At 65.8% G+C, this 55,008-nt stretch carries 53 protein-coding genes, 3 tRNA genes and 2 pseudogenes (2 of these 58 running past the window's edge); 18 read left to right on the top strand and 40 right to left on the bottom strand.

The features are described 5' to 3' along the window. The 7 genes from CSW63_RS16555 to CSW63_RS16585 form a co-directional block, all read right to left on the bottom strand. Positions 1-9: the 5' portion of a methyl-accepting chemotaxis protein gene (locus tag CSW63_RS16555; RefSeq protein ID WP_062094615.1), read on the bottom strand. It extends 1,776 nt beyond the left edge of the window; only the first 9 of its 1,785 coding nucleotides appear in the window; its start codon is at positions 7-9; the stop codon falls past the left edge of the window. Between the two features lie 357 nt (positions 10-366). Continuing rightward, the gene (locus tag CSW63_RS16560; RefSeq protein WP_062094613.1) at positions 367-696 is read right to left on the bottom strand and encodes a hypothetical protein; all 330 of its coding nucleotides are present in this window, start codon (positions 694-696) and stop codon (positions 367-369) included. 112 nt (positions 697-808) lie between these two features. Then, the gene (locus CSW63_RS16565; RefSeq protein ID WP_099503236.1) at positions 809-1,564 is read right to left on the bottom strand and encodes a FadR/GntR family transcriptional regulator; all 756 of its coding nucleotides are present in this window, start codon (positions 1,562-1,564) and stop codon (positions 809-811) included. A 31-nt stretch (positions 1,565-1,595) separates the two neighbouring features. Beyond that, positions 1,596-2,783 carry a glycoside hydrolase family 105 protein gene (locus CSW63_RS16570; RefSeq protein WP_062094609.1) on the bottom strand — a complete coding sequence of 396 codons (1,188 nt, stop codon included), beginning with the start codon at positions 2,781-2,783 and terminating at the stop codon, positions 1,596-1,598. Between the two features lie 12 nt (positions 2,784-2,795). Continuing rightward, the gene (kduI, locus tag CSW63_RS16575; RefSeq protein WP_231737354.1) at positions 2,796-3,644 is read right to left on the bottom strand and encodes a 5-dehydro-4-deoxy-D-glucuronate isomerase; all 849 of its coding nucleotides are present in this window, start codon (positions 3,642-3,644) and stop codon (positions 2,796-2,798) included. A gap of 262 nt (positions 3,645-3,906) precedes the next feature. Continuing rightward, positions 3,907-4,689, bottom strand: a complete 783-nt coding sequence (locus CSW63_RS16580) for a FadR/GntR family transcriptional regulator (protein ID WP_168193678.1) — start codon at positions 4,687-4,689, stop codon at positions 3,907-3,909. 330 nt (positions 4,690-5,019) lie between these two features. After that, entirely contained in the window at positions 5,020-5,748 is a 729-nt protein-coding gene (locus CSW63_RS16585) for a glutathione S-transferase family protein (RefSeq protein ID WP_062094607.1), read from the bottom strand. A gap of 93 nt (positions 5,749-5,841) precedes the next feature. On the opposite strand from CSW63_RS16585, the gene CSW63_RS16590 reads away from it, so the two are divergent. After that, positions 5,842-6,570: a YafY family protein gene (locus CSW63_RS16590; RefSeq protein WP_062094605.1), complete on the top strand. Its 729-nt coding sequence runs from the start codon at positions 5,842-5,844 to the stop codon at positions 6,568-6,570. On the opposite strand, the gene CSW63_RS16595 is transcribed toward CSW63_RS16590, so the two are convergent. The 3 genes from CSW63_RS16595 to CSW63_RS16605 form a co-directional block, all read right to left on the bottom strand. Then, positions 6,567-7,553, bottom strand: coding sequence for an alpha/beta hydrolase (locus tag CSW63_RS16595; RefSeq protein ID WP_062094604.1), 987 nt, complete (start codon positions 7,551-7,553; stop codon positions 6,567-6,569). The genes CSW63_RS16590 and CSW63_RS16595 overlap by 4 nt on opposite strands. Positions 7,554-7,623: 70 nt before the next feature. Beyond that, the gene (locus CSW63_RS16600; RefSeq protein ID WP_062094602.1) at positions 7,624-8,430 is read right to left on the bottom strand and encodes an RNA methyltransferase; all 807 of its coding nucleotides are present in this window, start codon (positions 8,428-8,430) and stop codon (positions 7,624-7,626) included. A 26-nt stretch (positions 8,431-8,456) separates the two neighbouring features. Continuing rightward, on the bottom strand, positions 8,457-9,713 hold the full coding sequence (locus CSW63_RS16605) for an MFS transporter (RefSeq protein WP_062094600.1): 1,257 nt from the start codon (positions 9,711-9,713) through the stop codon (positions 8,457-8,459). 166 nt (positions 9,714-9,879) lie between these two features. Between CSW63_RS16605 and CSW63_RS16610 the strand changes: the two genes are divergently transcribed. Continuing rightward, on the top strand, positions 9,880-10,932 hold the full coding sequence (locus CSW63_RS16610) for a LacI family DNA-binding transcriptional regulator (RefSeq protein WP_062094597.1): 1,053 nt from the start codon (positions 9,880-9,882) through the stop codon (positions 10,930-10,932). 1 nt (position 10,933) lies between these two features. On the opposite strand, the gene CSW63_RS16615 is transcribed toward CSW63_RS16610, so the two are convergent. Beyond that, complete coding sequence (locus CSW63_RS16615; protein WP_062094595.1) at positions 10,934-12,490, bottom strand: globin-coupled sensor protein; 1,557 nt, start codon at positions 12,488-12,490, stop codon at positions 10,934-10,936. A gap of 234 nt (positions 12,491-12,724) precedes the next feature. Here CSW63_RS16615 and CSW63_RS16620 point away from each other — a divergent pair, with 234 nt between their 5' ends. From CSW63_RS16620 to CSW63_RS16635, 4 genes are read left to right on the top strand one after another with little or no spacing between them, the layout of a single operon-like run. Next, positions 12,725-13,840, top strand: coding sequence for an ABC transporter permease (locus CSW63_RS16620; protein ID WP_062094592.1), 1,116 nt, complete (start codon positions 12,725-12,727; stop codon positions 13,838-13,840). Continuing rightward, positions 13,837-14,673: an ABC transporter ATP-binding protein gene (locus CSW63_RS16625; protein WP_062094591.1), complete on the top strand. Its 837-nt coding sequence runs from the start codon at positions 13,837-13,839 to the stop codon at positions 14,671-14,673. Before CSW63_RS16620 ends, CSW63_RS16625 begins: the two co-directional genes overlap by 4 nt. Further along, complete coding sequence (locus tag CSW63_RS16630) at positions 14,673-15,611, top strand: MlaD family protein (RefSeq protein ID WP_062094590.1); 939 nt, start codon at positions 14,673-14,675, stop codon at positions 15,609-15,611. The genes CSW63_RS16625 and CSW63_RS16630 overlap by 1 nt, the downstream gene beginning before the upstream one ends. Then, a complete protein-coding gene (locus CSW63_RS16635; protein ID WP_062094589.1) occupies positions 15,608-16,258 on the top strand; it encodes an ABC-type transport auxiliary lipoprotein family protein in 651 nt (216 codons plus the stop codon). The genes CSW63_RS16630 and CSW63_RS16635 overlap by 4 nt, the downstream gene beginning before the upstream one ends. On the opposite strand, the gene CSW63_RS16640 is transcribed toward CSW63_RS16635, so the two are convergent. Both CSW63_RS16640 and spbR read right to left on the bottom strand, forming a co-directional pair. Next, the gene (locus tag CSW63_RS16640; protein WP_062094588.1) at positions 16,255-17,019 is read right to left on the bottom strand and encodes an NUDIX hydrolase; all 765 of its coding nucleotides are present in this window, start codon (positions 17,017-17,019) and stop codon (positions 16,255-16,257) included. The genes CSW63_RS16635 and CSW63_RS16640 overlap by 4 nt on opposite strands. Positions 17,020-17,089: 70 nt before the next feature. Beyond that, the gene (spbR, locus tag CSW63_RS16645) at positions 17,090-18,223 is read right to left on the bottom strand and encodes a pole-localized protein SpbR (RefSeq protein WP_062094587.1); all 1,134 of its coding nucleotides are present in this window, start codon (positions 18,221-18,223) and stop codon (positions 17,090-17,092) included. Positions 18,224-18,376: 153 nt separating this feature from the next. Here spbR and CSW63_RS16650 point away from each other — a divergent pair, with 153 nt between their 5' ends. Together CSW63_RS16650 and CSW63_RS16655 are read left to right on the top strand one after the other, a co-directional pair. Beyond that, positions 18,377-20,167, top strand: a complete 1,791-nt coding sequence (locus tag CSW63_RS16650; RefSeq protein WP_062094586.1) for a hybrid sensor histidine kinase/response regulator — start codon at positions 18,377-18,379, stop codon at positions 20,165-20,167. 83 nt (positions 20,168-20,250) lie between these two features. Continuing rightward, positions 20,251-21,441, top strand: a complete 1,191-nt coding sequence (locus tag CSW63_RS16655) for a CaiB/BaiF CoA-transferase family protein (protein ID WP_062094584.1) — start codon at positions 20,251-20,253, stop codon at positions 21,439-21,441. Here CSW63_RS16655 and CSW63_RS16660 read toward each other — a convergent pair. Then, complete coding sequence (locus tag CSW63_RS16660; RefSeq protein ID WP_062094582.1) at positions 21,428-22,294, bottom strand: transglycosylase SLT domain-containing protein; 867 nt, start codon at positions 22,292-22,294, stop codon at positions 21,428-21,430. The genes CSW63_RS16655 and CSW63_RS16660 overlap by 14 nt on opposite strands. Positions 22,295-22,488: 194 nt before the next feature. On the opposite strand from CSW63_RS16660, the gene CSW63_RS16665 reads away from it, so the two are divergent. Then, entirely contained in the window at positions 22,489-23,208 is a 720-nt protein-coding gene (locus CSW63_RS16665; RefSeq protein WP_062094574.1) for an energy transducer TonB, read from the top strand. Between the two features lie 82 nt (positions 23,209-23,290). Here CSW63_RS16665 and CSW63_RS16670 read toward each other — a convergent pair whose 3' ends face one another. Together CSW63_RS16670 and CSW63_RS16675 are read right to left on the bottom strand one after the other, a co-directional pair. Beyond that, positions 23,291-24,454: an acyl-CoA dehydrogenase family protein gene (locus CSW63_RS16670; protein WP_062094572.1), complete on the bottom strand. Its 1,164-nt coding sequence runs from the start codon at positions 24,452-24,454 to the stop codon at positions 23,291-23,293. Between the two features lie 29 nt (positions 24,455-24,483). Continuing rightward, positions 24,484-25,500, bottom strand: a complete 1,017-nt coding sequence (locus tag CSW63_RS16675; RefSeq protein ID WP_062094570.1) for an FAD-binding oxidoreductase — start codon at positions 25,498-25,500, stop codon at positions 24,484-24,486. 212 nt (positions 25,501-25,712) lie between these two features. Here CSW63_RS16675 and CSW63_RS16680 point away from each other — a divergent pair, with 212 nt between their 5' ends. The 4 genes and pseudogenes from CSW63_RS16680 to CSW63_RS16695 all read left to right on the top strand — a co-directional run. Then, positions 25,713-26,135, top strand: coding sequence for a helix-turn-helix domain-containing protein (locus tag CSW63_RS16680; RefSeq protein WP_062094568.1), 423 nt, complete (start codon positions 25,713-25,715; stop codon positions 26,133-26,135). 285 nt (positions 26,136-26,420) lie between these two features. Continuing rightward, positions 26,421-26,699 (top strand): HU family DNA-binding protein, encoded by a 279-nt coding sequence (locus CSW63_RS16685; RefSeq protein WP_062094566.1) that lies wholly within the window; start codon positions 26,421-26,423, stop codon positions 26,697-26,699. Between the two features lie 129 nt (positions 26,700-26,828). Next, positions 26,829-28,048: pseudogene (locus CSW63_RS16690) on the top strand (putative DNA modification/repair radical SAM protein). 201 nt (positions 28,049-28,249) lie between these two features. After that, positions 28,250-29,518: pseudogene (locus CSW63_RS16695) on the top strand (UdgX family uracil-DNA binding protein); the annotation flags it as partial. A 129-nt stretch (positions 29,519-29,647) separates the two neighbouring features. Here CSW63_RS16695 and CSW63_RS16700 read toward each other — a convergent pair. From CSW63_RS16700 to CSW63_RS16780, 17 genes are all read right to left on the bottom strand, one after another. Next, positions 29,648-29,724, bottom strand: a tRNA-His gene (locus tag CSW63_RS16700). A gap of 128 nt (positions 29,725-29,852) precedes the next feature. Further along, on the bottom strand, positions 29,853-30,584 hold the full coding sequence (locus CSW63_RS16705; RefSeq protein ID WP_062094564.1) for an energy transducer TonB: 732 nt from the start codon (positions 30,582-30,584) through the stop codon (positions 29,853-29,855). 10 nt (positions 30,585-30,594) lie between these two features. Next, a complete protein-coding gene (locus CSW63_RS16710) occupies positions 30,595-31,029 on the bottom strand; it encodes a biopolymer transporter ExbD (protein ID WP_062094562.1) in 435 nt (144 codons plus the stop codon). A gap of 5 nt (positions 31,030-31,034) precedes the next feature. Next, a complete protein-coding gene (locus CSW63_RS16715) occupies positions 31,035-31,943 on the bottom strand; it encodes a MotA/TolQ/ExbB proton channel family protein (RefSeq protein WP_062094560.1) in 909 nt (302 codons plus the stop codon). 568 nt (positions 31,944-32,511) lie between these two features. Continuing rightward, positions 32,512-32,587 (bottom strand) — tRNA-Phe (locus tag CSW63_RS16720). A 99-nt stretch (positions 32,588-32,686) separates the two neighbouring features. Then, positions 32,687-32,860, bottom strand: a complete 174-nt coding sequence (locus CSW63_RS16725) for a DNA gyrase inhibitor YacG (protein WP_062094558.1) — start codon at positions 32,858-32,860, stop codon at positions 32,687-32,689. Next, complete coding sequence (locus CSW63_RS16730) at positions 32,857-33,918, bottom strand: ribonuclease E/G (protein ID WP_062094556.1); 1,062 nt, start codon at positions 33,916-33,918, stop codon at positions 32,857-32,859. Before CSW63_RS16730 ends, CSW63_RS16725 begins: the two co-directional genes overlap by 4 nt. Continuing rightward, the gene (locus CSW63_RS16735) at positions 33,915-34,520 is read right to left on the bottom strand and encodes a nucleoside triphosphate pyrophosphatase (protein ID WP_062094553.1); all 606 of its coding nucleotides are present in this window, start codon (positions 34,518-34,520) and stop codon (positions 33,915-33,917) included. Before CSW63_RS16735 ends, CSW63_RS16730 begins: the two co-directional genes overlap by 4 nt. 7 nt (positions 34,521-34,527) lie before the next feature. Next, on the bottom strand, positions 34,528-34,746 hold the full coding sequence (infA, locus tag CSW63_RS16740; RefSeq protein ID WP_004617696.1) for a translation initiation factor IF-1: 219 nt from the start codon (positions 34,744-34,746) through the stop codon (positions 34,528-34,530). A 96-nt stretch (positions 34,747-34,842) separates the two neighbouring features. Next, the gene (locus CSW63_RS16745; protein ID WP_062094551.1) at positions 34,843-35,301 is read right to left on the bottom strand and encodes an arsenate reductase ArsC; all 459 of its coding nucleotides are present in this window, start codon (positions 35,299-35,301) and stop codon (positions 34,843-34,845) included. Positions 35,302-35,303: 2 nt separating this feature from the next. Further along, positions 35,304-35,783, bottom strand: a complete 480-nt coding sequence (locus CSW63_RS16750) for a UPF0262 family protein (RefSeq protein WP_062094549.1) — start codon at positions 35,781-35,783, stop codon at positions 35,304-35,306. 21 nt (positions 35,784-35,804) lie between these two features. Continuing rightward, on the bottom strand, positions 35,805-37,091 hold the full coding sequence (hisD, locus tag CSW63_RS16755) for a histidinol dehydrogenase (protein WP_062094547.1): 1,287 nt from the start codon (positions 37,089-37,091) through the stop codon (positions 35,805-35,807). A 45-nt stretch (positions 37,092-37,136) separates the two neighbouring features. After that, positions 37,137-38,603 carry an NCS1 family nucleobase:cation symporter-1 gene (locus CSW63_RS16760; RefSeq protein WP_099503232.1) on the bottom strand — a complete coding sequence of 489 codons (1,467 nt, stop codon included), beginning with the start codon at positions 38,601-38,603 and terminating at the stop codon, positions 37,137-37,139. A 117-nt stretch (positions 38,604-38,720) separates the two neighbouring features. Next, positions 38,721-38,915, bottom strand: coding sequence for a hypothetical protein (locus tag CSW63_RS16765; protein WP_062093522.1), 195 nt, complete (start codon positions 38,913-38,915; stop codon positions 38,721-38,723). Between the two features lie 187 nt (positions 38,916-39,102). Continuing rightward, positions 39,103-39,543, bottom strand: coding sequence for a DUF2948 family protein (locus tag CSW63_RS16770; RefSeq protein ID WP_082749296.1), 441 nt, complete (start codon positions 39,541-39,543; stop codon positions 39,103-39,105). A gap of 2 nt (positions 39,544-39,545) precedes the next feature. Further along, positions 39,546-40,835, bottom strand: a complete 1,290-nt coding sequence (murA, locus tag CSW63_RS16775; RefSeq protein WP_099503230.1) for a UDP-N-acetylglucosamine 1-carboxyvinyltransferase — start codon at positions 40,833-40,835, stop codon at positions 39,546-39,548. A 96-nt stretch (positions 40,836-40,931) separates the two neighbouring features. Beyond that, a complete protein-coding gene (locus CSW63_RS16780; protein ID WP_082749295.1) occupies positions 40,932-41,381 on the bottom strand; it encodes a hypothetical protein in 450 nt (149 codons plus the stop codon). A gap of 90 nt (positions 41,382-41,471) precedes the next feature. Between CSW63_RS16780 and CSW63_RS16785 the strand changes: the two genes are divergently transcribed. Further along, positions 41,472-41,546, top strand: a tRNA-Thr gene (locus tag CSW63_RS16785). A 187-nt stretch (positions 41,547-41,733) separates the two neighbouring features. Here CSW63_RS16785 and CSW63_RS16790 read toward each other — a convergent pair. From CSW63_RS16790 to CSW63_RS16800, 3 genes are all read right to left on the bottom strand, one after another. Further along, positions 41,734-43,026, bottom strand: coding sequence for an MFS transporter (locus CSW63_RS16790; protein ID WP_062093519.1), 1,293 nt, complete (start codon positions 43,024-43,026; stop codon positions 41,734-41,736). A 28-nt stretch (positions 43,027-43,054) separates the two neighbouring features. Further along, the gene (locus tag CSW63_RS16795) at positions 43,055-44,086 is read right to left on the bottom strand and encodes a LacI family DNA-binding transcriptional regulator (RefSeq protein WP_062093518.1); all 1,032 of its coding nucleotides are present in this window, start codon (positions 44,084-44,086) and stop codon (positions 43,055-43,057) included. 195 nt (positions 44,087-44,281) lie between these two features. Beyond that, the gene (locus tag CSW63_RS16800; RefSeq protein WP_231737254.1) at positions 44,282-47,020 is read right to left on the bottom strand and encodes a TonB-dependent receptor domain-containing protein; all 2,739 of its coding nucleotides are present in this window, start codon (positions 47,018-47,020) and stop codon (positions 44,282-44,284) included. Between CSW63_RS16800 and CSW63_RS23860 the strand changes: the two genes are divergently transcribed. Beyond that, positions 47,019-47,258, top strand: a complete 240-nt coding sequence (locus tag CSW63_RS23860) for a hypothetical protein (RefSeq protein ID WP_231737251.1) — start codon at positions 47,019-47,021, stop codon at positions 47,256-47,258. The two genes, CSW63_RS16800 and CSW63_RS23860, sit on opposite strands and share 2 nt — an antisense overlap. A 160-nt stretch (positions 47,259-47,418) precedes the next feature. On the opposite strand, the gene CSW63_RS16805 is transcribed toward CSW63_RS23860, so the two are convergent. After that, on the bottom strand, positions 47,419-50,430 hold the full coding sequence (locus tag CSW63_RS16805; protein ID WP_062093516.1) for a glycosyl hydrolase family 28-related protein: 3,012 nt from the start codon (positions 50,428-50,430) through the stop codon (positions 47,419-47,421). 220 nt (positions 50,431-50,650) lie between these two features. Between CSW63_RS16805 and CSW63_RS16810 the strand changes: the two genes are divergently transcribed. Beyond that, positions 50,651-51,193 (top strand): gluconokinase, encoded by a 543-nt coding sequence (locus tag CSW63_RS16810; RefSeq protein ID WP_099503228.1) that lies wholly within the window; start codon positions 50,651-50,653, stop codon positions 51,191-51,193. On the opposite strand, the gene CSW63_RS16815 is transcribed toward CSW63_RS16810, so the two are convergent. Next, complete coding sequence (locus CSW63_RS16815; protein WP_062093514.1) at positions 51,161-51,838, bottom strand: FadR/GntR family transcriptional regulator; 678 nt, start codon at positions 51,836-51,838, stop codon at positions 51,161-51,163. The genes CSW63_RS16810 and CSW63_RS16815 overlap by 33 nt on opposite strands. A gap of 291 nt (positions 51,839-52,129) precedes the next feature. Between CSW63_RS16815 and CSW63_RS16820 the strand changes: the two genes are divergently transcribed. Beyond that, positions 52,130-52,372: a helix-turn-helix transcriptional regulator gene (locus CSW63_RS16820; protein WP_062093513.1), complete on the top strand. Its 243-nt coding sequence runs from the start codon at positions 52,130-52,132 to the stop codon at positions 52,370-52,372. Between the two features lie 80 nt (positions 52,373-52,452). On the opposite strand, the gene CSW63_RS16825 is transcribed toward CSW63_RS16820, so the two are convergent. Then, entirely contained in the window at positions 52,453-53,316 is an 864-nt protein-coding gene (locus CSW63_RS16825; RefSeq protein WP_062093512.1) for a dienelactone hydrolase family protein, read from the bottom strand. 62 nt (positions 53,317-53,378) lie between these two features. Continuing rightward, the gene (locus CSW63_RS16830) at positions 53,379-54,410 is read right to left on the bottom strand and encodes a N(4)-(beta-N-acetylglucosaminyl)-L-asparaginase (RefSeq protein WP_062093511.1); all 1,032 of its coding nucleotides are present in this window, start codon (positions 54,408-54,410) and stop codon (positions 53,379-53,381) included. Between the two features lie 53 nt (positions 54,411-54,463). On the opposite strand from CSW63_RS16830, the gene CSW63_RS16835 reads away from it, so the two are divergent. Further along, positions 54,464-55,008: the 5' portion of a copper homeostasis protein CutC gene (locus CSW63_RS16835; protein WP_062093510.1), read on the top strand. The gene runs 193 nt beyond the window's last position; only the first 545 of its 738 coding nucleotides appear in the window; it begins with the start codon at positions 54,464-54,466; its stop codon lies off the right edge, out of view.

Raw genomic sequence — 55,008 nt, forward strand, 5'->3', positions numbered from 1 at the left:
ATTCAGCATTTCGAGGCCTTCGACTTCATGAATAGACAGGCAAAGCTATTCGTTAAGGCCAAGCTCGCGACGGCGGGTTAAAAATTTATTTCAGCGTTATCCCAGCCCAAAAATAATGACAATTTGACGCAGCATCCAACCGACTATTTCATACGTGCACTTCGAAACTGACTTTCCTTTAGTTGAACTTGCGAATGCAAAACATAAAAGGTCGCATAAATGAAAGCAGGGCTGGATGTTTCTACCCAGCCCTGACACGGCGAAGTAATGCGGCCTCGTCAGCGCCGAGGAGACCAGCAAGTTCGGCATGCTGTAGAGTAGGCGCCAAGCCACCGCGCGGAACGCGGGCGACTGGCGGCGGTTCGGCTAAGCCTCGCCTTGAATGGCCTGGCGCAGCCGGGCCGCGACGTCGCCCAGCGTAATCGCGTTCAGCGAGTCATTGACGTCCAACACGCCCTGCCCATGCTGCTGCGAGAGATTGCCCGTAAAGTCGGTCAGCGCAGTGACGTGCTGCGCTAGCAGGTCGACCGTGTGAAGTTCCTGCATCACCGAGAGGCGGTGCTCGTCGGGGACGACCTCAAGAATCTTGCCCAGCGCCACGTCCAGGTGCCCGCAGGCGACGGCCGCCAACGACATCTCCGCGGAAATCGCCTTCAACACCGTCTCAACGCTCGCCAGTGCCATCTTATCCGACATCTCGACCCCCTGATTCCTTATGGCGAAGTCAGCATGCGAGAGGCGGGCGCTGCAAGGCCTTGATTCCTGCGACGAATTATCACGTCAGGTAACAACAATCGGAGCGGCGACCTCAGATAGCGGTGCGACGGAGCAGTTCGTCACGTCGATAGGCCATATCGCGCCGGGTTCGCTCCAGCGCATCCCGCTCGGCCATAGCAAGGAGCGCCTCGACGGTGCGGTTCAGGTGATCGTGGATAACCCGCCGGGCCGATTTGGGGTCTCGCGAGCGAAGCGCGTCGACAATCCTACGATGATCGTCCGCGAACGCTTCAGGCGCGGAGAGGCGCGCGCGCCGCAGGCCGTTCGCGCACTCTGGAAACTGGCGACGCAGCATCCAGATCTCTTCGACCGCCGCGACGATGGCGGCGTTGCGCGTCGCGTGGGCGACGGCGATGTGGAAGTCGTGCTCCAGTCGCTCGCCCTCCTCCCCCGCCGCATGCCGCCCTAACTCACGCGCCATGCGATCCAGGGCCGCGAGTTGCTCGTCCTCCACAGCCGCCGCCGCCAAGGCGCAGGCTTCACCTTCGAAAAGCCGGCGCGCCTCCGTCAACTCCAGAGCAGACACCTCGGCTTCCGAGGGATCCTTCTCAAGGTCGCCGCGCGCGGTGACATAGACGCCCGATCCCTGGCGCGCCTCCACCAGACCTTGGAACTCCAGGGCGATCATCGCGTCCCGGATCGTGGGTCGGCTCACCCGGAACGAGTCGGCGAGCGCCCGCTCCGAGGGCAAGCGATCGCCCGGCGCGTAACGCCCTTCGGCGATCGACGCGGCGATGGACCGAGCCACCTGCTGGTACAGCTTCTGGGGGTCGGGCGCGCCGCTCATCCAGCCTCGCTTGGGATTCTATGATCCCATCTTAGCGATTGGCCTGACCTTTGGAAGCGGCTCCCAGCCGGCGCACCTCGCTGGCCGCGAGCAGGAAGGCGCCGACGCCATACAGTTGCGTGTCGTCGCGCCCGACCTGGTCGGGCGCGACGCCGACACGCTGCACCCAGCCCAGGCGGCCGTCGGGCTCCACCGCCGCTTCCAGCGCTTTCCAGCCCCTGTCGATGGTCCGCGCGTACTGGGTGCGCGGCAAAAGGCCGTGGTTCACGCCCCAGGCCAGGCCATAGACAAAGAACCCCGTGCCGCTGGTCTCCGGCGTCTTCTGAGGCTCGAGCAGCGACACCGGCCAGTAGCCCTGCTCGCCCTGCAGCGACGCGATCTTGGCGGCCATCTGACGGAAGACCTTTTCGTAGCGCGGGCGGCTCGGATGGTTGGCGGGGAGATCTTGCAGAACGCGCGCAAGGCCCGCGAAAGCCCAGCCATTGCCGCGTCCCCAGAAGATCTTGCGGCCGTTCGCATCGCGTCGCGTGATGAAACGGCTGTCGCGGAAATAGAGGTGGTCGGTCTTGTCGAACAGGTAGTCGTGGGTCGCCCAGAACTCCCGGTCCGCGTGCGCCAGATAACGCCCGTCGCCAGTCACCTTCGACAAGGCCGTCCACGCCGGCGGCGCCATGAAGATCGCGTCGCTCCAGCACCAGCGGGCCTGGCAATAGGGATCGCCTTTGGCGGGCTTGGGCTCGAAGTCCAACGATACCGTCGAGGGATTGGCCAGCACGGCGTCGAACCGGCTCCGCGTGGGACCGAGCTTGGACGGATCCTTCGTACGGTTGGACGCCCAAATCCATACCGCGGCCGTCGCGTCGGCGTCGGCGTGGCGCGGCCGGTGATCAAAACTCCACTGCTCGGCTTGGCCATGCGCGAGCACGGCCTGCGTCAGGTAGGGGTCTTGGGTGGCGTCGGCGAAGGTGTAAAGGCCGATGTAGAACGCCGCCTGCACCCAGTCGCGCGGTGCTTCGGTGTCCTTGCGAAACGAAGCCACCGGCACGTAATCGAAGTTGTCCATGTGGGCCAGTTGCCAAGCGGCCACCCTGCGGGCAGCCGCGTCCACCGAGGCGGCCGAGACGCTTACCGAGCCCTGTATCGGAGCCGCCAAAGCGGGCGCCGCAGCGCTGGAGATCAAAACCGCAGCGAGCGCCGCCTTGAGAAACTTGGAGGTCATCGTGGGGGTCCCCTAAGCGCGCGCGCCGAGATCGGACACGGCCAGAACGTCCATGTCGTCGAACTCGAGGTTCTCGCCGCCCATGGACCATACGAAGCTGTAGTTTGCGGTGCCCACGCCGCTGTGGATCGACCAACTGGGCGAGAACACCGCCTCGCCTTCATCCATGAACACCGCGCGAGGGTCTGACGGCTCGCCCATCAGATGCATCACTCGCCCGGGCGAGGCGTCGAAATACATGTAGATCTCGCTGCGGCGCCGGTGGGTGTGGGGCGGCATCGTGTTCCACACATTGCCGGCCTCCAGCTCCGTAAAGCCCATCACCAGCTGACAGCTATCGACGAGGCCAGGCCGGATCGCTTGGCGGATCACCCGCCGATTGGCGTTGAGAGCTTCACCGGCCACGATGACGCGCGCCTCATCGCGGCGCACGCGTCGGCTGGGGTGGTTGGCGTGGGCTGGATAGCTGACGAAATAGAAACGAGCCGGACTTGCCGGGTCGCCGCTCTCGAAACTGACCGTCTGGACGCCCCGACCGATGTAAAGGCAGTCGTGGCGCGTGAGTTCGAAGCGACATCCATCCAAGGTCACCACACCCGTCTCGCCGATGTTGATCACTCCGACCTCGCGGCGCTCGCAGAAGAACTTGGACGCCAGCTCAGGATGCGTCGAAAGCGTCAACGGAGCCGTCGTGGGAACTGCGCCACCGACCACCGCGCGCTCGACCTCAAGATAGCTGAGACGAAGCGCGCCAGCCTGAAACAGGTCAGCGATGACGAACGTGTCGCGAAGCTGCCCCGCAGACATTCGCGCCATGCCCGCACGATCGGCGCTCTCGCGATAATCCATGTCGACGCTCATCGACCTCCCCGTCGCGCGTCCGCTTCCGTTCGAGCGGCTTCTAAATTGACATTACCAATTTTAGGCTTCGAACGTAAAGCGATCTGTCGACAACGGGCGATCGCACTCGCAGCCGAGCACTTAGACCAGGAGAGAGCGTCCAACTAATATTGTTGCAATACAAAGGTATAGAAAGAAATACGACTGACCCGACCAATCGGATTTTTGGCTAGGCCATCCGAGAAAAACCGAAGCCTATGGGAGGGGCGTACCTTGATCGAACCTACTTGGCGGCGCTGGCGGCGCGGAGCGCGATTTCCTCGCGCTTGGCGGCGAGACTTTCCCGTGTGCGCTCGATCGCCTCGAGTTCGGCGGTCAACAGCAGGTTCTCGATCAGTCCGCCAAGGTGCGCCTGCATGGCCGTGCGAGCCGCCTTGGGATCTCGGGTGCGCAGGGCCTCAATGATCTCCTGATGCTCGTCATGCAGCGGCCGCTTCCGGACAAGGCGAGCTTTCTCAAGCATCTGCATGCACAGCCGTGAGCGATAGCGGAGATCCCACATGCTCTCGACGATGCGCACCACCGCCGTGTTTCGCGTCGCTTGGGCGATGGTGATATGAAACTGCCGGTCGGCCAGTTCGCTCTGCTCCTTGGTCGACGCCTCGCTGTTCATCTCGACGACCAGCGTCTCCAAGTAAGCCAGTTCATCGTCGGTGATCAGCGTCGCGGCGAGTGCCGCAGCCTCGCCTTCGAACAGGCGCCGCGCCTCGGCTTGCTCGAAGGCGCCGATGTCCAGATCCTTCACCGGCGGCGGCGGTTGGTCTAGGCGCACATAGACGCCCGAGCCCTGACGCGCTTCCAGCAGCCCCCGCATCTCCAAGGCGATGATCGCGCGGCGAACAGTGGGACGACTGACCCCGAACTCATCCGCAAGATCGCGTTCGGAAGGCAAACGGTGACCAGGCGTGTAGACGCCGTCGGCGATCGCTGCGCTGATCGACGCGGCCACCTGCTGATAGAGCCGGGTGGCGTCGGGAGACGAGGTGTCCAGCGAAAGGGTCGACATCGCAGCGCCAGAAGCAAGCGCCCGGAAACGGCGCAATGTAACGACTAGCGCGCGCCCGCCCTCCTCACAAGGCGTCGCGGTCGAAGTGGCCTTACCAAGAGTCGGGGCGACCGGAGGGTAAGGACTCCGGCCGCCATCGCCGTCCGCTCCGGGAGGAGGTTGGCGCAAGGTACGCAGCGCCTTGGTCGACGAGTCTGCGATCGCCGCCGGTATGCCGGACGGGTCGCGCAGGATCAGAGTAGCAAAATTGGCTTAGCCTGCAACGAAAAATGGCCTGACCAAATAGATGATTTTAAGCAGAAGTTGTTGACCCAATCTGCGCTGACGCTCTCAGGCCGCCTCACGCAGGCCCCACGGATGCGCAGGATAGAAGCGGGCCATCATGCGTCCTGCATAGTCTGTCAGCCTAGGGTAGCTCTCAGCCTCTCGACGCAGGGGGGAGTCGAAGAACGGCGTCATGATGGCCGCCAGCATGGCGAAAGCCGTGGCGTCCACGCCTACGGGGTGAGAGTCCCGCATAAGATAGGTCTTATCCTCCAGAAGCTCGTCCAACGCCCGCAACGAGAGCGCGCCTAGCCAAGCCACCTCCTCACGCAGATGCCGGCCGACACCGACCGCGCGGACATTGGCGCCAACTGCGTCCTTCAACCCCCTTCGGAGCTCATCGCGCAGGTGCGGCGGCGCCTGATCGAACCACCGTGCGGGGCCCTTCTCGAAGTTGGCGGGCTCCAAAAACCGAAAGTAGCTCGAAACCCACCCCAGTTGGTTCTCGATCATGCGTTCGATGGCCCAAGCCTGAGCCCGTTCCTTGCCGCTGAGGCCGAGATCGAGGTCGATGTCGTACTTCCGTTCGAGGTGAACGCGAATGAAGGTAGAGTCCCCGATCGCCTGGGCGGCGTCTTCAATCCAGGGCAACTGCCCCTTCGGGGCGGTCTCGCGGCTGCCGATGGTCTTTCGATAATCCAGACCCGCCATCATCAACTGGACCTCGGTCTTGGTGACGTAGGGGCTGATCTCAGGCAGCCCAAATCCGGCTCCAGCGGCGAATAGCGTGATCATTGTCCCTCTCCATCCCGAATGTCGCGATGACGACTTGCTACCGCCAGCCTGCTGCCAGCATGCTGTCAGCAACGGTCCTGGATAGTGAAGCCCATGAGACGCGCCGAACGCCTTTTCCAGATCATCCAGATCCTTCGCCGCAGCCGCGCTCCGGTGACTGCGGACGCCATCGCGGCCGAGCTGGAGACCTCCAAGCGCAGCGTCTATCGCGACATCGCCGCTCTCGTGGGCCAGCGCGCGCCCATCCGGGGCGAGGCTGGCGTCGGCTATGTGCTGGAAGCGGGCTTCGACATGCCGCCCCTCATGCTGACGCCCGACGAGATCGAGGCGGCGGTGCTCGGCGCCCAGTGGGTTGCGGGTCGCGGCGACCCGGTCCTCGCCAAGGCGGCGCGGGACCTGATCAGCAAGATCGCGGCAGCCGTCCCTGACCGCCTCCGCCCCTATGTGCTGGAACCCGCCGCCGCCGCCGCGCCGGCGTGGAAGCCTCAGACTGACCGGATCGACGTGGCACAGGTGCGCGCTTGGATCCACGCCGGCCGCAAGATCCGCCTGAACTACAGCGACGAGGCTGGCGCGGTCAGCGAGCGTGTCATCTGGCCGGTCACGGTCGGCTATCGCGAGACGATCCGCATGATCATCGCCTGGTGCGAACTTCGGTCTGCGTTCCGCACCTTCCGGACCGATCGGGTGGTCGGAGCTGAATTCATGGACGAGCGCCATGGCAAGCGGCCCGCCGTGCTACGGGCCGAGTGGCTACGCTTCCGCGACGCCGAGATCGCCGCCTGGGAGGCGCGGGCCATGGAGAATTGCTCGGGAGGCTAGATCCCGTGCCGCTTGGCGAAGGTCTCGAACAGATGGGGCCAAGCGGCGACAGGCTTGCCCGCGACGAACCGCAGCCCAAAGCCGTGGCCGCCCTCCTCGAAGATGTGCATCTCCGCCGACACGGCCTTGGCCTTTAGCGCCGAGAACATCAGCAGGGTGTTCTCGACCGGAACAGACTTGTCGTCGGCCGCGTGCAGCTGAAACACCGGTAAGAGGCCATTTCGCACCTGCTTTTCCGGTGAGAGTTCGGCCACCCGCTCAGGTGTGTTCCGCTGGGCCAGGAGTTGCTTGCGCGAGCCGCCGTGCGCAAAAGCGGGATCCATCGTGATCACCGGATAGATCAGGGCCGACAGGTCCGGCTTGGTCGCAAGCGCGTCGGTGGCGTCGATCGCCTGATAGGTCTCGACGTCGAAGCGGGTCATCAAATTGGCGGCCAAGTGCCCGCCGGCCGAAAAGCCCATGACGGCCACGCGATCCGGTGAGAACTTCATCGCGCCGGCGCGGGCGCGGATGAGACGGATGGCGCGTTGGGCGTCCTGCAGCGGCGCATCGCCACCGGCAGCCCAGCCATCGGCCGGCATGCGATAGAACAGGACAAAGCAGGTGTAGCCTCGCGCGGCGAGCCACCGCCCGGTCTCATAGCCTTCCTTGTCCAGGACGACACGCTCGTAGCCGCCGCCGGGGATCAGCATGACGGCGGCGCCGTTTGGTGTCTTGGGGCGAAACACGACCAGCTTGGGAGACCGGGTGTGGACTTGGGCGCGATCTCTCAGGCCCTTGGGGTCGCCCCGCTCGACGATCTGCTCCTCGACCCTGACGTCTTCGCCGCCCGGCGCACCATTCGGCCAAAGCCGAATGGTCTCGACAGGATCCGGCGGCGTGATCGCTGGATTGCGCCTCTGCGCTGCCCTCGCCTCGCTTGCGGCCAAGGACCCGAGTATGCCCGAGACAAAGACACTGAAGGCGCCGCGCCGGTTCATCATGGGGCCCAAGACCTGATCGTTGACGTCTCGCGACCCTAGATCCGGTTGCGCGCCTTTGGAAACCGGTTTCCTAATCCCCTGCGAAGCGCAGGTGATGCAAGACGATGCCGCTGGTCGTGGCCACGTTCAGCGAGTCGAAGCCATTGGCCATCGGAATGCCGATCCTGCGCGCCCTGGCCATGACCTCCGCCGTCAGGCCCGGCCCTTCGGCCCCGAGCAGCACCGCCGTCCGAGGCGCGGGCTTGAGCGTCGCCAGCACCTCGTCGGCGGCGGGACTAAGCGCCAGAGCCTGAAAGCCGGTTGTCGAAAGCAGATCCGCGATCGGCTCGCCCCGGGCGAGTCTGGCCGTCGGGACCGACAGAACCGCGCCTACCGAGACGCGGATGGCCTTGCGGTAAAGAGGATCGCAACAGTCGGCGTCGAGGATCACGGCGTCCGCGCCAAAGGCTGCGGCGTTGCGATAGATGCCGCCGATATTGTCGTGGTTGGCGATGCCGCAGAGGACCAAAACCACCGCTCGCGCGGGCAGGCTCGACAACAGGTCGCGCGCGTCGAGAGACGGCGGCTTGCGGCCTAACGCGAGAACGCCCCGATGCAGGTGAAAGCCGGCGATCGCGTCTAGAACCTCTTGGTCGGCCAGGTGAACCGGCGTGTCTTGGGGCAGTCCGGTGAGAACATCATCGAGCTTGTCACGCCGCTTCGGGTCGATCAGCAACGAAAAAAGGCGTTCGGGCGCGTCGCGCGCGAAGGCCCGCAGCACGGTTTCCCCCTCGGCGATGAAAAGACCTTCGCGGCCGACAAGGTCGCGCTCCTTGATCGCACGAAATGGTGCGACGGCGGGATCGTCAGGGTGCGAGACACGATGAAACTGGGGCAAGACGGCCTCTGGAGATGGCGCGTTGGTCAGCGCACGCCTCGTATCGGCAAGATCGCCAGACCGCCAGCCAGAGCCAAGGCGCTGGCCACCAGAAAGAACATACGGAAATCGCCCTGCGTAGGCCCGAGGCTCCATACGGCGAGCGCCGGCGCCAAAGCCTGCGGCAGCGTGTTGGCGAGGTTGATCACGCCCAGATCCTTACCCGCGTCCCTTTGGGAGGGCAGCACTTGCGTCACCAGCGCGATATCGACGGCGGAGAAGCACCCCACTCCGCAGCCGTAGACGATGAAGGTCGCCACCAGCACTGGCCATGCTGGGGACATGGAAAAAACGATCAGCGAAAGCGCGACCGTCAAAGCGGCGCCGAAGGCGAAGAGTTTGCGACGCCGAAGGCGGTCGGAAAGCACCCCGCCCACCATGGCGCAGGTCACATTGAAGACGGTCGAGATCGCCGCCAGGATCGCGAAGCCCTCCTCGGCCCGGCGACCAGGGAACAGATGCGGATAGTCGACCTCGTCCTTCAGAAAGTAGAGCATGTAGCTCTGCACCAGACTGAAGGCGACCAGAACGAGGAAGCGTCCCAGCCACGCGAACGCGAAGTCTGGGTGCTGTCGCGGACTGACCCAGAGACCCGAGACGAAGGCGCGAAAGTTGAACGGCGGTACGGCGCTCTTGGGCAAAGGGGGATCACGGAGGCGTAGCACGAAGGGGGCGAGACCCAGCAGCAACGCCGCCGAGATTGCTGCGTATCGATAGCTTTCGGTGACGAGAAGGCCGCCGACCACTACGGCGCCGATAGCGGTGCCGATGGGATTTCCGAGGCTCAAGAACGCGGCCACCATCCCCTTTTGCGTATCCGGCACTCGATCAGGCATGACGGCCATCAGCGCCGAGAAGCAGAGATTGAAGGTCAGCTGGAACAGGATGATCCCGCCGATCAGCGCCACCGGCGTCTTGGCGTGCATGATCGCCAGATAGGCCAAGGCGGCGCCGATGGCCCCGACCACCATCCACGGACGACGACGCCCGAACCGGGAGGTGGTGCGGTCGCTGATCGCCCCGGCCAGCAGGTTGGCGATGCTGGCGGCGATGGCGCCGTAGAAGGCGACCTGAGCAAGAACGATCGCCTTGCCGCCAGGATCAATCGCCTCGGCCTTCAAGGGAAGAAGAACCTGCAGCAAAGGCTGGAAGGATACGAAGGCGGCGATCTGCGCGAGCGTATACGCCGCGATGAAATTCGCGCGCACCGGTTCCCTGGGTCGCGCCCCATCATCGGCCAGCATCTCACCTCCCCGCGCGATCTGTCGCCGCGTCTGCCTGCACACTGGCTGCGCGAACGGCCCGATACAAGGCCTGGTAGCGCTTTCAAGCCTGGAGTTTCCTTCCTCCACGCGAAGGCACTAGGTTGTCGGGAATGGGCGTGAGTCTGAACGAAGTCGGGGCCAAAGAATGGGTTCGGTGACGATCTACGACGTCGCCGCGAAAGCGGGCGTCTCGATCAAGACCGTTTCACGCGTGATGAACAACGAGCCGAACGTTCGGCCCGTCATGCGAGAGCGCGTTCTGGAAGCGGCGGGCGAGCTCGGCTACAGCCCCAACCTGTCGGCGCGAAGCCTGGCAGGATCGCGATCGTTCGTCATCGCCGTATTCGTCGACGCGGCCTTGACCATTGATCACTGGCAGAGCGAGCGCGGCGCCGACTATCTGAGCCGCATTCAACTGGGCGCGACGCTGGTCTGCCGCGACGCGGGCTATCACCTGTTGATCGAACTCATCGACCACGAGGGACCGCAGGTTCGCCAGGAGGTGGCCGCGCTGCTGGCGGCGCTCAAACCGGACGGGGTGATCCTGACCCCGCCGTCCTCTGACAACGCCGTGGTGCTTGAACTGCTGGACAAGGCCGGCACGCCCTATGTTCGTGTCGGCCCGGAACGTGCGGAAGGCCTGGGCCCGCGCGTCCACATGGACGACGTCGCCGCCGCGCGCGAGATGACCGAACACCTGATCAGCCTCGGGCACAAGCGGATCGGCTTCATCGTCGGCGAGCCTCGCTATGGCGCCAGTCAGGCCCGCCGAGAAGGATATTTCGAGGCGATGAAGGCCGGGGGCCTACCGATCTCGAGCGCGTGGATTCGGCAAGGAGATTTCACCTTCCAGTCTGGCCTAGACCAGGCGAAAGCGCTTTTGGCCCTACCGGATCGTCCGACCGCGATCTTCGCCAGCAATGACGACATGGCGCTGGGTTGCATCGCCGCGATAGCCGAAACGGGCCTGATGACGCCCGGAGACGTGTCGGTCGCCGGATTTGACGATAGCCCCAGCTCGCGGTTCAGCCGACCTCAATTGACCACGGTCCGTCAGCCTGTCGCGGAAATGTCCTCGGTGGCGGCCAAGCTGCTCATCGAGCGGTCGCGGAACGGCGCGGCTGCGGAACGGCCGGTGGACGAACTTTTGCCGTTCGCACTGATCCACCGCGCCTCGACGGCGCCGCCGCCGCGCTAGATCACCGACCGGGACGCGCGAAGGCCGCGACTCGCGCACGCGCCGCGTGGACAGGGTTTTCCGCCAATCGTGCGTGATGGTCGGGGGCTTGCATCGACGGCTCGCGACCGCCAAGGCGGAAAGCGCCTACGCGGTTCGAGAGGTCCGCCGCCTCGACACGGAGCGCATGGGTGGCGTCGGTCGATTGGGAGACCATCGCCGCGTTGCGCTGAGTGACCTGATCCAGCTGGGTGACCGCCGCGTTCACCTGCCCTAGAGCCGTAGCCTGTTCACTCGCCGACGCCGCGATCGCATTCACAAGCTCGTCGATACCACCCACCTTCTCGTGGATTCCGCGCAGCGCCTCCCCGGTCTGACCGACAAGGTCGACGCCCTCGCTGACCTGGCGGCTGCTCTCGGTGATCAAAGACTTGATGTCACTGGCGGCCTGAGCCGAGCGTTGAGCCAGGGCGCGCACTTCCTGAGCGACCACCGCAAAACCCTTGCCCGAGTCGCCAGCGCGTGCGGCTTCGACACCCGCGTTGAGCGCCAACAGGTTCGTCTGGAAGGCGATCTCGTCGATCATGCCCAGGATTTGGTTCACCTGCTGCGATTGAGCCTCGATCTTGGTCATCGCTTGCGCGGCGCGGGTGACGATGTCGCCAGAGCGTTCAGCCTCGGCCGAAGCCTCGCCCACCCGAGACGACACTTCTCGGGCGCTTCTGGCTGTCTTGCCGACGGCGCTCGTCAACTGCTCGACGGCCGCGGCCGTCTGTTCCAGCGTCGCGGCCTGTTGCTCGGTGCGCTGGGACAGGTCCTCGGCGCTCCGGGCGATCTCGTCAGCCCCTGCCCTGATGCCGCCCGAGGCTTGTTCGACCGCCCGCATGGCCTCGGCCAGCGCATTGGCGGCCTGCTCGAAGTCCACCTTCAGGCTTTTGAACTCCGGCGCCAGATCGCCCTCGACACGCGCGGAAAGGTCGCCGGCCGCCAACCGCGCCAAGGCTTCGCCAACGGCCTTCACCGCCACCGCCTGGCGATGTTCGACCTCTTCGCGCTCGCGCTCCATCGCCTCGCGCTCCTCGAGGAGCACATCGATGTAGGTCGAGACCGATAGGTCCATGTCCAGAAACGCCGCCTTGATCAGCGCCGAAAGGCTATCAGCCAGATCAGCGTCCGCCTTGGCGCTGCTGAACAGCCCCTTGGCGCGCTTGGTCACGATTGCGCGGGTGAGTTCGTCGACAACGACGGCGTAGCCGCCGATGTACCATCGCGGCGCGATATCAAAGTCGGCGTGCGCTCGCCCGATGCGCTCAACGTCCCGCACATACCCCTCGCCATAATCGGCTTGCGCGATACGACGCCAATGCGCGCTCTGCGCTCGCTCGGCGCTGGCCATATGGCTATCGTCGCGGAACTTGGCGCGCGTGTCCGGAGACAGCCGAACCTGGCTGTAGAACTTCCCCAGGGCCGCGCCGATCTCAGCGTCGATCACCGGTTTGATCGCGCGCAGGTGAGCGCGAGACCGCTCGTCGAAGCGCATAAAGGCCATCCGCTGATCAAGCTTGGCGTGGGCGCTCATGCCAGGGCTCCGACTCATTGGTAAGGATTGATTGACCACGTTGGTGAACGGAATCTGTTAACCAAGATTGAAGTCCGCCACGATGCGCCGCGTGGCCGCACCATCGCGCGGTTTGAGGACCCGCTTCTCGCAATCTTCGCCGCGAACAGAACCAAGCTGCGCCTTGGCGCGTTTTGGGCTTGTCAGGGCCGTGGCGGCGCTTGGATATAACCGGGACTTAACCCCAAGGACTTCATGGCGCTTCCGGCGGACTTCACCTTGACCGAACAGGACGGACGCTCCGCGGTCATCCTCAGCGGCGACTGGACCGCGCGGGGACTTTTTGACGCGGGGCCCCGGCTGGCCAAAGCGTTGGAGGACCACCCCGACCTAAGCCTTGACCTGACCGGGGTGAACCGCTGCGACACCGCAGGCGCCTATGCGATCCTGCGCGCGACTGGCGACCGGCTCCAAGTCGACAGGATCAACGCTCGAAAGCAAATCCTTCGCCTCCTAGAACTGGTCGGCGCAGCAATTCAGGTCGAGCCGGAGCACACCGCGCAGCGGGGCGGCCTTTACGCCTTGCTTGAGCGGATCGGGCGCGGCGTGTTCGGGCTGTTCGCCGATGGCTATGGCACCCTGATCTTCCTGGGGCACCTGCTGGTCGCCCTAGGCCGTAGCGTCGTTTCGCCGCGCCGCATCCGTTGGGCGCCGATCATTGCGCTCTGTGAGCGGGCCGGGCTGGACGCCATGCCCATCGTCGCGACGACTACGTTCTTCATCGGCGCGGTAGTGGGCCTCCTCGGCGCCAACATGCTCACCGACTTCGGCGCCCAGGTTTATGCCGTCGAGCTGATCGGCATCTCGGTCATGCGGGAATTCAACATCCTGATCACCGCCATCCTGCTCGCAGGCCGGTCGGCCTCCAGCTTCGCGGCCGAGATTGGTTCGATGAAGATGAACCAGGAGATCGACGCCATGCAGGTCATGGGCGTCGACCCCTATGAGGCGCTGGTGCTGCCGCGCTTTGCGGCGCTGTTGTTCACGATTCCCCTGCTCACCTTCGTGGCCACGATCGCCGGTCTGGCGGGCGGCATCCTCGTGGTCTGGAGCGTCCTGGACCTTTCGCCAACCTTCTTCCTCCAGCGCATCGTCGACTATGTGGGCGCGACCCACTTCTGGATCGGCCTCTCCAAGGCGCCGGTCATGGCCATGGTCATCGCCGCCATCGGCTGTCGCCAGGGGATGGAGGTCGGCAACGACGTGGAGTCGCTGGGGCGTCGCGTGACGGCGTCAGTGGTCCACGCCATCTTCGCCATCATCCTGATCGATGCGATCTTCGCCCTGATCTACATGGAGCTGGACATATGACCGGCTCGGCCGCCTCCGCGCCGCTCGCCGAAGCGCCGGACGTTGACAAGTATCCGATCGAGGTCCGAGGCCTTGTCTCGCGGTTCGGCGACAACGTCATCCACGACGGCCTCGACCTGAAGGTCGAGCGCGGCGAAATCCTGGGAGTCGTCGGAGGTTCGGGCACCGGAAAATCGGTTCTGCTCAACAGCATCATCGGCTTGAAGACGCCGGACGACGGCCATGTCCGCCTATTCGGAAGCGACATGCGCACCGCTTCCAGACGTCGCTGGTCATCGGTCGAGCGCCGATGGGGCGTCCTCTTCCAGCAGGGCGCGCTGTTCTCCAATCTCACGGTCCGCGAGAATGTGTCGGCGCCCCTTTTCGAGCACACGCAACTTCCGCGCAGCGAAGTCGAAGCGATCGCGGACTTGAAGATCGCGATGGTGGGTCTGCCGGCTCGCGCAGCGACGTTGAAGCCTGCGGAACTGTCAGGCGGTATGCGAAAGCGCGCAGGCCTCGCCCGGGCTCTGGCGATGGACCCGGAACTGTTGTTCCTGGACGAACCGACCGCAGGCCTCGACCCGATCGGCGCCCAAGCGTTCGACGCCCTGATCCAGGACCTATCCAATAGCCTGGAACTGACGGTGTTCATGATCACCCATGACCTGGACAGCCTCTACACGATCACCGATCGCGTGGCGGTGCTGGCCGACAAAAAGGTGGTCGCCGTGGCGCCGGTTCGCGAACTGGAGCGTTCGGAACATCCCTGGATCAAGCAATACTTCCTAGGCCCCCGAGGGCGCGCCGCCGCGGCCGCCGAGGAACTGGCCGAGTCGAGGACCGACTACTGATGGAAAGAAACGCCAACTACGCCCTTGTCGGGGCTATTTCGCTGGCGCTCTTCATGGGCCTGGTGATCTTCGTCGTCTGGCTCGCGAAACTGAGCTTCAATCGCGACTACGACCTCTACGATGTCCTGTTCGTCGGCCCGGTGCGCGGGCTCTCGGAGGGCGGCGAGGTCCACTTCAATGGCATCAAGGTCGGCGAAGTGACGCGGATCGAACTCGATAAGACCGATCCCAATCGGGTCATCGCGCGCGTGCGCGTCACTTCGGACGTACCGATCAAGGTGGACAGCTTCGCCACGCTGGAACCGCAAGGGATCACGGGCGTGAACTACGTGCAGATCACGGCGGGCTCGCCCAACAAGGAGCTGCTGAAGGACACGGTGAAGAACGGCAAGGTGCCGGTCCTTCGCAGCCAGCGCAGCGCCCTGTCGGACTTGCTGGAAGGCGGCGGCACCGTACTGACGCGGACCATTGAGGCGCTGGATCGCGTCAACCGCGTGCTATCGGACAAGAACATCAAGAGCTTTGGCGCGACGATGACCAACGTCCAGGCCGTCACCCAGGAAATGCGTGATCGCAAGGCGATCTTCGCCGACGCGCAGAAGACGTTGCAGAGCATCGACCAGACCGCGCAGTCGATCACCGAGCTCTCCAACAGCGCCAACCGGCTGGTCGATGGCGACGCCAAGCGCACCCTCCAGGAGTTGGGCGACGCTGCGACCGAACTGAAGGCCGCCACCAAGGATGCTCGCGGCATGGTCTCAAAGCTGGAAGGCCCGACCAGCGACTTCGCCACGACCGGCCTGCCGCAACTGTCGGCCGCCATCGTCACCCTGCAGTCGGCCGCCGAGTCCTTGGACCGTCTGGTCGGCGAGGTGGAACAGAACCCTCGCGGCGTTGTCGGCAAGGCGCCCGCCAAGGAAGTGGAGGTCAAGCCGTGATCCCGATGAACCGCAAGATCGCGCGTGGCGCCATCAAGGCCGTAATTGTGGTGGCGGCCGCCGCCAGTCTTTCGGCCTGTATCAGCGTCTTCCCGAAGACCGATCCGGTCAGCCTGTACCGCTTCGGCCAAGCTGAGGTCCGCGCCGAGAAAGCCCCGGCCGGCGCCATGTTCGGCGTGATGAAGGCGCCCACGGTGTTCACCCGCCCCTCCGCCGGCGATCGGCTGTTGACGAGCACCAACGGCGAAGTCGCCTACATCGCCGACGCCCGCTGGGTCTCGCCGGCCTTCGTGCTGTTTGAAGAGGCCGTCGCCAGCGCTTTCCAGAACGACGCCGGTCGCGCGCGTCTGATCGGTCGGGGCGAGATCGCCAAGGCCGACCTTGTTCTCCGTCTGGAGGTTCGGACCTTCGAGGCGCAGTACGTCAACGGCCCAAAGTCGGCGCCTGAGATCGTCGTACGCGTACGCGGCGTGCTCAACCGCAACCAAGACCGGGCTCTCGTGGGCGACCAGATCTTCGAGGCCCGCGTAAAGGCCACCGACAACCGCGTCTCGGCGATCGTGCCCGCCTATGATCAGGCCGTGGCCAAGGTGCTGGGCGACGTCGTGACCTGGGTGAACGCGTCAGGATCCGGGATCCAGAACTAAAGCGCTTCCAAGGGCTCCGTGACGGCGCCGTAGCCGGCGTCGTCGGGGATACGCAGAACGCGCCCGTCGACCCACGGCTCTACCGTCACGAGCGGTCGACTCAGCGAGCGCGACACCGCGTCGACGGGATCCCGGCTCTCGGCGAGCAGCTGGAGATTCATCCGTGTCGGGAAGATTACCTTGCGCTGGCCGGACGCCGCCAGTTCCAGCGCCTGGCTCGGCGCGATCCATTCGGCGTCCACAGCCTCATGCCCGTCGCAGATTGCCTGCTGCGCCAGCGGCGCGTGGGCGACATAGAACCAGGTGTCGAAGCGCTTGGGCATCAGCTTGGGCGTGATCCAGCGTGCAAAAACCGTCAGCGCCGACAGGTCGAGCTTAAGCCCCAGGTCCTCGACCACGTCGATAAAGGCGACCTTGTCGTCGGCGACAGCGGCGCGAATGTCCTTGGCCGCCTCGCCCGCGTAAAAGGCTCCGTCGCGATCGCGGGCCAGGAGTATGCCCGCCTCTTCATAGGCTTCGCGGATCGCGGCGATGCGCAGGGCCGCGCCATCAAGATCGTCTGCATCGAAGCCGATCGCGAGATCGCGCCAGCGCGGGTCACTGTCGCCTTGGTGGCTCTTGCCGCCCGGAAAGACCAGCGCCCCGGCCGCGAAGTCGATCTGGTGATGCCGCTTCACCATCAGAACCTCGAACGTCGGCGCGTCTCGAAGCAGCAGTATGGTGGCGGCGGGGCGGATCACCCCTGTTGATGACTCAGGCATGGCATGAAGTCTGGCGCCGGCGGCGACGCTTGCCCAGGCCTCTTTCGAACAACCGTTCGGCGGCGTGACGTCAAGCCGACTGGGCTCGACGCTTGGTGGCGCTGCGGTCCATCCGCTCCAGCAGGTACTCGCTGTCCTCACGCGACGCCACATGTGTCGAGGTCAGGAAGCGCTGGATCATGTGCTCCTGGAACCGCTCGCGGTCATGCGCGCCGCCATCGAATTCCAGGCCATGGAAGGCGTCCACGCCCGCCCGGAACGCCGAATAGAGGCGCGGCGGAAGACCCGCGCGCTCGCAGATGGCCTTCAGCCCCAGGGGGCCGGCGTCGTGGATCATCAGCCAGGTGCGGTGATGCGGAACCCCGGCAAGCTCGGCGACGGCCCACTCGAAAAAGGTCATGTGGCCATGCGCCAAGGCGCGCAGGATCAGGGATGGGGACAGCCGCCCCATCTTGTTGAGGTGAGCCACGAACGCCTTGGGATCGCTCGTGCGACCAGCCTGATCGACCAGATCGATCGTCGCCCGCTCCTTGGCGCCCAGGACCAACTCCATGGTCCGCTCAGGGGAAAGCGCGTGGGCGGTCAGGATGTGGTCGCGCAACTGCTCGCCGACCATGTCGATCAGACGCTCGGTGACCGCCAGCGGCAAGGCCGAGCGATAGGCCACCGCCTGCAGCACCTGCTCGGACTTGGCGAAGCGGTCGAGCGCCTTCTGCAGAGTCACCTCGGAGAAGCGGGCGTTGTCGTTGGCGCAAACCGTCGCAACGACGTCCTCGCCGCCCTGCTCCACCAGCAGCGTCGTGATCTTGCTCGACAGTTTCGGGCGCTTGGCGACGGCCATCTGGCGCACGGGCCCACCCACCTTCACGATCTCGGCGAGGTCGGCGTCAGTGAAGACCGGCGAAAAGCTGATGATCGGCAGGCTGACGCTCTCGACATCGCGCGCCAGCCGCATAGCGACGTCGGGCGGCAGGGCCAGAGAGTTCTTCAGCGTCACGGCCATGGCCCGCCGGACCAGCTCGGCCGCGTCTGCGGCCATGACCCGCAGGATGTCGTGCGCAATCTGACGCTCGTCCTCGCTCAGGACCGTGCGGTCAATGCTGCGACAGAGCTTGTGCGCCGCCAGGGCGCGCTCGTCGGGCGTCGCGCCCTTCACGAGCATGCGGATGTCGGCGTCGGTGAGTGCAGCGCGTGTGGTGGCCATGGGTCGCCCGCTGGGAGCTATGCGTTGAGTCACATCCTCGACGGTTAGGCTTAATGATTGTTTGAGCCAGGAAGCTGTGGATTAACGATAAGCCGTAACGCGATGCAAACCACGCTCGCCTAGGGTTCGCCCTCAACCGAGAGGAGCGCGACCTTGCTCGCCGAGCGCCGCCCAACCATGTCACCGACGGACGGCGCCCAGTTGGTCAAGGCCCTGGACGCGCAGGCCGCGCTGTTGCCTTACGCGCTGGCGGTTTTCGCGGTCAGCCTGCCCCTATTCGTCTGGGTCGGATCCTTCGCGGCCAACCCGCTATGGATGACCGCGAGCTTCGCCATCTTCGCCATCAACTGGGGCGTGTTCTACGCCGCCGTGAACTGGTTGCGCGACGAAGGGTCGCTGGACCTGGCGCGCCGCGCCCGCGTGCAAGTGATGTGCGGCGTGCTCTGGTCGCTGGCGGTGATCCAGATTTCGGCTTTCGCCCAACATGCCGGGCCCGCCCGCGACACGCTGCTGCTGATGGCGACCGCCGGCGCAGTGCTCTGCGCTTTCTTCGCCGCGCCCTACCTGCCAGGCCTGCTGATCATCGCGCCGCTGGCCGCCGCCGGACCGCTGACGGCGCAATTCTCGCGCCCTGACAGCCACCAGGCCGGCGAGCTGACCTGGGGCGCCACCGCCTTGGCGATGACGCTGGCCCTGATCCTCAACCGGATGTTCCGCCGCCAACACGACCTGGCCGTCGCGCACGAGCACCTGGTCGAAGAACGACTTCGGGTGCTGGACGAGGCCGAGCGCACCGCGCGCTCGAAGTCCGATATCGTCGCCACGCTCAGCCATGAGATCCGCAACGGCCTGACCGGCGTTACGCACGTCTTGGCCGCCGCCGCGGGACGAGGCGGGCGCGCCGCGCCTTCGCGCGAGCAGTTGAACGCCGCGCTCGACGCCGCCCAAGACCTTATCGCCGTCCTCAACGCCACGCTCGACTCCGAGACTGCCGAGACCGGGCGCCTGACGGTCGAGTCGCAGCCCTTCAACCCCGTCCGCCTGGTCCAGGACCTAGCCCTTCTCGACAAGCCTCACGCGGCGGCCAAGGGCCTGGAGCTGTCGGTTCACATCGACCCGCTGCTGCGCGGCGAGATCGGTGCGGCCGTCGCCGATCCGCTTCGCACCCGTCAGATCATCGCCAACCTTCTGGGCAATGCGGTGAAGTACACCGTTCGCGGCCGGATCGAAGTGCGGCTGGAAGTCCGCGAGGGGGTCGTCGCCATCGAGGTCGCCGACACCGGTCCAGGCCTGTCGAACGAGGAGATGGAGCAGGCTTTCGAGCCCTTCCGCCGGATCGAGCGCACCGGCGCGGGCGTCAATGGCGCGGGCCTTGGCCTGTCGCTGTCGCGCCAGCTCGCTCGCCTGATGGGCGGCGCTCTGGAGGCCCGTAGCGCGGTCGGCGTCGGCAGTTGCTTCACCCTCACCCTGCCCTTCGATCCGTCGGCGCGCTGTGAACTGGAACAAGATCTCGACGCGGTCGTCACCGAGACGCCCGGCGCTCCGCGAATGCTCCGCGTGCTGATCGCTGAAGATGATGCTCTGAATGCAGCCATGCTGCGCGCGATCCTGGAACAGCTTGGGCACCAGGTGGTGCACGCCCAAAACGGTCGACGCGCGGCGGATCTGGCCAAGATCGCCGAGTTCGACCTGCTGATGCTCGACCATCGGATGCCGATGATGGACGGCCCCGCCGCAGCGGCGACGCTGCGCGAAAGCGAAGGCCCCAATCAACTGACTCCGATCGTCGCCGTCATCGACGGCGAGGCCGAAGAAGCCGCCGAATTCCTGGAGGCCGGAGCCGATATCGTCCTGCGCAAGCCGGTCAGTGTGGCCGGCGTGGCGCGCGCCCTCGCCGACGCCGCCGCCCTGCATCGAAACGACCCCACCAGAGCCGCCGCCTGACCTCAGATACCGTAGGGTAAGCCTTCCCTCGACGTTCCGTGTCGCCCATCCTCTCCGGTAACGAGAACAGATGGGAGGGAGCGATGCTGGAAGGCTTGCGCGTCGTTGAACTGGCGACCTACATCGCCGCCCCCGGCGCCGCCGGCGTGATGGCCGACTGGGGCGCGGACGTCATCAAGGTCGAGTCGCCCGAGGGCGATCCGATGCGGCGGTTCTTCGACACGATCGGCTCGGACCAGGACGCCAATCCCGTCTTTGAACTCGACAATCGCGGCAAGCGCGCCGTGGTTCTCGATATCCGCAGCGACCTTGGGCGGGAGGCTCTAAAGGCGCTCGTCGCGACCGCCGACGTTTTTCTCACCAATGTCCGTCCTGCGGCGCTGGCCCGCGCCGGCCTCGACTACGACACACTGAAGGCCGTCAACCCGCGCCTGATCTACTGCGCGCTTACCGGCTATGGATTGACCGGTCCCGACGCCGACAAGCCCGGCATGGACGTGGCGGCTTTCTGGTCTCGCGCAGGTGTCGGCGCCATCACCGCGCCCAAGGGCGCCGAGCCCTTCCCGATCCGAACTGGCATGGGCGACCACGTGACATCATTGGCGACCGTCTCGGCCATCCTTGCGGCGGTCCACGAGCGCACCCGAACCGGTGTCGGCCGACTGGTGGAGACCTCCCTGCTGCGCGCCGGCGTCTACGCCATCGGCTCCGACATGGCCATTCAGCTGCGCTTTGGAAAACTGGCCTCGACGCGCGGCCGCCGGGAGTCTGTCCAGCCACTGGCCAATTTCTACAAGACCGCCGATGGGCGGTGGATCTGTCTGCTGCCGCGTCAGGGGTCGGTGGACTGGCCCCGCATCGCTGCAGCCGCCGGCCGTCCCGAGCTGGTGGACGATCCCCGGTTCGTATCAGCCAAGGCCCGCCGAGAACACGGTCAGGCGCTGGTCGACATCCTCGACGAGGCGTTCGGCGCCATGAGCTATGAGACCGCCGCCGCCGCACTGGACGCCGGCGACATCACCTGGGCGCCATACCAGACCCCACGAGAACTGGCGGAGGACGCCCAAGCCGAGGCGGCAGGATGCTTTGTCGATACGCCAGACGGCGCGGGCGGCACGTTCAAGGCTCCCGCCGCTCCGGCGCGTTTTCCGGGGGCGGACGACGGTCCTCGCGGTCCTGCGCCAAAGTTGGGGGCCGACACGGCGGTGGTGTTCCGGGAACTGGGATGGTCCGAAGACCAGATCAGCGCGCTGACCCGCGTCAGCGCTGCTTGACCTTGTCGTTGGCCTCGGCCAGCACGCGCAGCATCTCGGTGGAGAACAGCGAACTGGCCAGGCGTTGACCCGCGCCCATGGCGCTTCCGGTCGACTCGCCGAAGGGACTGCCGACATCCTGCGACCCGCGAAGGATCAGGTCGACCACCGCTTCCTGTTGGCGAATTCGCTCAAGCCGACGGCCGGTGGCGTACTGGATAAAGCCCTGATCGTCGGTTTCACGCGGTCGCGCGTTTTCGGTAATGCGGGTGGCGCCGCCGGTCTTGGTCAGGTTGGCGTAGAGTTCGCCAACGGTGGTCGGGCGCCCATCGCGGTAGAAGATCGAACGGTTGGCCTGGGCGGCCTCAGGGAACATCGCTGCGGCGTTGGCGGTCGGTGAAACCGTAGCCGCCTCGATCAGCCGCGCCGAGCCCTGCGGACCCAGGAAGTGCGCGGCGTAGAGCTCACCTGAGGTCGGTGTGCGGCCCACGCGACCGCGCAGGTATGAGGCATGGTCGGAGGCCAGTTCCCCAGCCATCAGCGAGGCGGCGTGGGGGTCCATCTTCAGGCCCAGCACCGCCTTTCGCGCCTCATCGCCTTCGACCCGGTATCGACCGTCGGCGCCCTGACTGATCAGGTCGGCGTAGCGAGCATAGCCGTACTTCGAGCCATGCTTCTTCAGGGTGGCCAGCCAGGTTTGGTCGACGAACTGAAACAGGCCCGACGCCGATGACGTCCTGGCCTTGGCGCCGGGATTGAAACCGCTCTCGCGCTTGGCCGTGCCCATCAGAAACGTGAAGTCGACCCCCGTCGCGTTCGACGCGCGCTGGATCGCCGACTCGACGACATTACGGATGGAGCTGACCGCAGGCATGGCGCCAGGAGTCGTCGATCATGGTTAATCGCCGATTAACCACGTCACGTCCGGGGTGCGACCGGAGCGCGCGCCGCCGCCGAGTCTTACGAATGTAAGAAAATTCGACGACGAGATTACGATTGTCAATTTACAACACTCATCACCCATGTTGACTTGATCCTACACTCGTAATTTTCGCTCAGGAGATCGAGATGGCCCTGGCTCTGCATCCCAACGGTTCTGGCATCCCAGGCTTGGACGACGCGCCGCGCAAACCTGGCAAGGCGCTCCTGGTCGGGCTCGGCGTATCCGCCGCGCTGCATGTCGCTCTGATCGGTTATCTCGCCTATCAGAAATGGACACAGCCATTGCCGACCATGGCGGCCGATACCGGCTTCATTGTCGAAACCGTACCGGTAGCACCCAAGGCGCCTCCTCCACCGCCTCCGGAGGAAAGACCCCCGACGGTCACCGCGCCGAAGCTACACATCCCGGTTCCAACGGCGATCGAGACCCCGCCGCCGCTTCTGACCGATCCTCGGATCATTCCGGAGGGACCGCCCACGGCGGGCCCGGTCACAAGCCTTACGCCAGCGGTAAGCACACCACCGCCCCCCCCTCAACCGCCGCCAAAAATGATCACCCGCGCCAACTGGCAGCGCATCCCTTCGGCCGACGAGATGGCGCGCTACTATCCGGAAAGCGCGCAGCGCCGGGGCCTGTCAGGTCAGGCGACCCTCAGTTGCGGCGTTGCGCTCAACGGAACGGTTCGCGACTGCGTCGTGCTCAGCGAAACGCCCGTCGACGAGGGCTTCGGAACAGCCGCCCTGAAAATCTCGCGCTTTTTCAAGATGAAGCCCCAGACCGAGAACGGCGAACCGGTCGACGGCGCGACGGTCCGCATCCCCATCCGCTTCAACGCGGGCGCCTGAAAGCCCAGCCAAGCCGGCGCCCTCCTCCAACGTTGCAGCGGAGGCCGGACCGCAGCCTTCCTTGCGGTCCGGCCATCTCTCACTAGTAGCTTTTGGGCAGGCCCAGAACGCGCTCGGCGATGAAGTTCAGGATCATCTCACGACTGACGGGCGCGATGCGGGCGATCATCGCCTCGCGGAAGTAGCGCTCGACATCGTACTCCTTGGCGTACCCCATGCCGCCGTGCGCGAGCACCGAGGCTTCGCAGGCGTGGAAGCCCGCCTCGGCGCCCAGATACTTCGCGGCGTTGGCTTCAGCGCCGCATTCCTTGCCCTGGTCGTAGAGCGACGCGGCCTTGAAGGCCAACAGATTGGCGGCCTCAAGTTCGGCCCACGACTTGGCCAGCGGATGGGCCACACCCTGGTTCTGACCGATCGGACGTCCAAAGACGATCCGCTCATTGGCGTAGGTGGTGGCCTTGGCCAGCGCCGCGCGACCCAGGCCGATGGCCTCAACGGCGAACAGGACCCGCTCGGGGTTCAGACCGTGCAGCAGGTACTGGAAGCCCTTCCCCTCTTCGCCGACCAGATCATGCGCGGGCACGAACAGGTCCTCGATAAAGAGCATGTTACACTCGACGGCCTTGCGCCCCATCTTCGGGATTGGCTTGGCTTCGATGTTCTCACGGTCGGTATAGAAAAGGGACAAGCCTTGGTGCGGCTTGGCGCACTGGTCCTTTGGCGTCGTGCGGGCGATGATCAGGATCTTGTTGGCGCGCTGGGCGCCCGTCGTCCAGATCTTGCGGCCGTTCAGACGGTAGCCGCCGTCGACCTTCTCAGCCCGGGTCTCAAGGCTGGAGGTGTCGAGGCCTGAGTTCGGCTCCGTGACGGCGAAGCACATCTTGTCTTCGCCGGAGATGATCCGGGGCAGAAGACGCGTGCGCTGCTCGTCGGAGCCGAACTTCACCAGCGGCATCGGGCCGAAGATATTCAGGTGGATCGCGGACGCCCCGGAGAACCCCGCGCCGGACTGAGCTACCGTCTGCATCATCACCGCGGCCTCGGTCAGGCCCAGCCCTGCGCCGCCGACGCTTTCCGGCATGGCCACGCCCAGCCAGCCGCCCTCGGCGATGGCGGCGACGAACGCCTCGGGAAACTCCCCGGTCTCGTCGGTGCGGCGCCAATATTCGTCATCGAACGCGGCGCAGACCTTGGCCACGCCTTCGCGAATGGCCTCCTGTTCCTCGGTCAACCAGAATCCGGACATTCGGCCACTCCCCTGCGTGTTCTTGTTGGTTAGGTCTGGGACGCCTCGAAGCGTCGCGCGTTCATCGCCTCAGCGTCGGAGCCCAGGTTATCACCTGTCAGATACGCCGCGACCAAGTCAGCCACAAGCGGCGCGAACAGCCAGCCGTTGCGGCGTGCGCCGGCCGCCAGCAGCACGCCAGGCTTGCGGCTCCACCCCACCAGCGGCAGTCCGTCCGGGGTCGTGACCCGAACACCCACGTCGATCTCGGCGGCCTCGAGATCAAGATCGGGACGCAGAACCTTGGCCGCATCGCACAGCGGCCGCGTCGCCTCAGGATCGGGCGCGAGGTCGTCGCGCCCGTGCTCCATGGTCGCCCCGATCGCTAGCGACGCGCCGGGCGCAAGGTAAACGCCCTCGCCCCTGATCACCGGCCGATCAGCGCCGCCCTCGTAAGGCGCGCGCAGAATCTGCCCCTTGATCGGCGACAGATGGTTGGTCTCGGGCGCAAGCGCTCCATCAAGAGCGCCAGGTCCGGTCGCCAAAACCAGCACGTCGAAAGGCTCTGTACGCCCATCGGCGAGGCGCAGGGCGCCCGGCTCGAACGACTCGACCGCCACCGCCTCGAATACCGCGCCCGCCTTCTCCGCCGCCGCCCGCAGCGTGGTCAGCGCCTGTCGCGCGTCCAGGCGCCAGTCTTCGGCGATAAAGGTAGCCTGAGGCGCGCCCAAGGCGCGCATCCGCGCCAAAACCTCGTCGCGCCAAGCCGGACGGCCCTCTACGCGGACTCCGCTGCGCGAGAGCTCGATACCAAGCGCCAGGGCGAAGTCTGGCCACAGGTCACGCGCGCGGCGCATCAGATCCAGGTGTTCGCGGGACGACGGATCGAACAGCGCCTCGCTCATCGGCGCCAGCATGCCGGCCGCCACGCCCGACGCATTGGCGCCAAGCGGGGCCGGATCGAAGACCGTGACGCCGAACCCTAGGCGCGCCAGGCGCAAGGCTACAGTCGATCCCAACGCCCCGGCTCCCGCCACGGCGACGTGCGCGCCCGATCTAGGTTTCATGGCGCGCAAACACCCCTCTGGCCGGCGCACGTCAAGTCCGGGCCCGCGCTTAAGGCTCCAAAATCAACCATAAAGATAAACTAAGTATCGCGACACTTCAGCGCGAAGACCCGTTCCGTGCATGCATGCGCGTGACGACGCAGCCAAGCTCGGTCTATATCCGTTAAGACTAGCATTGAGCCGTTTATCGGTGTTCGAGGGAATAAAGGCGGATGAACGATCGACTCGCAGCCGAACAGGCCCATCCCGTTGATCTCTATGTCGGGGCCCGGCTGAGAATTCGTCGCAAGATGATGGGTCTCAGCCAGACTCAGGTCGCCGACGCGCTCGGCATTACCTTCCAGCAGATCCAGAAGTACGAGCGCGGCGCCAACCGGATCAGCGCCAGCAAGCTCTACGACGCTGCGAAGCTGCTTCAGGCCCCCGTCTCTTACTTCTTCGAAGGACTGGATGAGACGGACGGCGGCGTCGATGATGGGTTCGCCCAGCGCATGACGGAATTTGTGTCCACGCCGGAAGGTCTTGAGCTCGCCAGCCTGTTCCCGCGTCTGGCCGATCGTCGCCTTCGCCGTCGCGTGGTCGATCTCGTCCGGGCCATGGTGGACGATGACGGCCCCGACAACGGCGCCGCCTAGTCGAACCGCTGGCTCCACGACCCCGCCGACAGCGGGGTCTTTTTTTGAGCCTCACGTCGCGAGAATCGAGCGGTGCGCACGGCTCAGCTTTCCCGCCTTGAAGGGGGTGCGAGGGCCAATCGGGCGCTACTCGAAGCTTCGAGAGGCGCCATAATTGTAAAAAACCCCGCGCTACGGGCGTTTTGTCCCCGTGAATCGGCGTTTTAACCTTTCCTAACGGGTGACAAACGCGATCGGTGTCGTCAGGCTCGAATTTCCCTGATTCACAGGAATGAGCTTGAGAAGATGAACGTTTCCGATCTGGTCGACGCCGCTGTCGCCGCCGACGAAAAACTGACGAAGACCCAGGCCAAGGCCATCATCGACGGCGTCTTCAAGTCGATCTCCGACGCTGCCGTGAAGGGTGAAGAAGTCTCGATCCCGGGCTTCGGCAAGTTCAAGGTCCAGTCCAAGCCGGCTCGCACCGGCCGTAACCCGGCCACGGGCGCGACCATCGAAATCGCCGCCAGCAAGAAGGTCGCCTTCACGCCGGCCAAGCAACTGAAGGACGCCGTCAACGGCTAAACCTTTGGGCGGAAGGCGACGCCTGGCGCTTCGCCTTCTCGCAACGGCTTCGGGGTGCGACGTTACGCCAAAGGCAAACGTTGCACCCTAAGGCTTTTCGGAACAAATCAAGAACGATACCATGTGTTCATGGCCGTTCTCGATCTCCGGCGCAAGCTCGCCATTCTCTCCGACGCCGCAAAGTACGACGCGTCGTGCGCGTCATCCGGCGCCACCAAGCGCGACTCCCTTGGCGGCAAGGGCGTGGGTTCCACCGAGGGCATGGGCATCTGCCACGCCTACGCGCCGGACGGGCGCTGCATAAGTCTGCTCAAGATTCTTCTGACCAACTTCTGCATCTACGACTGCGCCTACTGCATCAATCGTGTGTCGTCGAACACCCCCGGGCGCGGTTCACGGTGAAGGAGATCGTCGATCTCACGCTCAATTTCTATAAGCGCAACTACATCGAGGGCCTGTTCCTGTCGTCAGGTGTTATCCGGTCGGGTGACTACACGATGGAGGAAATGGTCCGCGTAGCGAAATCACTGCGCCTGGACCACGACTTTCGGGGCTATATTCACCTGAAGCTGATCCCCGAAGCCTCGCCAGAACTGGCGGCCGAGGCCGGTCTCTACGCCGACCGCGTGTCGATCAACATCGAGCTGCCGCGCGACGATAGCTTGAAAACCCTGGCGCCGGAAAAGAACCCGACAGACATCAAGCGCGCCATGGGCCGTATGCGCCTGGCGATCGACGACCATGCGGAGCCCGCTCGACGAACGCGACCTCGGGTCTTCGCGCGCAGCCAGTCCACTCAGTTGATTGTCGGCGCGGACGAAGCCCGAGACGGCGATATCCTGGCACGCAGCGCCAATCTTTATGGGGCGTACCGCCTAAGCCGGGTCTACTACTCGGCCTTCAGCCCGATCCCCGACGCCAGCCACCGACTGCCGCTTGTGCGCCCGCCGCTCCTGCGCGAACACCGGTTGTATCAAGCGGACTGGCTTATGCGCTTCTACGGCTTCGAGCAGTCGGAGATCGTGGCGACGGGCGAGGACCTGGACCTCTCGGTCGACCCCAAGACGAATTGGGCGCTTAACAACCGCGCCAAGTTTCCGGTCGATGTGCAGACCGCAGATCGCGAGACCTTGCTGCGTGTGCCAGGCCTCGGCGCCAAAGCCGTGGAGCGTGTGTTGACCGCGCGGAAGGTCGCGCGACTGACCTTGGAAGACCTCAAGCGCGTAGGCGCGGTCCTGAAACGCGCCAAAGCCTTCGTCGTGACCGCCGACTGGACACCGGGCGCCTTGACCGACCAGGAGAGCCTCAAGTCCGCGCTCGCCCGCCCCCAGCAGTTGAGCCTGTTCTAATGCGGGTCGTGCGACTGACGTCCGAGATCGATTTCGCCGGGTGGCGGTCTGCGGCCAGGGCCCTACGAGCGCAGGGCGTCGAGCCGCAAGCGTTGGTGTGGACGGTGGAACGAGACCTGTTCTCGCCCCCCCCTGGCGGGGGATGGGGGAGACGGTATCCACGCCGCCCGCTCAACCTCCGCCCCGCAGGACGAAAAGGGCTTCACCGTCCCCGCCGCCTTTCTCGAACTTGCCGAGCAGGTGATCCTGCATCGGTCGCCCGACCGCCTCGCCCTGCTTTATCGTATCCTCTGGCGGCTGGGACGCGAGCCTCGCCTGATCGAGAATCCCGCCGATCCTGACTTGGCCCGCGCCCGGGACATGGCCAAGGCCGTCAGTCGCGCCGCGCACAAGATGAAGGCCTTCGTCCGCTTCCGCCTGATCGAAGGTCCCCCCAAAGAGACTTACGCGGCGTGGTTCGAGCCGGCTCATCGTGTGACCGAAGCCACGGCCCCCTTCTTCGCGCGTCGTTTCTCAAACATGGACTGGACGATCCTGACACCGGACGCCTGCGTGGCGTGGGACGGCGAACGCCTGACGGTCTCTGAAGGCGCCGATCCCGCCGACGCGCCGTCCGAGGACGCGCAGGAAGCGCTTTGGCGAACCTACTACGCCTCCATCTTCAATCCCGCCCGCCTGAACCCTCGGCAGATGCGCCAGGAGATGCCAAAACGCTATTGGCGGAACCTGCCGGAGGCGACGCTCATTCCGGCCCTCATCGAAGCGGCCGAGCACCGCGCCGCCGCCATGGTCGAGACACCGCCCCGCCCTCCCTCCGTGCGCGTGCTCAAGGCAGCCCAGCGCCATGCGCGGGACGCATCATTCGGCGCGGGGACGCCGACGACGCCGGAGGCGGTCGAGGCGGGGGTGAGCGTTTGCCGCCGATGCGATCTCTGGCGTGACGCGACCCAGGGCGTCCCGGGCGAAGGCCCATCGAACGCGCCCCTGATGTTTGTCGGCGAACAACCCGGCGATCAAGAAGACCTTGCGGGCCGCCCCTTCGTAGGCCCCGCAGGACAGCTCTTTGACCGAGCACTGGCCGAGGCCGGCGTTCCGCGCGAACGCGTCTACGTCACAAACGCGGTCAAGCACTTCAAGCACGACGCTCGCGGCAAGCGCCGTGTTCACAAGACACCGACACAGGGCGAAGTCAGCGCCTGCCGTTGGTGGCTGGACGCCGAGCGGAGGCTCGTGAGGCCCCGCGTCACCGTGATGCTCGGCGCGACCGCGGCCCTTGGCGTGATCGGCCGCCCAACGCGGGTCGTCGAAGCAAGAGGACAGCCTTTGGGCTTGCCGGATCACACCCAGGGCTTGGTGACCTTTCACCCTGCCTATCTTCTCCGGCTTTCGGATCCGGCAGCGCGGCGCGCGGCCTACCAGAGCTTCGTCCACGATCTGAGGCTGGCGGGCGAACTGTCCGGAATGACCTGAGCCCCGCCCTTCCCCACGAGCGAAAGAGGCCCCGCCTATGACCTCTCGCCTCAAACCCGACGCAAGCGCCCAGTCAGTCCGAAAACGAAAAAAGCCCGGACAAACGCCGGGCTTTTCAAAGGCTTGCGATGGTACCAGCTCTCGGGCTCGAACCGAGGACCTCTAGATCCACAATCTAGCGCTCTAACCAACTGAGCTAAGCCGGCTCATCGCGAGGCGTTGTCTTTAGTGGGATCGTTCGCCGGGATCAAGCACCGATCCCGATGTTTTGAACGGAAAACGCCCCGGAGCCGAAACTCCGGGGCGTTCCTTAACTTTCGCCTTGCTCCAGGCCCTATTGCGGGACTTGGAACACCAGCGGGACGGTCACCTGGCCACCATCGACGGGCGCGCCGTCGAGGGTCTTCGGCTTCATCCGGAACAGGCGCGACAAGCGGATAGCCGCATCGCCGAAGCCCATGTCCGCCGGCGATTCGGAAACCACCGAGCAGCCTTCCAGAGTGCCCTTGGCCGTCACGGTGCACGAGATCGTCGCGCGACCGCTGACTTCCATCCGCTGAGCACGGTCCGGATAGTACCGGGCCATGTCGTCGCCGGAGGGCTTACGAGCCCAGTCCGGACGGGTGATGACCGAGGCGCGCGCCGGCGGGTTCGAAGGAACCGGCGGAGCGGCCGAGATCACCGGCGGAGCCGTCTGTTCCACACGCTTTTCAACGGGCGGAATCGGCAGCGGCGGCGGCGGCGTCACGTCCGGCGGCGGAGCCACCGGGGGACGCGGCTGAACCACGGCCGGAGGCGGCGGAGGTTCGTTGGTCGGAGGCGGCGGCGGCGGAGGCGGCGGCGGCGGCGGAGGCGGAGGCGGAAGCTCCACCACCGTCGCATCGTCCGAGTACTCCTGGAACACGGCTTCGAACTTTTGCTTCGCGAGGTACGCGAAGAGAAGCGCGTGCAGACCAACCACCACAGTCAGGGCGACACCGAAAGGACCGAAGCCCTTCTTGCGACGCGGACCATCCGAAGTGAGCGGATCGTAACGGCGATGCTCGGGCGTATTTTGATCAGCCATGCATCACCCCCTACTGACTATCATCCCGCCCGACGAGCGCCACGCTGTAGAAGCCGTTATCCTGGAGAGTGTTCATCACCTCCATGAAAGCCCCATAGCGAACCTTTTCGTCGGCCCGGATGAAAATGCGCTCCTTCGTCGGATCGCGGCGGCCCATGCTCTTGGTGATGTCGTAGCCCAGCTCATCGATGCTGGTCTCGTTATCACCAAGGTAGAGCTGCCCCGACTGCTTGATCGAGACGTAAACCGGCTTGGATGGTGGCGGCGATGACTTCGCCACCGCCGGCGGCAGGTTCACTTCGACCGACACGGAGGCCAGCGGAGCCGCCACCATGAAGATGATCAGGAGCACCAGCATAACGTCCACGAAGGGCGTAACGTTGATCTCGCTGTTCTGTTCGACGTTGAACCTGTCGCCACCACCGCCTGAAAGTTTGGCGGCCATGGGTGTTACGCCCCCTTGTCGAGCTGGCGCGAGATGGCGTTCATCAGTTCAGCAACGAAACCTTCCGAACGCGTGCCGTAGGCCGAGATGCGGGTCTGGAAGTAGTTGTAGAAGATAACGGCCGGGATAGCGGCGAACAGACCGATACCGGTGGCGAGCAGGGCTTCAGCGATACCCGGCGCGACGACGGCGAGGTTGGTCGTGTTGGTGTTCGCGATGCCGATGAACGAGGTCATGATGCCGTACACGGTACCGAACAGACCGATGAACGGACCACCCGAACCGACCGAGGCCAGGAACACCATGCCGCCCGACAGGCGCTTGGCCAGCGAGGCTTGAACGGCGTTGATGGCGTAGGTGGCGCGAGCCAGCGTCGAGTCGCGGTGTTCGCCGCCAACGGCGAGGCCGGCTTGGCGCGACAGCTCAACTTCCTGCGAGGCGGCGGCGGCCATGTCGGCCATCGGGTTGCCTTCGAATTCTTCCGACGAGCTGATGCGCGCGATGTCGGCGATCGAGCGAGCGCCGCGGAAGGCTTCCAGGAACTTGTCCGACTGCTTGTTCAGGGCGGCGAACTCGAAAATCTTGGTGAGCAGCAGCACCCACGAGAAAACCGAGGCCAGGATCAGGCCGATCATGACGACCTTAACGACCACGCCGGCGGCCAAGAACATGCCGACCGGGGTCAGCGAGTGGCTGGGCTTCGCCTCGCCGCCTTCTTCGGCGGGAGCGGCTTCCGGAGCCGGGGCCGGAGCAGCGGCGTCCGCGGCCGGAGCGGCGGCGGCGTCGGCGGGCTTAGCTTCCGCGGAGGCGGCGGCGGGAGCCGCGGCGTCCTGAGCAAAAGCCGGGGCGCTCGCCATCAGCGCCACGGCGCCGACGAGAGCGATGAGGGGGGTCTTCCGTTTAATGTCGAGCATCTGTCGCCAGTTCCTGATTGGTCTAGCACGTTTGGACCGAGGGTCGTCGCGCGAGAGCGTCTCCACCCTAACTCTGAATAGCCCGCCTGGAGGTCGATAACTCTCCCCCCGGACGGACCCGCTTCGCTGCGCTCGACCCGTTACGCCCCTCACGAGGACCAAGCCTCCAGAAGGATCGTTTCGAAGCGCGTGCAACCGAAGCCTCCAATGAGGCTTCGGCCTTACCGCAATGTTAGAATTGCGGCTGGGGTCCTTTGGCAACCCCTTTTCGCACCGTCAAGGGTCTGAATTGGGCACAAATTCATCGTCAGCCCCCCACGCCCCCGGGCTTTGCCGCGCTGCACAAAAGAGTTTTCCGGATTTAAGGGCGGTTTTTCCCTACCAACGAGAAAAACCATGCTGCACTGCAGCAAGGCAACAAAACGCGGGTCTGTGAAGAAAGGCGCCTGTCTCTGCGGCAGGTAGGCCCCCGAAGCCCGGCGATCAAGCGTCGCGGTCATAAAAATGAGATATCGGCCAACGGGCGAGCCCGGCGGCCTGAACTTCCAAAATCAGGAAGATTGGAAGGTGGTGCCTGGGGCCGGAATCGAACCAGCGACACGCGGATTTTCAATCCGCTGCTCTACCAACTGAGCTACCCAGGCATCCGGGCTTTGACGGGCAAACCCGCCGTGGCGAACTCGCTGTGCAGCGAGGAGCCGGGTCTATAGGGGAGGCGCGAAAGGAAGTCCAGCGCCGTTTTATCATTCCCTGTTGATGTCTTCGGATAGCGGATTTTCCACGTCGTCATCCCCGCCGGCGACGACATAGCGACCATTCAGCCAACGCTGCAGATCGACGTCAGCGCAGCGTTTGGAGCAGAAGGGCCGAAAGCCCGGATCGACGGGTTTCGCGCAGATCGGACACTTGGCGCTCATTCGGCGTGCACCTCGATACGGTCGGCGGGCCAAGCGGAATCGGCTTCAACGGTGAACCGCCTGCCGAGCCGTTCGGCGACCCCCTCGTCGAGTTCCGCAAGAAAAGCCTGGGCCGCGCCCGGCGCACAACGCGCCCTGAGTCGGCCGCCGGGATTGGCTCGTCCCTCGCGCTCCAAGGCCCGCGCGAGTCGCCGCGCGACGTAGCGGGGATTGGGTTCGCCTTGCGCCCCAATCATACGCTCGAGAATCGGAGGAGACCGCCGAGGGACGATCATCTCCAGAGTGCCAAATTTGCTGATCGCACCGATTCCCACGCCCGGGTTGTCCGGCGCGAAGGCGTTGCGCGCCGCCGTGGTCAGCGCTTGGGCGTCGTGGCCGCGTCCGACGAGATCAAACACGACGATGCCGGCCAGGCCTTTCAAGCGCAGGACCCGCGCGGCCACGTTGATCGCCGCCATATTGGCCAGGCGCGCGGCCCGCTTTGAATCGCCTCCTTCGCGCGCGCCAAGATCCACATCGATCGCGGTGAGCGCCCGAGTCGGCTCGACGGCGATGTCGCCGCCCCCAGGCAGACTGAAAATCGTCGCCAGCACATCGGCCTCTGCGGCCTCGACGGCGAGCAGGGCCTTGTCGCCGGTGGTCGGGGAGCCCGCTTTCACGGCGTGTCTAAGACGTTCCTCGATGGTGGGCGCTTGCGCGACGATGCGCGGCTCGCCCTGCCCCTCGGCCATGAAACGCGCCACCCCCGCCTTGTCGGCGCGCGATGGCGTCTTGACCTCGATCTCGACGAGACCGCCCTCGATCAGGCTTGGCATGTCCAGACGCAGCGGCAGCAAGAGATCCGCCCCGCCGGGCAGTTGAACGAAGGCCGATGCGAAGGCCTTTTCGATCTTTCGCACCCGCGCGACGCCCCGCACGCCCTCGGCGTTCAACGGATCATCGCCTGGCCACTCGACCATCAGGCGCTCGGGACGTCCGTCCAGCGTCACCACGCCAACGGTCTCTCCCACGCCCTTATGAAGATAGGCGCGACGCTCGCTGGGGCCCTTGGTGGTCATGGGCGGTACCCCAGTCCGGACAGGAGATTGAGCGTCTCGTACAGCGGCAGCCCCACCACGCTGGGATAGGAGCCCTGCAGGTCGGTGATGAAACCGCCGGCCAGACCCTGGACGCCATAGCCGCCCGCCTTGCCGCGCCATTGACCGCTCGCGACATAGCTGTCCCTTTCGGCCTCGGAGAGCCGCTTGAAGCCGACCTTGGTCTCGACCAGACGAGTCGCTGTCCGCCCGCCGGGAGCGATCAGCGCGACCCCGGTCAGAACCTTGTGGTTCCGGCCAGACAGCAGCCTGAGACAATAGAGAACGTCGGCTTCGGTCTCGGCCTTGGGCAGAATACGCCTGCCAACGGCCACCACGGTGTCGGCGGCGAGGACGAAATCCTCCGGCGCGCGCGCGGCGACCACACGGGCTTTCTCAAGCGCGAGTCTCAGCGCGTGACGACGCGGGGTTTCGTCGCGAAGAGGCGTTTCGTCGATGTCGGCGGGATCAACACGGTCGGGGGTGACACCGACCTGGGCGAGCAGATCAAGGCGCCGGGGGCTCGCACTGGCCAGCACCAGCGCCGGCCCGGCGGCCACTTGGGCGGCCGTCGTCGGAGCCATCGGCGTCTTACTTGAAGCGGTAGGTGATACGGCCCTTGGTCAGGTCGTAGGGGGTCATCTCGACCAGCACCTTATCTCCCGCCAGGACGCGAATACGATTCTTGCGCATCTTGCCGGCGGTGTGCGCGATGATCTCGTGGTCGTTTTCCAGCTTCACGCGAAACGTGGCGTTCGGCAGCAGTTCGCTGACCGTACCGGGAAACTCGAGCAGTTCTTCCTTAGCCATCAGGCCTCTCAAAGGGACGAATCGGATAGCCGCGAGCGTACGCCCGACAGGGTTGTCGGGGCGAGCCGTTCGCGGCGAGGCGCCTCTATAGCGCAATTACCCCCCGAACGTCGATGGCGCGCCGAAACGTTGCTTGATCGCGGCCGCGAGGGCGTCTCGCACCTCGCGATAGGCCTCTAGGCGGGCCTCTCGCGAACCGTCGCTCAGAGTGGGATCGTGTGTCGGCCAGTACTCGATCTCGACCGATCGGTCGCGAGACAGCTCAACCGCGCGGTGCTGGGCTTCGGGCGTGAGGGAAACCACCACGTCGAAGCTGTCGTCCTCGAGCTCAGCAAAGGTCTTGGGCTTGTGGCCAGAAACGTCCAGGCCCAGTTCGTCCATGACCGCTACGACAAAGGGATCTATCCCCTCCCCCGCCGGATCGGACTTGAGGCCGCACGAGTCGACGAAGGCGCGCGTCCCGTAGAACCGCTTGAACAGTCCCTCGGCCATCGGCGAGCGCACGCGGTTGTAGTTGCAGGTGAACAGCACCGCGTCCGGCAACGGCTGCGACACGATCAGCCCCGCCAGTGCAGCGCGCAGATCAGGGTGAACAGGCGACGCGCTGTATCGAGGTCCGTCTTGACCTTGCCCTCCAGTCGCTCGCGCAGAAGGTTGGAGCCTTCGTTGTGCAGGCCCCGCCGCCCCATGTCCAAGGCTTCAATCTGCTGGGGCGAAGAGTTGCGGATCGCCGAATAGTAGCTGTCGCAGATCAGGAAATAGTCCTTGATCACGCCGCGAAACGGCGAGAGCGACAGCAGGTGCCGGCGCTCGTAGCCCGCCCCGGCGATATCGAAGGCCAGGCGGTTCTCGATCAGCGACAGCCGCACGTCATAGGGCCCCTCGCCGGCCTCGGCAGGCTCGAAATAGTTGCCCTCGAGCAGGTCGAAGATCGCCACCTGGCGCTCCTGCTCTTGATCGCGCGAGGCGGCCGCAAGGCTCTCCTCGTCGATCTCGATCGACTTGATCCGTTGGCTGGCGCGGGCGTCTGTGTTCATCTGGCGCGGGAGGTTCGCGCGTCAAACGTCGCTTGGCAACCTCACCGACGCCGATAGGGCGTGAGCGGGCAGCCCCTCGGCCTCGGCGAGGGCCACTGTGTGCGGTCCGAGCACGGCGAACGAGGCCGTATCGCACTTCACGATCGAGGTGCGCTTGATGAAGTCGTAGATCGACAGGCCGGACTGGAAGCGCGCCGCCCGGCTAGTGGGCAGGACGTGGTTGGAGCCGGCGACATAGTCGCCGATGGCTTCCGGCGTGAGACGGCCCAGGAAGATGGCGCCGGCGTGCCGCACCCGGTCGGACAGGCGCTCGGGGTTGTCGAGCGCGAACTCGACGTGCTCGGGCGCAATGGCGTCGACCAGGGCCGGGCTGTCGTCCAGCGGCGCGATGATCACCGCGCCGTGGTCGCGCCACGAGGCAGCAGCGTCCTCGCCTGTGGAGAGGGTCTTGAGGCGCTCGGCGATGGCCTGTTCAACCGCCGCGGCGAAAGCCTCGTCGTCGGTGATCAGGATCGACTGGGCGGCCGGATCGTGTTCGGCCTGGCTGAGCAGGTCGGCAGCGATCCAGTCGGGATTGTTGTTGCGGTCGGCGACCACCACAATCTCCGAGGGGCCGGCCAAGGCGTCGATGCCCACCACGCCGTACAGGCGGCGCTTGGCGGCGGTGACATAGGCGTTGCCGGGGCCGACGATCTTGTCGACCGGCTGGATCGGACCCGCGCCATAGGCCAGGGCGGCGACGGCCTGGGCTCCGCCCACGCGCCAGATCTCGGTGACCCCGGCTTCCTTCGCGGCGGCCAGCACGGCCGGCTGCAGCTTGCCGGGCGGGGTGACCATGGCGATGCGATCGACGCCGGCGACCTGGGCCGGGACGGCGTTCATCAGTACGGTCGAAGGATAGGCCGCGCGACCGCCCGGAACATAGACGCCGACGGCTTCCAGCGGCGTCCAGCGCCAGCCAAGCTCCACGCCGGCCTCGTCGGTCCAGGCCTGGTCGGCGGGACGCTGGCGGCTGTGATAAGCGCGGATACGCGCGGCGGCGAAGGCGATGGCGTCGCGCACATCGGCCGGGGTCTCCGACGCGCCGGCCTCGATCTCCTCGGCGGTCACGCGGATCGTCTCGGCCGTCAGTTCGACCTTGTCGAAGCGCCGGCTGTAGTCGAGCACCGCCTCGATTCCCTGCGTGCGGACCGCCTCCAGCACGGCGGCGGCGGCGGCGTCGACATCGGCCGGCGAGCCACGACGCTCGTCGAGGAAGGCCTTGAAGGCGGCCTGGAAATCGGGATCGGAGAACTTAAAGCGGCGCATGGCCTGCTAGATGCGGCTTTTTCCGACCAAGGCAAGCCCGAAAGCCTACGGAATGGCGGGGTCGCGCATGACAGCACGCCGCATCAGGAGTCCGTAGACGACCGCCGCGATCGCCAATCCGACGAACCAGGCATAGGTGTATAGCCCCGTCCAGATATTCCCAACGCCCCCGAACAGATGCGGCGCGGCGGCCGCCAAGAAACCCGGCAGATTGGGAGCGACGCCGAGGAGCAGCGCCACGACGGCGGCAATGTTCCAGCCCCCGCGATAGGCGTAGGTCCCGTCGCGGACATAGAGGTCATCGACCGCCAACCGAGCCTTACGGACGATCCAGTAGTCCACGATCAGCACGCCCGCGATCGGCCCCAGAAGCGCGCCGTATCCGACCAGCCAGGTGAAGATGTATCCCTGGGTCGTCTCAAGGAGCTTCCAGGGCATGATCAGGACGCCGATGACCGCCGTGATCCAGCCGCCCATCCGATAGCTGATCTTGCTGGGCCATAGCGCGGAGAAGTCGTAGGCCGGGCCCACCAGGTTGGCCGCGATGTTACAGCACACTGTGTCGAGGCTGATGATCAGCAAGCCGACCACCACCGCGATCCCGCCGATGTCGCCGGCCAGTTGGACCGGATCCCAGATCGCCTTGCCGAAGATGATCGTGGTCGCCGAGGTCGTCACCACGCTGACCACGGCCAGCAGCCCCATCGGCACGGGGAGTCCAACCGCCTGGCCGATGATCTGATCGGACTGGCGACGCGCGAAACGGGTAAAGTCGGGAATGTTGAGCGCAAGGGTCGCCCAGAAGCCGACCATGGCCGTCAAGGCGGGCGCGAAAACCGTCCAGAACTGGCCGGCCTTGGCGCCGCCCGCCGCGAAGGCCGAAGGCTGGTGCAGGATCGGCCCCAGGCCTCCCGCCTTGTCCACGGCCCACCACACCATCAAGGCGCAGATCAGGATCTTGATCGGCGCGGTCCAGGTCTCCAAACGGCGGATCGCCGTCAGGCCCTTTGTCACGAAGAGTAGTTGCACGCCCCAGAAGGCGAAGAACGCCAGAAGTTGCCCAACACCGATCCCCAATAGCGGCAGCGGGGCTCCTTCCAGTTTCCGGCCGGCGATGACGCCCAGCAGGGTCAGCAACGCTCCGCCGCCGATCCAGGTCTGGATGCCGTACCAACCGCAAGCAACGACCGCGCGCGCCACCGCCGGGATCCGCGCGCCCTTCCAGCCGAATGAAGCCCTGGCCAGGACGGCGTAAGGCACGCCCCAGCGCGCCCCGGCGTGTCCGATCAGCAGCATCGGGACCAGGACGATCACATTGCCGAGCAGAACGGTCAGCACCGCCTGCATCGCCGACATGCCCTGCTCGATCAGACCCGACGCCAGCATGTAAGCCGGCACGCAGATGACCATACCCAGCCACAGCGCCGCGAAATGCCACCAACGCCAGTTGCGCTGCGCCTCAGTGGTCGGCGCTAGGTCTTCGTTCCAGAGCTCATTGTCGGGCGCGCGCATGCCGCTCTCCGCGGGTGCGATCCATCCCCAGCGCGCCGGCCCCCGCCTCGACGCGACCTGACCTTACGGGCGGATCGCTCCGGCTGGCAATTGAGGTCGCCCTGGTCCTGAGCCGCGCTAACCCAGAGCTGCGTAAGCCAGCGTGGCCAGTCCGGCGCAGAAGACAAAGCTCAGCGCGACCAGCGTCGCCCGTCCCCAATCGAAACAAGGCCCGCCATGCCGCAGAACCGGCGGCGCGGGCTTGGTGATGTCGCAGGCACGAAATAGCACGGACTGGGATTCGCCCGTCGCGTAGGCGGTCTTCCTGGCCATGTGGGCCTCCCTGACGTTCACGCCTCTTCTGAGCGCGTGGCGTTAGGTTAACACCGCTCGCCTGTCCGGCGAATTGGCTGGGCGATCACTAGCGCGTGGGACGAATCTCCGGCGCCGCTCCTGCTTGCGGAAAGATCAGGAAAAAGGCGCCGCTCAGAGTTTGAGCAGGCGCCCAAATCGGAGGCCTTTAGTCCTTGTGCCCCGGCGTTCGGGGCGTGGACCAGGGATCGGACACATCCGCCAGCGCGACGTCGAGACAATCGACCGTCACGCGCATGTCGCCGCCGCCCGCGAAGGTCAACGTTACGACGCCGGCCGGAGGCTCCTCGGCAGGCTCGAAGCCAATGGACAGCAACTCGACGACGGCGCCCTTGGCGTCCCGGCGCAGATTGCGCGCCTGGACGCTCGAGACATCGCCGAACTGAAGCGCCGAACGCACCCGCTCGCCCTGCTTGCCCTTCCGCGCTTCCCAACGGAAGCGATTGCAGGCGATGGTCAGGGTGCGAGCCTGAGCGTCCCATCGGATGTCGCCGATCTTGGCGATGGCGTCCTGAAGCGCTGCAGACAGGACCCCCAGGTCGTCGGCGTCGTGCGCCAGCAGGCGCAAGGGCTTGGCGGCCTCGGCCATGATCAGAGTTCCGCCTCGCCGTCGCCCTTGATGCGCCGCACCTGAGCCCCGCAGGCGCCCAGTTTCTCTTCCAGGCGCTCGAAGCCCCGGTCGAGGTGATAGATGCGACTGACCGTGGTCTCGCCGCGCGCGACCAAGCCCGCAATCACCAGGCTGACCGAAGCCCGCAGGTCGGTGGCCATGACCTCGGCGCCTTCCAGTTGTTCCACGCCGCGCACCCGCGCCTCGCCGCCCGACACCGAGATGTCGGCGCCCAGGCGCATCAGCTCCGGTGCGTGCATGAACCGGTTCTCGAAGATGGTCTCGCGGATCCGGCTCTCGCCCCTGGCCGTCGTCATCAGCGCCATGAACTGGGCCTGCAGGTCGGTGGCGAACCCGGGGAACGGCGCGGTTTCGATATCGACGGCGGTCAGGCGCTGGCCGTCGCGGCGGATGATGCACCCGTCAGCCGTCTCCTCAACGCCCGCGCCGGCTTCCTTCAGCTTGTCGAGCAAGGCGTCGATCAGGCCCGGACGCGCGTTGCTGAGACGCACCTCGCCGCCGGCCATGGCGGCCGCCACGGCGTAGGTGCCCATCTCGATCCGATCCGGAATGACAGCGTGCGTCGCGCCGTGCAGACGCGGAACGCCGGTGATCGTCACCGTCGGGGTGCCGGCGCCCTCGACCTTGGCGCCCATGGCGTTCAGGCACTCCTGGAGGTCGACGAGTTCCGGCTCGCAGGCGGCGTTGTGGATCACCGACACGCCGTCGGCCAGCACAGCGGCCAGCATCGCATGCTCTGTGGCGCCCACCGACACGAACGGGAAGGTGATCTCCGCGCCCTTCAGGCCACGCGGGGCCTGTGCGTAGACATAGCCTTCGTGCAAGTCGATCTTGGCGCCCAGGGCCTCGATGGCCTGCAGGTGCAGATCGACGGGCCGGGCCCCGATCGTGCAGCCGCCCGGCAGCGAAACCTTGGCTTGGCCCGAACGCGCCACCAACGGGCCCAGCACGTTGAACGAGGCGCGCATCTGGCGGACCAGGTCATAAGGCGCGAAGCCGCTGGTGATCTCCGGCGCATGGAGGAGGGTCTGCTGGCCGTCGGAGCCGTCGCTTTCGGTCACCTCCACGCCCAGACGCGTCAGCAGCTTGCCCAGAAAACGGGTGTCGGCCAGACGCGGCATGTTGGTCAGGCGCAGCGGCTCGTCGGTGAGCAGGCTGGCCGCCATCAGCTTGATGGCCGAGTTCTTGGCGCCGCTGACCGGGATCGTCCCGTTCAACTGCGCGCCGCCGATGATGGCGATGCGATCCATTAAGGTCCCTCGAACGCGCGGGGTGGGGACGCCGCGCGGTCAACATGTGAGGCGCGCCTTCTATCCGTTGCAAGAGGGCTTGCAAGGCCCTGCCGCTTAAATCGGCGCTGAGAGATCATAGGGACGCTCGTCGGGCCAGAACAGCGCGTGTGTGGTGCTGGCGAGGTCGATCGCCACCTGGGCCAGATCGATCGCCTTGCGAACCGCCGCCAGGCCATCCTCGCCGAACGCCGCCCTGCCATACTGGGTGTCGAACGGGCCGCCGTCGCCCGCGAGCCTCACCGCCACGGCCCAGCCTGCGCCGACAGGATTCGGAAACGGCGCAGACAACGCGAGGGTCAGGATTCGCCGCTGCCCGGTCGCGTGAGTTATCCCCAGCAACTTTCGAACGTCGTTATACGGCCCTGGCGCGGCTTCGGCCGCCGTGATCGCTGCGTCGTCTTCGCCAGAATCCTTGCGCGACGCGGCTTTTCGCTTCCGGAGATTGGTTCGGAGGGCCTCCGCGAGCTTGGCTTCACGGGCCATCTTGTCGTCGTTGATCGGCATGTTCCGGGGGTGCGGCGACAAAGTTGTTCGGTCAAGACGATTTTGGGCTTGGCGTTCGCGATTCTCCTCGCTATACGCCCCCTCCTCGTCGCCGCCGTAGCTCAGTGGTAGAGCGCATCCTTGGTAAGGCTGAGGTCGGCAGTTCAATCCTGCCCGGCGGCACCATGGGGACCCAAGCAAGTTTCGTTGCTTGGGTCCCCGCCATTCCGACGAGACTTCCAGATACAGTTTCAGGTACCCAACGCTCCCCAGCGTCGCCTTGCGGCTTGGGTACAGTCACAGGCGCGCCAAGAGATCGCGGCCAGGGACTGGCCGCGACGCGGGCGTGACACCGGCGTCCGTGGCGCCTCGGCTATGCGGTCTGATTGACGCGCTTCAGCCTCGCCATGGCGGCGAAAATCAGCACGCTGGTGACCAGCAACACCGCCGCCAGCGCCAGCATGGGCGCGAGATCGCTGCCGGTGGCGTCCCGCACCACGGGCACCAGATTCTGGGCGATGAAGCCGCCCAGGTTGCCCACCGCGTTGATCGCCGCGATACCGGCAGCGGCGCGCGGGCCGCTGAGGAAGCTGGGGGGCAAGCTCCAGAACACCGGCTGGGCGGCGAAGATCGCCGGCGCGGCGACGCACAGCATGGCGAACTTCAACGGCGCGCCAGGCACAATGACGCTCAGGCTCAGCGCCACCGCGCCCAGGAGGACAGGACCAGCGATGTGCCAGGCGCTGGCGCCGTGCCGGGCGGCGTGACGCGGCACAAACCAGAGCGCCACGGCGACGAATAGCCACGGAATGACGTTGATGAAGCCATTCACCGCGTTGGAGACCCCAAACGACTTTACGATCGTTGGAAGCCAGTAGCTGAGGCCGTAGGCGCCCAGCGGCATGCCGATATAGAGCCCGGCCAGCATCAGGACACGCGGATCAAAGATCGCCTTCCAGGCGCCGCGATGATCGTCGACCTCGCCCCCCCGCTCGGTCGCCAGCACCGAAGCCAGCCAGGACTTCTCGGCCTGGGGCAGCCAACCCGCCTGTTCGGGGCCGTTCGGCAGCTTCCAGAGCACGTAGGGCGCCAGGAGAACCGCCGGCATTCCGGTAACCAGAAAAACCCATTGCCAGCCCGCCAGCTCGAGAAAACCGTCCAGCCCGAGCAGAAGCCCGCCGACCGCCGCGCCGACCGCATTGGCCAGTGCGGAGGCGATCATGAAGAGACCCACCATCCGCGCACGATGCGCCTGAGGGTACCAGAGGGTCAGGACGTAGAGCACGCCGGGGAAGAACCCCGCCTCTGTCGCCCCCAGCAGAAAGCGCAGCACGTAGAACATCGCCGCGTTCTGGGTGAAGCCGAGCGCCAGGGTGACGAGGCCCCAAGAGAACATGATCCGGGCGAACCACACCCGGGCGCCCACACGCGCCAGGATCAGGTTCGAGGGCGCCTCGAAGAGGAAGTAGCCGATGAAGAACAGCGACGCGCCCAGGCCATAGGCGGCCTCGCTGAGTCCCAGCGCCTGCACCATGTCCAGCTTGGCGTAGGAGACGTTCTGCCGGTCGATATAGGCGATCAGGTACATCAGGCAGAACAGCGGCATCAGCCGCCGCGTCACGCGCCCGACGGTGGCGCGCTCCAGGTCACCGGAGGGATCGGACATCGAAGGTCTCCTAGGAAGCGCGACCCGCTTATGAGGCGCCGGGCGGCGGCGCGGTCGATTCGCGCTCGATGAGGTGGTGGTCGAGGATGTGGTCGGCGGCGAAAGGCGCGTCCGAGCGCAGCGCGCGGATCAGGCGGTCCAGCGCCACAGCGGCCATTTGTCGGACGGGCTGACGGATGGTCGTCAGGGGCGGCCAGAGCGTGGTGGCGACGGTCGTGTCGTCGAAGCCCACCACCGTCAGATCCGCCGGCACGTCGAGATGTCGCCGATGCGCAACCGAGACCGCTGCGGCCGCCATATCGTCATTGCTGGCGAAGATGGCCGTCGGCGGCGTATCGGCGCCAAGCAGGGCTTCAGCCGCCGCCAGCCCTGAGACGTAGGTGAACCCGCCTTGGGCAACGACCAGCTCGGCGCCGTCCACAGCCGCAATGGCCGCCCTGGCGCCCTCGAGACGCTCCGCGCTGGCCGTCTGGTCGGGGTTGCCCGTGATGAAGCCGATACGCCTGTGCCCCAGCGCCAGCAGGCGGCCGGTCATGGTGAGGCTGGCTTCTCGATCATCGATTCGCACATTGATGGCGTCAGCGACGGGCCGGGCCGCCGCAACCACCGCGATCGGAAGACCGGCGGCGCGCAAGATGTCGCGCGCCAAGGCGGACTCGCCGAGCGGAGGGGCCAATACGACGCCCTGCACGCCAGCGCTCACCAAGCTCTCCAGTTCGGGCGCGGACGGCGGGCGCCCTCCCTCCCCTCGAACGAGGATCAGGCGCGCGCCCGCGCTGGTCGCTTCCTCGAACACGCCGATCAGGAAGTCGCTCATGAACGCGGCGCTGGGATTGGAGTAGACCACGCCGATCCGGAGCTCGCCGTCCATGACGAGATTCCGCGCTGTGAGATTAGGCTGGAAGTTCAGCTCGCGGATCGCCGCCAGAACCGCTTGGCGTGTGTCTTCGCGAACCTTGGCCTCGTGGTTCAGGACGCGTGAGACAGTCATTCGCGAGACGCCCGCGCGCTGCGCGACGTCGGCCATGGTCGCCCCCCGGACGCGCTCCGGGCGGCTCAAGGGCTCACCCCGAAGAGGCGCTGGGCGCTGATCGCTCCGGTGTCCAGAATCGTCATCCAAACCTCGGTTCCCCCAATATCGAACAGCGGGGAATCCTTAGCGCAAAGAAAGGCGCCCGGACCACGGCTCGACGCAGGTCGACCGGATCCGGGCGAGGCCGCCCAGGGGAGGTGAAGGCGGACGGCCCTGGACGTCTTAGAAGGCGTAGCGGACACCCACGTGGTAGAAGCGACCCAGCAGGTCATACAGCGCGGGGTTGGCGTCCAGCCCCGTATTGGTCTGCGGAGATGGCGTCGGGTCACGGTTCAGCAGGTTGTCGACCTTGAAGTAGGCTTGAGCCCCATTGCCGAACTTGTAGGACGCGCTGACGTCGACATAGGTCGCGCCGCTCATCTTGTTGTAGTCGATCGTCGGCCTGTTGACCGTCGAGACCGGGCAGCTGCCCGCCTTGCACTCGACGTACTGGTTGCCGAACGTGCCATCGCTGAACCACCGCTCCTGGACGCTGAGGGCGAACTTGTCGTTTTCCCAGGACTGGATCGCCAGGAATTTCCAGTCCGGCGTGGCGCCGGAGTTCTGCCCCGCCGCGTCCGTCGCGATCGCGCCCGGGATGCCCGGATTGGTCACGAACTTGTGGGTGTTGGTCGCGAGACCCCGCACCGTGAAGCGGCCCGGAATGCTGGGCAACTCGAACCGATAGCTGCTCTCGATATCGAAGCCGCTGGTCTTGATCGAGGACAGGTTGAACACCTGCGCGTTGACATAGGGCGTCCCGGCCGACGGCGTGAAGTTGAACGCGCCGCAGAACTGCGAGAGTCCTGAGTAGCAGAAGTTGACGATCTGCTGCGCGCCGAGGCTCGAAATGCCGCCGTTCAGCACGATGTTGTACCAGTCGACCGAAACGCTGAAGCCCGGCAACCACTGCGGGTTGGACAGCACCGCGCCGACCGTGAAGTTCTTGGCGATCTCGGGCTTCAGGTCAGGATTGCCGACGACGTTCTGCAGCACCAGCAGCGCACCGCCCGTGAACGGGTTGGTGAAGTTAGGCAGCGTGGTGGTGACCGGCGCGGCGTACAGCTCCGACAGGTTCGGCGCGCGGACGTCTCGCGAAGTCACCGCGCGCAGGCGCACGCCGTCGATGGGAGTATCCCAGGTGCCCCCGACCTTCCACGTATAGACCGTGCCCGAGGTGCTGTAATCGGTCCAGCGACCGGCCATGTTCAGGTTGGCCCGGCCCGCGGCTTCGGAATTGACCAGCGGGATGTTCACTTCGGCGTAGGCTTCCTTCACCGAGTACTTGCCGGCGCCCGAGTGATAGTTGCCAGCGTACCAGTTGGCGCCAGCCACGTTCAGGATCGGATCGGCGGGATAGTCGGCCGTGTACGGCGAGTCCGCCGCGCCGTCGCCATAGGGGTCGCCCTTGACGTGATACTGCTCCTGCCGCCACTCAGCGCCGAAGGCCAGCGAGATCGGGCCGGCCCAGCCGGTGAACGGTTCGCCGCTGAAGTTGATGCTGGCGACGTCCTGCTTCTGCACCGAGTGCTGATACGGGCCGTTCTTGGGCGTGATGTAGGCGAGCGCGGCCTCGCTGGGGCGCTGGCCGCCGAAGATGTTGATTGGAACGCAGCCGTTGGCGCGGGCCACGGGATCGGCGCAGACGATCTGGCCGCCGATCGTGGTAGCCTGGATGGCCTGACGGTAGCGCGGGTTCAGCATGATGTCGCGGACATGGATGTCCGTAGTGTTCTCGCCATGCTCGAAATAGGCGTCGTAGCGCCATTCCTTGCCGAGGGCGTTGAACTTGCCGTCAGCCCCGATGACGCCGCGATACTGCGTACGGGTGGGGTGGACGTTGATGTTGCGTGGCAGGAGGGCGTTGCTGGTGCCGTAGGTGAAGGTCGTGATGCCGTTGGCCGCGCACGCCGCGACGACCGACGCCGGCAGGTACGGGTTCGAGCAGGACATGGTCAGGCCGGTCGTGGCCGCGCCCGGATTGGGCTGGTTCATGCTCTCGACGCGCGCGGCGTTGAAGGTGGCGTAGATCTGGTTGTTGTCATCCAGGTCATAGCCGATGCGCGCGTAGCTGTTCATCCGCTTCAGGCGCGATTGCAGCGATGTGCCGATGCCGACATTGCCGGACAGATCGCCGCCGATACAGAAACCGCCAGACGAGAAGCAGCCGATCACCGCGCCGTTCGCGGCCTTGGACGGCGTACCGCCACCGTATTGGAAGGTGAACGGATTGCCCGCCTGGTCGAAGGCGGTGCCCTGCAGCGGCCCCGCGCTGATCAGGCCGTACTTGGTGTACTGATAGGCTTGCGCGTGCTCGCGATAGAGGTACTGCGGCGAGCCGTCGTTGGTGATCCCGCGGTTGATCAGGGTGGCGGTGGTGTACCAGTCGCGGCTGCCGGGTGCGTCTTCGCCGAAGCCGCCGGCGGGAACGCCCTCCTCCCAGTCATATTCCGCGCTGACCTGCACATGCAGGCGATCATCCATGAACGCCTTGCCGGCCGCCACCTGCGCCAGCCACTGGTGATTGTCGCCATAGGTGGTGACGCCCGCCATGGCGTTGGCCTTGAAGCCCACGAAGCGCTTGTTGGTGATGAAGTTGACCACGCCGCCGACGGCGTCCGAGCCGTAAGAGGCGGAGGCGCCGCCGGTCACCACATCGACCCGCTCGACCAGAAGCTGCGGGAACAGGCTGATGTCGGGAACACCGGTGACGTTGGCGGGCACCACGCGCTGGCCATCAAGGAGCGTCAGGGTACGGATGGTGCCCAGCCCCCGCAACGAGAAGGAGGAAAGGCCCTGTTGGCCGCTCGATGTGCTGAAGGTGCCCGTCGTGGCGCCCGTCGACCCCTGCAGCGATGGCAACTGCGTGATGGCGGTGAAGATGTTGGGCTGAGCGGCGCGTTCCAGGTCGGCCTGCCCCATGACCTGGGTCGGCGTCGGCGCGGTGAAGCCGGTCGACCGGATCCGCGTCCCGGTCACGACCACTTCAGAGACCGAACTCGCGCTGTCCGAAGGCGTCTGGACCGACTGGGCGTGGACCGATCCCGCCGCCATGACCGTTGCGAACGCGCTCGTCGCGAGCAAGGCGCTCAAGAAGGCCGATCCCCCTCGCGTGCTACCGACAGCACTCATCCTGAAAACCTCCCAAATTTCTCGTTGAGACCATCGTTCGATGACCTGAGGAGGACTGTGTCAGACGATGTGACCGCTAACTATACGACCATGGTCGTAGGCGCTCCGGGCCTGGTCTAAGGGCGCGCGCGAAGGCCCGGAGCCGACTTGGGATCCGTTGAAGCAGGCCGATAGACGCCGCCTGCGGACTAGCGAACGGCGTAGAGCGAGTGATGGGTCAGAACGAACAGGGTCCGCCCGTCCTGCCCCCCGAAAAGGAGTTGCAGCGGCCGTTCCGGAACGTCGATACGCCCGATCTCCCGTCCGTCGGGGCCGTACTGGAAGATCTGGCCGTTGGCGACGAACACATGGCCGTCCGCATCGACCGCGACGCTCTCGCCTCCCCGATTGGCGAAGACGCGCAAATCGACCAGCGCGCCGCCGGGCGCGACCTTACCGCTGTAGGTCTTGTTCTCAGAGGCGTTGGTCACGAAGACCCGTTCGCCGACCGCCCCGGTGATCAGACCATGGGCCTGCAGCGAGTCAGCCCAGCGCCAGCCGACTCGGTCGACCGGCCCCTGCTTCCAGATGCGGAAGGCCGGCAGGGCAAGGCTCCCGTCGGGCGACACATAGGCCTTGGCTTTCGGCGTCCCGACGTCTCGCGCGAACATCTCGGCCAGGGTCGTGAACTGATCCTTGGAAGGATCGTATTGGTCCCTGAACTCGCCGTTGTTCCACCAGTTCGCGGGGAGCAGGGTCTGGGCCTTCTTATCCGTGGCCCAGGCGGTCGGGGCGATCATCGTGATCTGGTCGTGCGGACCGCGCGGATCGATCGAATAGACGCTGGCGTCGGGTCCGTACGAGGAGACAACCAGCAGATTGCCGGAGCGATCGACCGCCAGATTGGTCGGGTCCAAGGACTGGTCGCGCACGATCTCCAAGCCCTTGGCCTCGGTCCAGCGGTAGATGCGCTGGAAACGCTTCTCGATGAAGTACAGCGCGCCGTCGGAGGCGACGGCGGCGCCGGAGATTGACCAGAAGCCGGTCTCAAGCTTCTTCACGCGCGGATCGGCCGCTGGCGACACACTTGGAGACGGGGCGCCGGTCACGTCGAGAACCGCGAACTCGCGCTCACGCACCTCCAACTTGCGGGTCTTGTCCTGAATGGCGTTTTCGAACGGGAACTTGCTCGCGCGGAGATAGGTCCCGCAGCCTTGCGCGTCGCACAGCGCCACACCGCTCTCGGCGTTGATGTGAACATTGCGGAAGCGGATGTCGGTGGAGTTGAACAGCTTCACCGCCGTCTCGGCCGGATGATACGATCGCGTCACCCGATAGCCGTGATAGTTGGCGAACAGGATGTTGCGCGAGTTGCGCACCTCCAGCGAGACCGCGTCCGGTCCGTCGCCGACCTCCTGTTCGGTCTGCGGCGCGAGGAACTCCCAGTTCTCCACATTGTCGAGCACGAACTCGTTGCGAACGTGGTGCTCGACCGAAACCTCATAGACGCGGCCCGGCGTCTTGGTGTCGCTGATGTAGAACCCCGCCGAGGCGAAGGTGTTCGGGCTCCAGACGTTGGCGAAGGTCCCGCCGCCGCCGTCGGTCACCCAGATGCTGGGGTACTGGGCGTCCCATCGCCCGTCAGCCACGGGATCGCCGCTGCGCGCTTGCGCCGCGCTGAGGGGCTTTCCGTCGGCGGTGGGCGTGCCGCCACCGCCCATGATCTTGACGTCGGTGACGAGCGAGGCCTCGCCCGACCGCCATAGCAGCGCCGAGGCTCGGGGATTGATGCGGCCGGTGAACAGGCCAATCCCGGAGACGATGTTGTCGCCGCCCTTGGGACTCTCAAGGATCGGCCGCACCGCGCCCACCCCGGCGTGGCGGGGATTGTTGTCCGGAATGACCAACTGGGTCAGGGCTGGATGCAGCCCGATCAGCACGGTGTCCGGTCGCAGCTTCAGGGTGTCGGAGACCTTGTAGAAGCCGAACGGCAGATACAGCACGCGGTGGGTGTCGATCGCGCTTTGCAGCGCGGCGGTGTCGTCGGTGGCGCCGTCGCCCTTGACGCCCAGCATCTTGACGTTGGTCCACTCGCGCATCGGCGGCGTCGACCGCAAGGCGGGCGCCGACAGTGGGGGCAGCGCCTTGAGCGGCGCGATGTCGGCGATGGTCTTGTACTGCCCCATCTGACCCAGGCCCGGCAGGGTCAGGCCGTAGGTGAAGGATCCCACCCGATAGGCGCGCCCCTTCCCCGCGACGGTGCGACCGCTGTCGCGGAAGCGGGCGAAGGTCGGGGTGTTGGCGGCGACGGCGTTGTCGAAGCCCACCTGCGTGAAGACGTTGTCCTCGCTGGAGATGACGACGCCGGCCTTGGAGACGTTCTCGAAGCGGACGTTCTTGCCCCACAGGCTGTCGCTATAGCCACGGTCGATATCGATCCCAATGGGCGTGTTCTTGATCGCGACGTTGATGAGGGTGAGGTCGACCTCGTGCTCCCGGATCGCAGCGTCGCGTTGCCCATCGAACGTGGAGTCCATCAGCGTGAACTGCCAGGCCGGCGAGGTCTTTTCGGTGACGATGCCGTACCGACCACCGCGGAAGTGAACGTCCTGCATGACGTTTCCCGCCTGATAAACCCCGGCGAAGCCCGACCCGATGCGGAACTCCATGTGGCTGAGAAAGGCGTGCTGCGCCATGCGGAACCGAGCGCCTGCGGCCGCCGGGTTCCCCTCGCCGATCTCGATGTCGATGTTGCTCATCGACGAGTAGAAGGTTCCCGAATTGGCGTCGCGGACCTTCGCGCCGACAGGACGGGCGGTCGGGACAGGTACGGGTATGTCACCGACCGCGTACTGGTCGTCGCCGGTGAAAATGACCATGGTTCCAACGCCTTCCTGAAACCCGGGCGTCTTGGCGCCGAGCAGCAGGACGGGGCGCGTGGGGCCGACGCCAAACACGCGAACGCCCGGCGGGACCAGCAGGCTGCGGGTCAGCCGGTAGCGACCTGAGGGCAGCAAGACCAGCCCGTGCCCGGTCTTGTCGCGCGCCGCGCTGAGCGCACTCTGGATGGCGTCGGTGTCGTCGGCGCGACCATCGCCGATAGCCTTGACCCTGATCGCGCGCGGTTCGTCGGGCGCAACGGGAAAGACGGAGTCCGCCGCGAGGGCCAGGGCCGTCGGACTGGCGGTGGCCAGGAACGCCGCCAACAGGATCGCTTTCATCTCGCCCCCCAAGAACTGCCTCAGGGATTGATAGAGCCCCGGACGGCCTCCACCACCCACGACCATGGTCTTAGTTACCCGCCGCCGATGCGCCGGTAGAAATCCTGACCGAACCCCGCGTGTCGCCTTGTCGACACGTCCGTCGCCCCGCAAACACCAGGGACGCCGCTTGTCGCCGCCATCCAGTCCTCTCGCGCCGTCCGGGCTCGCCGTCATCGCCATGGGCGTGAGCGGCAGCGGAAAATCGACCTTTGGGCCGCTCCTCGCTCAGAGGCTGGGGTGCCGCTTCCTCGAAGGCGACGCATTCCATGATCCCGCCGCGATCGCCAAGATGCGAGCCGGCCGCCCGCTGACAGATGACGATCGCTGGCCATGGCTCGATCGCCTGGGCGCCGCCGTTGGCGAGGCCGTCCGCTCGGGCGGGACGGCGGTCGCCGCCTGCTCGGCCCTGAAGCGCCGCTATCGCGAGCGCCTCGTCGCGGCGATCGACGCCCCGACCCGGTTCATTCTGCTGGAAACAGAGCCTGAGGAGCTTATCAGACGCCTCACCCAGCGCGCTGGACACTACATGCCGTCCAGCCTGCTGGGCAGTCAGTTAGCGACACTGGAACGCCCTGGCGCGGACGAACCTGTGCTCTGCGTGGACACGACCGTTTCGCCAGAGCGCCCGTGCGAACGGGTAGAGGCCTGGCTGACGCGCGAAGCTGCGGACGTTCGCCCACGCCCCAGCCTAGGGCATCAGCCGCTTTCGCCCGCAGGATAGATGCCAGCGCATGGCCAGCGCCGCGCTGTCGCCGTCCTGAGCCCGGATCGCGTCCACGATCATCTCATGCTCGCGCATCATCTCGCGGATGACCTCCGGCGGCCGCGAACGGGAGATGTCGACACCGGCCCGCATGATCTTGTCCACGTCGGCCTCCAGCGCCTCGAAAGCGACGAGGAAGGCCGGGTTGGCGGTGGCGCACACGATCCGGCGGTGCAGTTCCATGTCCTCGGCGTGCGCGGGGGCGCTCGACAACAGGGCCGAGCGTAGATCCTCCAACGCCGCCTCGATCAATCCCATTTCCTCGGGCGAGCGCCGCACCGCCGCTAGCCGCGCAGCCTCGGCCTCAAGCACAAAACGCACCTCATAGCTGCCCAGCGTCGCCGGCAGCTCGGAAAGCGGCATATAGGCGCCGAGCTTGTCGGACGGACGGTTCTTCACATATGAGCCCGCCCCCCGGCGAGCCTCGGTGATGCCGTCGGCGGCGAGGCGGACCAGCGCCTCGCGGATCACGGCCCGCGACATGCCGAACATCTCCGCCAACCGCGCCTCCGACGGCAGACGGTCGCCCGTCTCAAGGCCATCGCGATTAATCAGCTCGACAATGCCCGTATAGGCTCGATCCGCCAGACGGCCTTCGCTCATGCGCACCTCCTTTGCATCTCACCATCGGGCCGTTTGCGTCGCACGCAAAGGGCTCGCGCGCCCTGGGTTCCGCCCCTCGTTCCCGAAGCTCCGAAACCTGTATGACAGATTTTCACCCCAAAAGGCACTTGAGCGAAATGTTCGCGCGAACATTGCTCACCACCCTTGAATTTGTCTGACAGATATAGCATTCATCTGCAGGACGATCCGGAATCGCCCACGCTTGGGCGAGCAAACAAGCAGCGGACGCGAGGCCGCGAGGCCTCTGGGTGGAGACAGAGGGGTTCGGGAATGACGATGGAAATCCGCGCCGCCGACCGAGATTTGGGCACGGTGCTGGGCGGGCTGACCCCGACCCAACTGAAAGTCCTTGAGGGTGTGAACTCAGGACGGCTCAACAAGCAGATCGCCTATGATCTCGGGATCGCCGAAGCCACGGTCAAGGCGCACATGACGGCGCTGATGCGCAAGCTCAACGTCCAAAACCGCACCCAGGCAGCCTTGGCCGTACGGGCTCTCCGCGCGGCCGACTGAACGGACGCGACGCCCAAAAAGCGCGCGAGGTAGACCCCGTCGCCAGGCTCGGGTGACACCACCCAAGCCTGGCGGAGACCTTAGCCCAGCGACGTCTTGTAGAGCGTAAGCAGCTCGGTCCAGGCCTTCTCGGCCGCAGGCTCGTTGTAGGCTTGGCTGCCCGGGACGGTCCAACCGTGGTTGGCGCCCACATAGACCTCGACCGTGGCCTTGATCTTCGCTTCGGCGAAGGCGGCCCTGAGTTTGTCTTTCGAAGCCGGATCGCGCTTGTCGTCGTTGTCGGCGACGGCGACGAGATAGTTGGCTTTCGTCTTCGGAATCAGCAGCTGCGGGCTATCGGGTCCCTCTGCGGTCAGGCCGCCACCGTGGAAGCTGGCCACCGCACCGATCCGCGAGGGGTTCGCGCCGGCGGTGCGGAAGGCCAGCGGGCCGCCCATGCAGTAGCCCTGGACGCCGACCCGCTTGGCCTTGTTGGTCTGCGGCTGGGCGTCGAGGAAGGCCACAAAGGCCACGGCGTCGGTGACCGCCGTGGTCGGCGTCACCGTCCTGGCGAGGGCCGAGATGGTTTCGCGATCCTGCGGATTGGCGAAGCTCATCGCCCCCTCCATCACCGGCGCCTTCTTGGTCCGGTAGTAGAGGTTCGGGACCAGCACGACATAGCCCGACGAGGCCAGACGACGAGCCATCTGGCGGAAGACCGGGCGCAGGCTCCAGATATCGGGCCACACGAGCACCGCCGGCCACTTGCCCTTCCCCTTGGGGTGGAACAGCACCGCATCCGCCAGGCCGTCCGGCGTCTTCACCTCGACATCCTTCTCGACGACGGAGTCGTCGGCGTGCGCGACCGTGGCCACGCCGGTCAGCGCGGCGGTCAGCAGGCCAAACCTGCGGCGCGAGATCGTCGGATCCTGAATGAGGCCGGGATGGATTTCGTCATCGCACATGGCGGTCTCCTCCTGATTGGGACCGGCACGCTATAACCGCGTTATCCGTTCGCCTATCCACTTTACCCAGGCGCTGAGTAGGTCGCCTTGCCGGGCACGAGCAGGTCCTGTTTACGAGCGTCGCACACCGCGTAGCTGAAACCGGACTGGATCGCCCAGGCTCCCACCTCGCCTGCCTTGTTTACGGCCAGGAAGCCGACCTGGATGTCCTTGGCGTGAGGCTTCTTCTTCAGGATCCGCTCGACGGCTTCGCGACAGGCCGCCTCGGGCGACCGCCCCTGCCGCATCAGCTCCACCACCAGGAAGCTGCCAACGTTGCGGATGACTTCCTCCCCCACCCCGGTTGAGGTCGCGCCGCCGACCTCGTTGTCGACATAGAGACCCGCGCCAATGATCGGACTGTCACCGACGCGACCACGCATCTTCCAGGCCATGCCGCTGGTCGTACAGGCGCCGGCGACATTCCCCTTCGCGTCGATGGCCAGCATGCCGATGGTATCGTGATTGCCCGCCCCGCCAGGCGTGCCGAGCTGCCCGGTGGTCTTGCCGTAATCGGAGACCTCGCTGTTAGCGCGAGGCTGATACTTGGCGTCCCTCTTCCACGCCTCCCAGGCGGCGCGAGACTCCGCTGTCAGAAGCTCCTCGCGGGGGAATCCCTGCTCAAGGGCGAACTGCAGCGCGCCGGCGCCGACCAGCATGACGTGAGGCGTCTTTTCCATCACGCGACGCGCCACCGAGATCGGGTGCGCGATATGCTCCAGCGCCGCGACAGCGCCGCAGTTGCCCAGCTCGTCCATGATGCACGCGTCCAGCGACACATGGCCGTCCCGGTCGGGATATCCGGCGCGTCCGACGCTGTGGTTCTTCAGGTCCTGCTCGGGAACCCGCGCGCCCGCCTCGACGGCGTCGAGCGCTCGGCCGCCTGCCGACAGCACGGACCAGGCCGCTTGGTTCGCCGCGACGCCAAAGTCCCAGGTCGAGATGACGCCAGGCCCAACCAAGCGGACGGCGCTTTCCGCGCCGCGTGCGCTCGCGGTGCTCAATATCGCCGAACCCGCAAGGGAAGCGCCGATCAGACCTCTACGATTCAACATCCATGTGCTCCAAGAAAGCCGGATCGAATCCGTAACACGGCCTGGAGTTGACCATGACCGCCAAGCGCGTTCTTCTCGAAGTCTGTGTGGATACGCCCGCAGGACTAGCGGCGGCGATCGCCGGGGGCGCTGATCGGATCGAACTTTGCGCGGCGCTGACACTTCAAGGCCTGACGCCGGCGCCGGGATTGATGGCTAAGGCCGCCTCGGCGCCGATCCCCGTCTATCCGATGATCCGGCCGCGCAACGGCGACTTCTGCTACGACGACGGCGACCTTGATGCGATGCTGCGGGACATCGACGCGGTGCGGCGCTACGGCCTCGCCGGGGTCACGATCGGCGCCAGCCGCCCCGACGGGGCCCTGGATATCGAGACCCTGCGCGCGCTGGTCCGACAGGCTGACGGGATGGGCATGACGCTGCACCGGGCGTTCGATCTGGTTCCCGACATGTCCGAAGCGCTGGAGATCGCCGTGGAGATGGGCTTCGAGCGGGTCCTGACCTCTGGCGGCGCCCTGACCGCCGAGGCCGGCGCAGAACATATCGCTGCTCTGGTCGAGCAGGCCGCCGGCCGCATCGGCATACTGGCCGGCGCGGG

The sequence above is a fragment of the Caulobacter sp. FWC26 genome, assembly GCF_002742645.2.
GTDB lineage: Bacteria > Pseudomonadota > Alphaproteobacteria > Caulobacterales > Caulobacteraceae > Caulobacter.

Excerpts from the sequence above, each read along its gene's own strand:
- hisD (WP_062094547.1), bottom strand. The coding sequence starts at position 37,091 with ATGCGCCGCTTTAAGTTCTCCGATCCCGATTTCCAGGCCGCCTTCAAG.
- CSW63_RS16670 (WP_062094572.1), bottom strand. The coding sequence starts at position 24,454 with ATGTCCGGATTCTGGTTGACCGAGGAACAGGAGGCCATTCGCGAAGGC.
- CSW63_RS16765 (WP_062093522.1), bottom strand. The coding sequence starts at position 38,915 with ATGGCCAGGAAGACCGCCTACGCGACGGGCGAATCCCAGTCCGTGCTA.
- CSW63_RS16735 (WP_062094553.1), bottom strand. The coding sequence starts at position 34,520 with ATGGCTCCGACGACGGCCGCCCAAGTGGCCGCCGGGCCGGCGCTGGTG.
- CSW63_RS16705 (WP_062094564.1), bottom strand. The coding sequence starts at position 30,584 with ATGGCTGATCAAAATACGCCCGAGCATCGCCGTTACGATCCGCTCACT.
- CSW63_RS16820 (WP_062093513.1), top strand. The coding sequence starts at position 52,130 with ATGACGATGGAAATCCGCGCCGCCGACCGAGATTTGGGCACGGTGCTG.
- CSW63_RS16805 (WP_062093516.1), bottom strand. The coding sequence starts at position 50,430 with ATGAAAGCGATCCTGTTGGCGGCGTTCCTGGCCACCGCCAGTCCGACG.
- CSW63_RS16625 (WP_062094591.1), top strand. The coding sequence starts at position 13,837 with ATGACCGGCTCGGCCGCCTCCGCGCCGCTCGCCGAAGCGCCGGACGTT.
- CSW63_RS16610 (WP_062094597.1), top strand. The coding sequence starts at position 9,880 with ATGGGTTCGGTGACGATCTACGACGTCGCCGCGAAAGCGGGCGTCTCG.
- CSW63_RS16770 (WP_082749296.1), bottom strand. The coding sequence starts at position 39,543 with ATGGCCGAGGCCGCCAAGCCCTTGCGCCTGCTGGCGCACGACGCCGAC.
- CSW63_RS16750 (WP_062094549.1), bottom strand. The coding sequence starts at position 35,783 with ATGAACACAGACGCCCGCGCCAGCCAACGGATCAAGTCGATCGAGATC.
- CSW63_RS16825 (WP_062093512.1), bottom strand. The coding sequence starts at position 53,316 with ATGTGCGATGACGAAATCCATCCCGGCCTCATTCAGGATCCGACGATC.
- infA (WP_004617696.1), bottom strand. The coding sequence starts at position 34,746 with ATGGCTAAGGAAGAACTGCTCGAGTTTCCCGGTACGGTCAGCGAACTG.
- CSW63_RS16725 (WP_062094558.1), bottom strand. The coding sequence starts at position 32,860 with ATGAGCGCCAAGTGTCCGATCTGCGCGAAACCCGTCGATCCGGGCTTT.
- CSW63_RS16665 (WP_062094574.1), top strand. The coding sequence starts at position 22,489 with ATGGCCCTGGCTCTGCATCCCAACGGTTCTGGCATCCCAGGCTTGGAC.
- CSW63_RS16615 (WP_062094595.1), bottom strand. The coding sequence starts at position 12,490 with ATGAGCGCCCACGCCAAGCTTGATCAGCGGATGGCCTTTATGCGCTTC.
- CSW63_RS16655 (WP_062094584.1), top strand. The coding sequence starts at position 20,251 with ATGCTGGAAGGCTTGCGCGTCGTTGAACTGGCGACCTACATCGCCGCC.
- CSW63_RS16830 (WP_062093511.1), bottom strand. The coding sequence starts at position 54,410 with ATGTTGAATCGTAGAGGTCTGATCGGCGCTTCCCTTGCGGGTTCGGCG.
- CSW63_RS16710 (WP_062094562.1), bottom strand. The coding sequence starts at position 31,029 with ATGGCCGCCAAACTTTCAGGCGGTGGTGGCGACAGGTTCAACGTCGAA.
- murA (WP_099503230.1), bottom strand. The coding sequence starts at position 40,835 with ATGGATCGCATCGCCATCATCGGCGGCGCGCAGTTGAACGGGACGATC.
- CSW63_RS16570 (WP_062094609.1), bottom strand. The coding sequence starts at position 2,783 with ATGACCTCCAAGTTTCTCAAGGCGGCGCTCGCTGCGGTTTTGATCTCC.
- CSW63_RS16620 (WP_062094592.1), top strand. The coding sequence starts at position 12,725 with ATGGCGCTTCCGGCGGACTTCACCTTGACCGAACAGGACGGACGCTCC.
- CSW63_RS16660 (WP_062094582.1), bottom strand. The coding sequence starts at position 22,294 with ATGCCTGCGGTCAGCTCCATCCGTAATGTCGTCGAGTCGGCGATCCAG.
- CSW63_RS23860 (WP_231737251.1), top strand. The coding sequence starts at position 47,019 with ATGACCTGGGTCGGCGTCGGCGCGGTGAAGCCGGTCGACCGGATCCGC.
- CSW63_RS16730 (WP_062094556.1), bottom strand. The coding sequence starts at position 33,918 with ATGACCACCAAGGGCCCCAGCGAGCGTCGCGCCTATCTTCATAAGGGC.
- spbR (WP_062094587.1), bottom strand. The coding sequence starts at position 18,223 with ATGGCCACCACACGCGCTGCACTCACCGACGCCGACATCCGCATGCTC.
- kduI (WP_231737354.1), bottom strand. The coding sequence starts at position 3,644 with ATGAGCGTCGACATGGATTATCGCGAGAGCGCCGATCGTGCGGGCATG.
- CSW63_RS16780 (WP_082749295.1), bottom strand. The coding sequence starts at position 41,381 with ATGCCGATCAACGACGACAAGATGGCCCGTGAAGCCAAGCTCGCGGAG.
- CSW63_RS16715 (WP_062094560.1), bottom strand. The coding sequence starts at position 31,943 with ATGCTCGACATTAAACGGAAGACCCCCCTCATCGCTCTCGTCGGCGCC.
- CSW63_RS16580 (WP_168193678.1), bottom strand. The coding sequence starts at position 4,689 with ATGTCGACCCTTTCGCTGGACACCTCGTCTCCCGACGCCACCCGGCTC.
- CSW63_RS16585 (WP_062094607.1), bottom strand. The coding sequence starts at position 5,748 with ATGATCACGCTATTCGCCGCTGGAGCCGGATTTGGGCTGCCTGAGATC.
- CSW63_RS16815 (WP_062093514.1), bottom strand. The coding sequence starts at position 51,838 with ATGAGCGAAGGCCGTCTGGCGGATCGAGCCTATACGGGCATTGTCGAG.
- CSW63_RS16680 (WP_062094568.1), top strand. The coding sequence starts at position 25,713 with ATGAACGATCGACTCGCAGCCGAACAGGCCCATCCCGTTGATCTCTAT.
- CSW63_RS16605 (WP_062094600.1), bottom strand. The coding sequence starts at position 9,713 with ATGCTGGCCGATGATGGGGCGCGACCCAGGGAACCGGTGCGCGCGAAT.
- CSW63_RS16675 (WP_062094570.1), bottom strand. The coding sequence starts at position 25,500 with ATGAAACCTAGATCGGGCGCGCACGTCGCCGTGGCGGGAGCCGGGGCG.
- CSW63_RS16810 (WP_099503228.1), top strand. The coding sequence starts at position 50,651 with ATGGGCGTGAGCGGCAGCGGAAAATCGACCTTTGGGCCGCTCCTCGCT.
- CSW63_RS16685 (WP_062094566.1), top strand. The coding sequence starts at position 26,421 with ATGAACGTTTCCGATCTGGTCGACGCCGCTGTCGCCGCCGACGAAAAA.
- CSW63_RS16630 (WP_062094590.1), top strand. The coding sequence starts at position 14,673 with ATGGAAAGAAACGCCAACTACGCCCTTGTCGGGGCTATTTCGCTGGCG.
- CSW63_RS16590 (WP_062094605.1), top strand. The coding sequence starts at position 5,842 with ATGAGACGCGCCGAACGCCTTTTCCAGATCATCCAGATCCTTCGCCGC.
- CSW63_RS16595 (WP_062094604.1), bottom strand. The coding sequence starts at position 7,553 with ATGATGAACCGGCGCGGCGCCTTCAGTGTCTTTGTCTCGGGCATACTC.
- CSW63_RS16565 (WP_099503236.1), bottom strand. The coding sequence starts at position 1,564 with ATGAGCGGCGCGCCCGACCCCCAGAAGCTGTACCAGCAGGTGGCTCGG.
- CSW63_RS16640 (WP_062094588.1), bottom strand. The coding sequence starts at position 17,019 with ATGCCTGAGTCATCAACAGGGGTGATCCGCCCCGCCGCCACCATACTG.
- CSW63_RS16560 (WP_062094613.1), bottom strand. The coding sequence starts at position 696 with ATGTCGGATAAGATGGCACTGGCGAGCGTTGAGACGGTGTTGAAGGCG.
- CSW63_RS16790 (WP_062093519.1), bottom strand. The coding sequence starts at position 43,026 with ATGTCCGATCCCTCCGGTGACCTGGAGCGCGCCACCGTCGGGCGCGTG.
- CSW63_RS16800 (WP_231737254.1), bottom strand. The coding sequence starts at position 47,020 with ATGGGGCAGGCCGACCTGGAACGCGCCGCTCAGCCCAACATCTTCACC.
- CSW63_RS16760 (WP_099503232.1), bottom strand. The coding sequence starts at position 38,603 with ATGCGCGCGCCCGACAATGAGCTCTGGAACGAAGACCTAGCGCCGACC.